The organism is Halomonas sp. (genome assembly GCF_052095765.1).
Lineage (GTDB): Bacteria > Pseudomonadota > Gammaproteobacteria > Pseudomonadales > Halomonadaceae > Halomonas.
The window spans coordinates 1-42,978 of sequence record NZ_JBQDJZ010000009.1 but is presented as its reverse complement, the minus strand read 5'-3'; the positions used below and the strand labels follow the sequence as shown (position 1 = coordinate 42,978).

Annotated in this window: 39 protein-coding genes and 1 tRNA gene; 21 read left to right on the top strand and 19 right to left on the bottom strand. The window is 59.9% G+C overall.

All coding sequences use genetic code 11. The features are described from left to right. From ACTH3D_RS02545 to ffh, 10 genes are all read right to left on the bottom strand, one after another. On the bottom strand, positions 1 to 602 hold a 602-nt coding region (locus tag ACTH3D_RS02545; protein WP_441664926.1), incomplete at its 3' end, for a DHH family phosphoesterase. Positions 603 to 697: 95 nt separating this feature from the next. Further along, the gene (gene thrC, locus ACTH3D_RS02540; RefSeq protein WP_441664920.1) at positions 698 to 2,086 is read right to left on the bottom strand and encodes a threonine synthase; all 1,389 of its coding nucleotides are present in this window, start codon (positions 2,084 to 2,086) and stop codon (positions 698 to 700) included. A 3-nt stretch (positions 2,087 to 2,089) separates the two neighbouring features. Then, entirely contained in the window at positions 2,090 to 3,406 is a 1,317-nt protein-coding gene (locus tag ACTH3D_RS02535; protein WP_441664918.1) for a homoserine dehydrogenase, read from the bottom strand. Positions 3,407 to 3,445: 39 nt separating this feature from the next. After that, the gene (locus ACTH3D_RS02530) at positions 3,446 to 4,189 is read right to left on the bottom strand and encodes a DsbC family protein (protein ID WP_441664916.1); all 744 of its coding nucleotides are present in this window, start codon (positions 4,187 to 4,189) and stop codon (positions 3,446 to 3,448) included. A 3-nt stretch (positions 4,190 to 4,192) separates the two neighbouring features. Continuing rightward, the gene (gene xerD / locus ACTH3D_RS02525; protein WP_441664924.1) at positions 4,193 to 5,089 is read right to left on the bottom strand and encodes a site-specific tyrosine recombinase XerD; all 897 of its coding nucleotides are present in this window, start codon (positions 5,087 to 5,089) and stop codon (positions 4,193 to 4,195) included. 120 nt (positions 5,090 to 5,209) lie between these two features. After that, positions 5,210 to 5,566: a 50S ribosomal protein L19 gene (gene rplS, locus ACTH3D_RS02520; protein ID WP_441664914.1), complete on the bottom strand. Its 357-nt coding sequence runs from the start codon at positions 5,564 to 5,566 to the stop codon at positions 5,210 to 5,212. Between the two features lie 223 nt (positions 5,567 to 5,789). Then, positions 5,790 to 6,563 carry a tRNA (guanosine(37)-N1)-methyltransferase TrmD gene (gene trmD / locus ACTH3D_RS02515; RefSeq protein WP_441664922.1) on the bottom strand — a complete coding sequence of 258 codons (774 nt, stop codon included), beginning with the start codon at positions 6,561 to 6,563 and terminating at the stop codon, positions 5,790 to 5,792. 29 nt (positions 6,564 to 6,592) lie between these two features. Next, positions 6,593 to 7,141 carry a ribosome maturation factor RimM gene (gene rimM / locus ACTH3D_RS02510; protein WP_441664912.1) on the bottom strand — a complete coding sequence of 183 codons (549 nt, stop codon included), beginning with the start codon at positions 7,139 to 7,141 and terminating at the stop codon, positions 6,593 to 6,595. A 5-nt stretch (positions 7,142 to 7,146) separates the two neighbouring features. Further along, complete coding sequence (gene rpsP / locus ACTH3D_RS02505) at positions 7,147 to 7,395, bottom strand: 30S ribosomal protein S16 (RefSeq protein WP_441664910.1); 249 nt, start codon at positions 7,393 to 7,395, stop codon at positions 7,147 to 7,149. 243 nt (positions 7,396 to 7,638) lie between these two features. Then, positions 7,639 to 9,027: a signal recognition particle protein gene (gene ffh / locus ACTH3D_RS02500; protein WP_441664908.1), complete on the bottom strand. Its 1,389-nt coding sequence runs from the start codon at positions 9,025 to 9,027 to the stop codon at positions 7,639 to 7,641. A gap of 305 nt (positions 9,028 to 9,332) precedes the next feature. On the opposite strand from ffh, the gene ACTH3D_RS02495 reads away from it, so the two are divergent. Both ACTH3D_RS02495 and ACTH3D_RS02490 read left to right on the top strand, forming a co-directional pair. Further along, entirely contained in the window at positions 9,333 to 10,145 is an 813-nt protein-coding gene (locus tag ACTH3D_RS02495; RefSeq protein ID WP_441664906.1) for a cytochrome C assembly family protein, read from the top strand. Positions 10,146 to 10,214: 69 nt separating this feature from the next. After that, positions 10,215 to 11,474, top strand: a complete 1,260-nt coding sequence (locus ACTH3D_RS02490) for an HlyC/CorC family transporter (protein WP_441664904.1) — start codon at positions 10,215 to 10,217, stop codon at positions 11,472 to 11,474. Between the two features lie 6 nt (positions 11,475 to 11,480). Here ACTH3D_RS02490 and ACTH3D_RS02485 read toward each other — a convergent pair whose 3' ends face one another. Both ACTH3D_RS02485 and ACTH3D_RS02480 read right to left on the bottom strand, forming a co-directional pair. Then, positions 11,481 to 12,149 carry a 1-acyl-sn-glycerol-3-phosphate acyltransferase gene (locus tag ACTH3D_RS02485; RefSeq protein ID WP_441664902.1) on the bottom strand — a complete coding sequence of 223 codons (669 nt, stop codon included), beginning with the start codon at positions 12,147 to 12,149 and terminating at the stop codon, positions 11,481 to 11,483. Between the two features lie 29 nt (positions 12,150 to 12,178). Continuing rightward, the gene (locus ACTH3D_RS02480) at positions 12,179 to 12,790 is read right to left on the bottom strand and encodes a TetR/AcrR family transcriptional regulator (protein ID WP_441664900.1); all 612 of its coding nucleotides are present in this window, start codon (positions 12,788 to 12,790) and stop codon (positions 12,179 to 12,181) included. 144 nt (positions 12,791 to 12,934) lie between these two features. On the opposite strand from ACTH3D_RS02480, the gene ACTH3D_RS02475 reads away from it, so the two are divergent. Then, positions 12,935 to 13,612 carry an SOS response-associated peptidase gene (locus ACTH3D_RS02475; protein WP_441664898.1) on the top strand — a complete coding sequence of 226 codons (678 nt, stop codon included), beginning with the start codon at positions 12,935 to 12,937 and terminating at the stop codon, positions 13,610 to 13,612. Positions 13,613 to 13,622: 10 nt separating this feature from the next. Continuing rightward, complete coding sequence (locus ACTH3D_RS02470; protein WP_441664896.1) at positions 13,623 to 16,514, top strand: insulinase family protein; 2,892 nt, start codon at positions 13,623 to 13,625, stop codon at positions 16,512 to 16,514. Between the two features lie 166 nt (positions 16,515 to 16,680). On the opposite strand, the gene ACTH3D_RS02465 is transcribed toward ACTH3D_RS02470, so the two are convergent. Continuing rightward, positions 16,681 to 16,757 (bottom strand) — tRNA-Arg (locus ACTH3D_RS02465). A gap of 163 nt (positions 16,758 to 16,920) precedes the next feature. On the opposite strand from ACTH3D_RS02465, the gene ACTH3D_RS02460 reads away from it, so the two are divergent. After that, on the top strand, positions 16,921 to 17,913 hold the full coding sequence (locus tag ACTH3D_RS02460) for a c-type cytochrome (protein ID WP_441664894.1): 993 nt from the start codon (positions 16,921 to 16,923) through the stop codon (positions 17,911 to 17,913). 101 nt (positions 17,914 to 18,014) lie between these two features. Here the strand turns inward: ACTH3D_RS02460 and rep are convergent, their stop codons facing one another. The 3 genes from rep to pyrE are packed head-to-tail and all read right to left on the bottom strand — an operon-like array spanning position 18,015 to position 21,325. Continuing rightward, complete coding sequence (gene rep / locus ACTH3D_RS02455; RefSeq protein WP_441664892.1) at positions 18,015 to 20,072, bottom strand: DNA helicase Rep; 2,058 nt, start codon at positions 20,070 to 20,072, stop codon at positions 18,015 to 18,017. A 22-nt stretch (positions 20,073 to 20,094) separates the two neighbouring features. Next, positions 20,095 to 20,580 (bottom strand): tRNA (uridine(34)/cytosine(34)/5-carboxymethylaminomethyluridine(34)-2'-O)-methyltransferase TrmL, encoded by a 486-nt coding sequence (gene trmL, locus ACTH3D_RS02450; RefSeq protein ID WP_441664890.1) that lies wholly within the window; start codon positions 20,578 to 20,580, stop codon positions 20,095 to 20,097. 55 nt (positions 20,581 to 20,635) lie between these two features. Then, complete coding sequence (gene pyrE, locus ACTH3D_RS02445) at positions 20,636 to 21,325, bottom strand: orotate phosphoribosyltransferase (RefSeq protein WP_441664888.1); 690 nt, start codon at positions 21,323 to 21,325, stop codon at positions 20,636 to 20,638. Between the two features lie 107 nt (positions 21,326 to 21,432). Here pyrE and ACTH3D_RS02440 point away from each other — a divergent pair, with 107 nt between their 5' ends. Beyond that, entirely contained in the window at positions 21,433 to 22,200 is a 768-nt protein-coding gene (locus ACTH3D_RS02440) for an exodeoxyribonuclease III (protein WP_441664886.1), read from the top strand. Positions 22,201 to 22,289: 89 nt separating this feature from the next. Here the strand turns inward: ACTH3D_RS02440 and rph are convergent, their stop codons facing one another. Continuing rightward, complete coding sequence (gene rph, locus ACTH3D_RS02435; RefSeq protein WP_441664884.1) at positions 22,290 to 23,027, bottom strand: ribonuclease PH; 738 nt, start codon at positions 23,025 to 23,027, stop codon at positions 22,290 to 22,292. A gap of 171 nt (positions 23,028 to 23,198) precedes the next feature. Here rph and ACTH3D_RS02430 point away from each other — a divergent pair, with 171 nt between their 5' ends. From ACTH3D_RS02430 to ACTH3D_RS02415, 4 genes are all read left to right on the top strand, one after another. Beyond that, positions 23,199 to 24,062 (top strand): YicC/YloC family endoribonuclease, encoded by an 864-nt coding sequence (locus ACTH3D_RS02430; RefSeq protein WP_441664882.1) that lies wholly within the window; start codon positions 23,199 to 23,201, stop codon positions 24,060 to 24,062. A 240-nt stretch (positions 24,063 to 24,302) separates the two neighbouring features. Next, the gene (locus ACTH3D_RS02425) at positions 24,303 to 25,169 is read left to right on the top strand and encodes a putative selenate ABC transporter substrate-binding protein (RefSeq protein ID WP_441664880.1); all 867 of its coding nucleotides are present in this window, start codon (positions 24,303 to 24,305) and stop codon (positions 25,167 to 25,169) included. Further along, entirely contained in the window at positions 25,169 to 25,822 is a 654-nt protein-coding gene (locus ACTH3D_RS02420) for an ATP-binding cassette domain-containing protein (RefSeq protein WP_441664878.1), read from the top strand. Before ACTH3D_RS02425 ends, ACTH3D_RS02420 begins: the two co-directional genes overlap by 1 nt. A gap of 3 nt (positions 25,823 to 25,825) precedes the next feature. Further along, complete coding sequence (locus tag ACTH3D_RS02415; RefSeq protein ID WP_441664876.1) at positions 25,826 to 27,334, top strand: PhnE/PtxC family ABC transporter permease; 1,509 nt, start codon at positions 25,826 to 25,828, stop codon at positions 27,332 to 27,334. On the opposite strand, the gene ilvD is transcribed toward ACTH3D_RS02415, so the two are convergent. Beyond that, on the bottom strand, positions 27,324 to 29,012 hold the full coding sequence (gene ilvD, locus ACTH3D_RS02410) for a dihydroxy-acid dehydratase (RefSeq protein ID WP_441664874.1): 1,689 nt from the start codon (positions 29,010 to 29,012) through the stop codon (positions 27,324 to 27,326). The genes ACTH3D_RS02415 and ilvD overlap by 11 nt on opposite strands. Positions 29,013 to 29,326: 314 nt before the next feature. Beyond that, the gene (locus tag ACTH3D_RS02405; RefSeq protein WP_441664872.1) at positions 29,327 to 29,653 is read right to left on the bottom strand and encodes a c-type cytochrome; all 327 of its coding nucleotides are present in this window, start codon (positions 29,651 to 29,653) and stop codon (positions 29,327 to 29,329) included. A 403-nt stretch (positions 29,654 to 30,056) separates the two neighbouring features. Here ACTH3D_RS02405 and clrA point away from each other — a divergent pair, with 403 nt between their 5' ends. From clrA to ACTH3D_RS02350, 11 genes are all read left to right on the top strand, one after another. Beyond that, complete coding sequence (clrA, locus tag ACTH3D_RS02400) at positions 30,057 to 32,828, top strand: chlorate reductase subunit alpha (RefSeq protein WP_441664870.1); 2,772 nt, start codon at positions 30,057 to 30,059, stop codon at positions 32,826 to 32,828. Positions 32,829 to 32,840: 12 nt separating this feature from the next. Continuing rightward, positions 32,841 to 33,821: a chlorate reductase subunit beta gene (gene clrB, locus ACTH3D_RS02395; protein WP_441664868.1), complete on the top strand. Its 981-nt coding sequence runs from the start codon at positions 32,841 to 32,843 to the stop codon at positions 33,819 to 33,821. 16 nt (positions 33,822 to 33,837) lie between these two features. Continuing rightward, the gene (locus ACTH3D_RS02390) at positions 33,838 to 34,581 is read left to right on the top strand and encodes a molecular chaperone TorD family protein (RefSeq protein WP_441664866.1); all 744 of its coding nucleotides are present in this window, start codon (positions 33,838 to 33,840) and stop codon (positions 34,579 to 34,581) included. 53 nt (positions 34,582 to 34,634) lie between these two features. After that, positions 34,635 to 35,507 (top strand): ethylbenzene dehydrogenase-related protein, encoded by an 873-nt coding sequence (locus tag ACTH3D_RS02385; RefSeq protein WP_441664864.1) that lies wholly within the window; start codon positions 34,635 to 34,637, stop codon positions 35,505 to 35,507. 39 nt (positions 35,508 to 35,546) lie between these two features. Beyond that, positions 35,547 to 36,623 (top strand): P-loop NTPase, encoded by a 1,077-nt coding sequence (locus tag ACTH3D_RS02380; protein WP_441664862.1) that lies wholly within the window; start codon positions 35,547 to 35,549, stop codon positions 36,621 to 36,623. 61 nt (positions 36,624 to 36,684) lie between these two features. Further along, a complete protein-coding gene (locus tag ACTH3D_RS02375; RefSeq protein WP_441664860.1) occupies positions 36,685 to 38,583 on the top strand; it encodes a WD40/YVTN/BNR-like repeat-containing protein in 1,899 nt (632 codons plus the stop codon). Between the two features lie 184 nt (positions 38,584 to 38,767). Next, a complete protein-coding gene (gene hemP / locus ACTH3D_RS02370; protein WP_441664858.1) occupies positions 38,768 to 38,959 on the top strand; it encodes a hemin uptake protein HemP in 192 nt (63 codons plus the stop codon). A gap of 130 nt (positions 38,960 to 39,089) precedes the next feature. Continuing rightward, entirely contained in the window at positions 39,090 to 39,803 is a 714-nt protein-coding gene (locus tag ACTH3D_RS02365) for a TonB-dependent receptor plug domain-containing protein (protein WP_441664856.1), read from the top strand. Then, positions 39,767 to 41,074, top strand: a complete 1,308-nt coding sequence (locus tag ACTH3D_RS02360) for a TonB-dependent receptor domain-containing protein (protein WP_441664854.1) — start codon at positions 39,767 to 39,769, stop codon at positions 41,072 to 41,074. The genes ACTH3D_RS02365 and ACTH3D_RS02360 overlap by 37 nt, the downstream gene beginning before the upstream one ends. Before the next feature lie 11 nt (positions 41,075 to 41,085). After that, positions 41,086 to 42,174 carry a ChuX/HutX family heme-like substrate-binding protein gene (locus tag ACTH3D_RS02355; protein WP_441664852.1) on the top strand — a complete coding sequence of 363 codons (1,089 nt, stop codon included), beginning with the start codon at positions 41,086 to 41,088 and terminating at the stop codon, positions 42,172 to 42,174. A 9-nt stretch (positions 42,175 to 42,183) separates the two neighbouring features. Beyond that, positions 42,184 to 42,978: heme/hemin ABC transporter substrate-binding protein (locus tag ACTH3D_RS02350; RefSeq protein ID WP_441664850.1), on the top strand; the 795-nt coding region annotated here is incomplete at its 3' end.

Sequence of the window (42,978 nt, the reverse complement as noted above, 5' to 3'; positions counted from 1 at the left end):
CTGCGAGTCGGGTTGACCGTGGCATAGGCCGAGGCCGGCGGGCCTTCCAGCGGCAGAGCGTGGTGATCGGTGACCACCACATCGATACCGGCCGTCTTAAGCCTTGCGATACGCGGCTCATCAGAGCTGCCACAGTCCGCGGTGACCACCAGGCTCGGTGCGGGCGCAAGCGCAAGCGTACGCTCCACCAACGGCAGGCTGATACCGTAGCCGTCATTGATGCGATGGCCGATCAGGCTGTGCAGACGGCTTTCCGGCACGCCGAACAGCTCATTTAGGGTACGCCGAATCACTACATGGGAAGTAATACCGTCAACATCGTAGTCGGTCAGAATGCCGATCGATTCGCCATCGACCACTGCTCGAGCGATGCGTTCGGCGGCGCGCCGAGCATCGCGGAGTTTTTCAGGGTGCACCAGATGGCGCAGGCTCGGTGAGACCAGCGGAGCCAGCTCGCCGTCGTAGCCCTCCAGACGACCAGCCAGCACCCGCGCCTGAAGTGGTGTCAGCCCTTCTGCCAGGGCGCGGGCTTCTATTCCGGCATCCCGGGAACGCGGCTCTAACCGGGGCGTCAGTGCATCAGGGCGCTCAGCCACAGGCACGCTTTCTGGCACACTTACCGACGCAAGATGTTCCACCCTTCTCCCCTACTTTCTTTCCTACCTTCCTACGTTATAGCGACGCTGCTCGACAACCGTTAGCGACGCTGCTCGGCCACAAACTGCTGCACAGCGGCAAGCTCGGCGGGCAGCACAGTGTAGCGCTCTTCACGCTCCAGCAGATCTTCCATGTGTGGCGGCAACGGCACGCCGGGGAAGCCGGCCTTAACCACCGCTTCGGCAAACTTTGCTGGGTGCGCAGTGGCCAGTGTCACCATCGGTACAGTGTTGTTACCGCGCTGCTCTTGAGCGGCGCGATAGCCGGTGGCGGTATGCGGGTCCAGGATTTCCTGGGTGTGAGAGTGTGCCTCACGGATGGTTTCCAGAATGGTGCTGTCATCCACGCTGTGGCTGGCGAACATCTCACGCAGCTTGGCCAGGGGCGCATCGGCCAGAGCTGCTGGCTCCTGCTGGAAGCGCTCCAATAATGCATCCACGGCCTTGCCATCGCGGTCATAGGCTTCAAACAACAAGCGCTCGAAGTTGGACGACACCACGATATCCATGGATGGCGCCAGAGTGGCGATCAGCTCCTGCTTGGAGAAGTCGTTGCCTGCCAACGTGCGGTGCAGGATATCGTTGGCGTTGGTGGCAATCACGAAACGCTCCACTGGCAGTCCCATGCGGAAAGCCATGAACCCGGCAAAGACGTTGCCGAAGTTGGCCGACGGCACGCAGAAGCTGACCTTGCGGTGCGGTGCGCCCAGCGCCACAGCCGAGGCGACGTAGTAGACAATCTGGGCCATGATGCGCGCCCAGTTGATCGAGTTCACCGCCACCAGCCGCGTGCCGTTGAGGAAGTCCTGGTTAGCAAAGCTGGCCTTGACCATGGCTTGGGCGTCGTCGAAGTTGCCCTCGATAGCGACGTTGAAGACGTTATCCGCCAACACTGTCGTCATCTGGCGGCGCTGCACTTCTGAAACGCGGTTATGCGGGTGCAGAATGAAGATGTCGAGGTTGTCGCAGTGACGGCAACCTTCGATGGCCGCCGAGCCGGTATCGCCGGAAGTGGCGCCCATGATCACCGCACGTTCGCCGCGCTTGCTGAGGAAGTGATCAAGAATCCGCCCCAGCAGCTGCAGGGCGATGTCCTTGAAGGCCAGTGTCGGGCCGTGAAATAGCTCAAGCAGGAAGTGGTTGCTGTCGAGCTGGTTCAGCGGCACCACCGCTTCGTGGCTGAAGGTGGCGTAGGCGTCAGTCACCAGATCACGAAAGGTCTCATCGTCAATTTCACCGCCCACATAGGGCTGCATGACTCGAAAGGCAATCTCGGCATAGGACAGCCCAGCCATTCCGGCCAGGTCGTCGGCGGACAGCTGCGGCACGCTTTCCGGCACATAGAGGCCCCCGTCGCTGGCCATGCCGGTAAGCACGACTTCCTCAAAGCTCAACGCGGGCGCCTTCCCGCGGGTGCTGATATAACGCATGTTTTATTCCTGCTCGTCCAGAGACTCGACGCGAATACGGGTCACATCACCGGCAATATCGACCATGGCCTCGATGCGGCGGATCGCTTCATTCATGTTCTTTTCGCGGGTGCGGTGGGTCATCAGGATGATTGGCACCAGCTCACCTTCAGTGGACTCTTTCTGGATCAGCGCCTCAATCGAGATGCCCTCTTCAGCCAGTATCGTCGCCACCCTGGCCAGTACACCGGGCCGGTCAACGGCCAGCAGCCGCAGATAGTAAGCGGTGGTGATGTCTTCCATGCTCAGAATCACCGGCTGATCGGTGTCTTCCCCCACGCCGCTGAATGCCAGATAGGGCACCCGGTAGTGATGATCGGTGTTGATATTGCGGGCCACATCCAACAGATCCGCCACGATTGCCGACGCGGTAGGTTCAGCACCAGCGCCTGCGCCATAATACAGCGTGGGGCCAACTGCATCGCCCATCACGGCAATCGCGTTTTTGACACCGTGCACGTTGGCCAGCAGCCGCTGCTTGGGAATCAGCGTGGGGTGAACGCGCAGCTCAAGCCCATCCTCTGTGCGCTTGGAAATCCCCAGGTGCTTGATGATGTAGCCCAGGTTATCGGCCTGCTCCACGTCATCGGCGGTGATCCTGGAAATGCCTTCGGTATACGCCTTATCAAACTGCAACGGCACACCGAAGGCGATCGAGGCCAGAATGGTCAGCTTGTGCGCGGCGTCGATGCCTTCGACATCGAACGTCGGATCTGCTTCGGCATAGCCCAGTGCCTGGGCCTCGGCCAGCACGTCCTCGAAGGCGCGCCCTTCATCACGCATATGGGTCAGGATGAAATTACCGGTGCCGTTGATGATGCCCGCCAGCCACTCAATACGGTTAGCACCCAGGCCCTCACGCAGCGCTTTGATGATGGGAATACCACCAGCTACTGCGGCTTCGAAAGCCACAATCACGCCCTTGTCGTGGGCTGCCTGGAATATTTCGTTGCCATGGACGGCAATCAGCGCCTTGTTAGCGGTCACCACGTGCTTGCCATTCTCGATGGCGGCCATGACTAGCTCATAGGCGGTGTCGTAACCACCGATCAGCTCAACCACCACGTCAACGTTCGGGTTGGTCGCCACGTCGAAGATATCTCGCGTGGAATTTACCCCGGTAATGTCGCATTCAGGGTTGGGAGTGCGATACGCCACCTGCTCGATGACAATCGGCCGGCCCGCACGGCGCGCAATTTCGTTGGCATTGCGTGTCAGCACGTTGAACGTACCGCCGCCGACGGTGCCCAGACCACAGATTCCTACTCTAACCGGTTTCAATGTTCTATCCCCTGTTGAATGGCAGTTGTGATATCACCGTTATTCAGTATCGAGTTCAAGCATCCCAGCCAGGCGTTCAGCCGGCACGTAGCCTGGCACCATACGCCCACTAGGCAGAACGATGGCAGGCGTACCTTGTACTCCCAGCTCTATACCCAGATGATACTGCTCCTCGACCGGATTGTCGCAGCTTGCATCACTCTCAATGCTGTCACCACGTTTGATGGCAGACATCGCTTCGCTACGGTTGTCAGCGCACCAGACCTGCTGAAGCTCACGCGCTCCCGGAGACTTCATGCCGCCCCGCGGAAACGCGAGGTAATCAACCTGAATGCCCATTTCATTCAGCTTGGGCACTTCTTCGTGCAGCTTGGTGCAGTAGGGGCAGGTGGTATCGGTAAAGATGGTCAGGGTGGCCTTGGGCTCTGCGATGCCACGGAAGATGACGCGCTGCTCCTCATCAATCTCAGCCAGGCGGCGCGCCCGCTCACCATCGCGCTTCTGCTCGGTCAGGTTAACCATGCCGTCAGCGGTGTTCTCGAACAAGTCACCCACCAGTAAATAACGCCCTTCGGCGGTGGTGTAAAAGGTGTCACCGGTTTCCAGACGCACTTCAAATAGGCCGTCTATCGGCGCCTGTGTGACTTCGTCTATCGGCAGGCTACGCCCATCAATGGTGAGGGTCTCGGCCAGAGTCTCTTCAGGGCTGGCAGATGCGGTGACGGGCAAGGCCAGCGCGACGGCCAACAGACTGAATGCCATTGGGCGAAATATCAGTTTCATCAATCAACCTCTTGGGTGATGGTCAGCATGCAGGGCCTCAAGCCGGGCCTGTGCGACGTGAGTATAAATCTGTGTGGTCGACAGGTCGCTGTGACCCAGCAACATCTGTACGACTCGCAGGTTAGCGCCGTGGTTCAGAAGGTGCGTAGCAAAAGCATGCCTAAGCGTATGCGGCGACAGAGGCCGCTGGATATTGGCCGCCAGCGCATGAGCCTTGATGCGGTACCAGAACGCCTGTCGCGTCATGCAGGCATCATGACGGCCAGGAAATAGCGCCGGACGGCTCCTGTCGCTCATCAGCGATGCCCGGCTGTGTCGTATGTAGCGTTCCAGCCAGTGCACGGCTTCTTCACCCAACGGTACCAGCCGCTCCTTGCCACCCTTGCCGCTGACCCGAACCACGCCCTGGCGCAGATTCAGCGCATCCGTGGTCAGCCCGACCAGCTCGGAGACACGCAGCCCGGCACCGTACAACACTTCTAGCATGGCCCGGTCACGCAGCCCCAGGTCGGTGGAGAGATCGGGCGCCGCTAGCAGCCGCTCAACTTCATCTTCTTCCAGAGTGTCGGGCAGCGAAGAGCGAACCCGCGGCAGCTTGACGTCGGCAACGGGATCATGATCCATATGCCCCTCAAGCAGCGCCCAGCGATAAAAGCCGCGCAGGCTAGACACCAGACGCGCATTGCTGCGCAGCTGATAGCCGGCCTCGCGACGTTGATCAAGCCAGCTCATCAGTGTCGTGGCGCCAGGCGCGAGAAGGTGCTCAGCGTTTTGTTCAAGATGCTGGCACCAAGCCATGAGATCACGCCGATAGGCGGCTAGTGTATTGTCACTGGCACCCAGCTCGAGCCACTGGGTGTCGAGAAAGGCATCGAGCAGCGTTTGGGAATCATGCGCCATCATCACCGGCTCCACGCGGGTACCCAATATACGAAAACCCCGCCTCGCAGCGGCGGAGACGGGGTTTCATCGGCGAGTTGGGGCTCAGGCCCTCTCACCATAGTCCGGAGGCGGCTTGCCTCAGGACAGCTTTTCCTTGATGCGCGCCGACTTACCGCTGCGCTCACGGAGGTAGTACAGCTTGGCCTGACGAACGTCACCGCGACGCTTGACGCTGATGGAGTCAACCTGCGGACTGTAAGTCTGGAAGGTACGCTCAACACCAACACCGTGGGACACTTTGCGCACGGTGAAAGCGGAGTTCAGTCCGCGGTTACGCTTACCGATCACCACACCTTCGAAGGCCTGCAGACGCTCGCGGGTGCCTTCCTTGACCTTGACCTGAACGATCACGGTATCGCCGGGGGCAAACGCCGGTATTTCTTTGCTCATTTGCTCGGCTTCGATCGCCTGGATCACTTTGTTCTTGCTACTCATGACATAACTCCTTGAAAATTTATCTGAAACACCGGTATGGATTGATCGGCATTTCGTGATCCCGGCGCTCGAAAGCGCGGGAGTCCGGTTGCTGACGCAGAGCGAGTTGGTCTATACCGCTTTGCTCTGCACCTCCGCCCCTGACTTCTGCGATCGTTTGCTGCAAGGCAGGGCGTCCACCTTGCTGATTTATGACGTCAGCTTCTTGCCTTCAGCTTCGGCCTTAATCCTGGTCTTGCTGGCACTCTTCTTCGAGCTCTTGCCTGAATTCTGCCAACAACGTCTGCTGCTCTTTGGTCAACGCCCGCCCTTTCAGTAAATCGGGGCGGCGCTGCCAGGTACGACCCAGCGACTGTTTGAGCCGCCAGCGGCGAATCTCGCCATGGTGGCCACTGAGCAACACGTCCGGCACCTGACGGCCATCGATTTCCTCTGGCCGCGTATAGTGCGGGCAGTCCAGCAACCCATCATTGAAGGAGTCCTCCACAGCAGAATCCTGGTGGCCCAGCACGCCGGGAACCAATCTTGCCGCTGCATCGATCAGCACCATGGCCGGCAGCTCACCGCCGCTCAGCACATAGTCTCCGATAGAACACTCTTCATCGATGTCCGTTTCTACCACCCGCTCATCGATGCCTTCATAGCGCCCGGCCACAACAATCAATGGCGGTCCTGCGACCAACTCCTGCACCCGCTGCTGGTCCAGCCTGCGCCCCTGCGGCGAAAGATAGATCACCCAGGGCCGCTCTCCGCTCACCTGCTGTGCCCGCTGCCGCGCATCGTGAATTGCTAAGCGTAACGTATCTACTTTCATCAGCATGCCCGGGCCGCCGCCGTAAGGCCGGTCGTCCACAGTGCGATGACGATCCGTGGCATAGTCTCTGGGGTTCCAGAACTCCAGTGACAACAGGCCTCGCTCTACCGCTCTTCCCGTCACGCCCTGATGCGTCAGCGCATCGAACATTTCAGGAAATAGCGACACAACACCTACCCACAATGACGGTTTCACTGACGGTACTGCTGAACTCAAAATTCGGGATCCCAGTCTACGGTCATGACACCCGCGTCAAGATCCACTTCACGGACCACATCACCATACAGATAAGGCAACAAGCGCTCGCGGCTCTCATCCCCTTGCTGCGGACTACCCTTCACCACCAGCACATCATTAGCACCGGTTTCAAAGAGGTTGTCGACATGGCCTAGCACGATGCCGTCAAGCGTAACCACCTTCAGACCGATCAACTGATGCCAGTAAAAATCATCCGCATCGTCGAGTTCAGGCAGCGCGGTCTTGGGCAGCAGAATTTCCGCACCCGCCAGCGCCTCGGCCTGCTCACGGCCTTCAACACCATCGAGCAGCGCCACTAGCCCTTTACCATGCGGCCGCCCTTGAGCCAGCCGATAGCTGCGCAGCTTGCCATCATGACGCAGCATCCAAGCGTCATAGTCCAGAATGCCTTGCATGGGGCTGGTGTAGGAATACACCTTGAGCCAACCTTTGACACCGTAGGGGCTGGTCAACTTGCCCAGCACCACGTGGTCATCACTTGCTGGCTTCTGCGTCTGACTCATTGGCATCACGCCTGCTTGCGCGCTTCCTTGACCAACTCGCTGACACGGTCAGAGAGCTGGGCACCCTGTTCCTGCCAGTGTGTGATGCGATCAAGGTCGACGCGCAGGCGCTCTTCCTGACCACGAGCCACCGGGTTAAAGAAACCCAGACGCTCAATGAAACGGCCATCGCGTGACTTGCGTGAATCGGTCACGGTCAGATGGTAGAAGGGACGCTTCTTGGCGCCACCACGTGCCAGACGAATGGTAACCATGCGTTGACTGTCCTTCGTTGGAGATTGAAATGTTGCGCTACAAGCAGTGCCTGCAGCCGCTGATCATGATGACGAAAGACTCGCCATCGCAATATCGGGTCACAGCAAACGGGCCAAAAGTCACTCCGCCAGCCATGAGGAGGCAGCATTCTACGGAAATCTTCCCGACTTGGGAAGCTTTTGACGGCGACCGCCCTGCTGCTGCCGCCAAATCTGTCTTCCAGAGCGCTGAAAAAAGGCCAATCAGCGCCCCGGGAAGCTGCCCGGACCGCCGGGGCCACCCGGCCCACGACCACCCATCATACCGGACATGCCGCGCATCATATTCTGCATGCCGCCTTTTTTGCCGGCCTTTTTCATCATTTTCTGCATCTGCTTGTGCTGCTTGAGCAGGCGGTTCAGGTCGGGAATCTGCAGCCCCGCACCGGCGGCGATACGACGCTTACGCGAGCCGTTGATAATCTCCGGGCGACGGCGCTCATGCAGCGTCATTGAGTTGATCAGTGCCTCGAGCTTACCCATCTCCTTTTCTGGCCCAGGGCCTTGGGCTAACTCGGCCATCTGACCCATGCCAGGCAACTTGCTGAGCATGCCGCCCATACCACCCATCTTCTTGAGCTGCTGCAGCTGCTCGCGGAAGTCTTCAAGATCAAAACCGCCTTTCTTGACTTTCTTGGCGAGCTTTGCGGCCTTGCCCTTGTCAACGGTACGCTCGGCTTCCTCGATCAGCGATAGCATGTCGCCCATGCCGAGGATACGCGAGGCCACACGCTCCGGGTGGAACGGCTCCAGGGCATCGACCTTCTCGCCAACCCCCATAAACTTGATTGGCTTGCCGGTGATGTGGCGCACCGAAAGCGCAGCACCACCACGCGCATCACCGTCCGTCTTGGTCAGGATCACACCGGTCAGCGGCAGCGCCTCGCTGAACGCCTTGGCCGTATTGGCGGCGTCCTGGCCGGTCATGGAGTCCACCACAAACAGCGTCTCAGACGGCGTAGCGGCTTCGTGGAGCGCCTTGATCTCCGCCATCATGGCTTCATCTACGGCAAGACGACCGGCGGTGTCGATCAACAGCACATCGTGGAACTGGATATTGGCATGTTTGATCGCGGCCTTGGCGATATCTACCGGCTTCTGATCGCTGCGCGACGGAAAAAAGTCAACGCTGACTTCTTTGGCCAGGGTTTCGAGCTGGTCGATGGCTGCCGGGCGATACACGTCCGCTGACACCACCAACACTTTTTTCTTTTCGCGCTCGCGCAGATAACGCGCCAGTTTGGCAATGGACGTCGTCTTACCAGCGCCCTGCAGACCAGCCACCAGCACCACCGCCGGCGAGCCTTTGAGGGAAAGACCCTCGTTGGCTTCGCCCATGGTCGTCTCAAGCTCCTGCTGGACGATCTTGACGAACTGTTGACCCGGCGAGAGGCTTTTTGACACCTCTTGGCCGACGGCGCGCTCACGCACTCGTTCAATGAAGTCCTTGACCACCGGCAAGGCAACATCGGCCTCCAGCAGCGCCCGGCGCACTTCACGCAGGGTTTCTTTGACGTTGTCTTCGGTCAGGCGCGCCTGACCACGGATCGACTTGAGCGTTTGCCCCAGACGATCACTCAGATTCTGAAACATGGGCCTCTCCAAAATAACGATGCCAACATAACGATGGCCGGGAACCCTCCAGCTGCAACCCTGACACCTGTTGGTCGCCCTCTGTGGGCCGGGCATGTGAACCCGTGCAAGACCCGTGCAAGAAAAGGTTGCTCTGGATTGTCCTGTAAATGGTGACGGATTATACGCTTTGTGACAGCGAGTCTCCATGCCAACACCCACCAACGGGTCACCTGTGCGGGGCGGCAGTGATTCGGTATAGTATTGTCTTCTCGATTTCAGTGGCGCCATTGGTTGGCGCCGACCCACGGACAGGCAGGCAAACGATGCATGCGCTCCCCTTGGCCCTGATGGCCATTTTCATGTACCTCGCAGGCGCCACCTGGCAGGGGCTCAGTCTGGCAGGACGGGCAACGCCTAAGCCGGCACTGGTCCGCAGCTTCGGCCTCTTGGGCCTGCTCTTTCATCTGCCCTTGGCCATCAGCTTACTGTCCCATGGCGACTCCCTGCTGCCCGGCCTGTCTACCAGCGTGGTGCTGGCCAGTGGCGTTGCCGTTGCCACGTTACTGGTTGTCAGCCTGTTCAAACCCGTACTCAGCATCTCGGCTTTTTTGTTTCCTATTGCCGGCCTCGCCCTCCTGCTGGCTGCCGGACTGCCGAGCCATGAGCGCGGCACTGACATGGCAACCGGTATGACACCTGGCATCGCCCTGCATGCACTAAGCTCTGCCATGGCCTTTGCAGTACTTGGCATTGCCGCCATCCAGGCGGTGCTGCTTGGCTTCCAGAATCATGCCCTGCGTCATCACCGCCTGAGCGGACTGGCCAAGTCGCTGCCACCACTGACCACCATGGAACGCATCCTTTTCGAGCTGATCTGGATCAGCATGGTTCTGCTGACGCTCTCGGTTGCCAGCGGCTTTGTATTTCTCAACAACATGTTCGCTCAGCACCTGGCCCACAAGACCGCTCTGTCGCTGATTGCCTGGTGCATCCTTGCGTGCCTGCTGGCGGGGCACCACTGGCTTGGCTGGCGGGGCATGCGTGCCGTACGCTGGACGCTGGTCGGCTATGTCGTGCTGCTAGTGGCCTACTTTGGCAGCAAGTTTGTCCTCGAGATCCTGCTTGGCCGTGGCTAACCTCACTCTTGACAGCCCGCCGGGCAGCCCCTACAACACGAATCTGATACGCATAAAGGATATCCTGTCTTGAGCGATAACTTTCCACTGGGATTGCTGCTCAGCCTGTTGCTGTTACTCATCTGTCTTTCCGCCTTCTTCTCGAGCTCCGAGACAGGAATGATGTCGCTCAACCGCTATCGGCTGAGCCATCGGGCGAGCAGCGGCGAAAGCAGTGCCCAGCGTGTCATGCGCCTGCTCAGCCGCCCCGACCGATTGATTGGCGTTATCCTGATTGGTAACAACTTCGTCAATAACCTGGCTGCCTCAATTGCCACCATCATCGCTATCCACTTTTTCGGTGAAGTTAGCGGGCCGGTCATCTCCACCTCACTGCTGACCATCATCGTGCTGATCTTTGCCGAGGTCACACCCAAGACTTATGCGGCCATCAAGCCAGAGCGCATCGCCTATCCGGCCTCGCTGATTCTCGAGCCGCTGCTCAAGGTGCTGTACCCCCTGGTATGGGTCGTCAACATCATTTCCAACGGCTTGCTGCGCCTGCTGGGCGTAAAAACACTGGAAAATCGCAGCGACGAACTGACCCGCGAAGAGCTACGCACCGTTGTGCATGAGGCCGGCCCGCTAATACCCAGTCGCCACCAGGCCATGCTGGTCTCGATTCTCGACCTGGAAAATGTCACGGTGAACGACATCATGGTGCCGCGCCATGAAGTGGCTGGCATCGACCTTGATAACGACCTAGAGACCATTTTGGCGCAGGTTCGCACTAGCCAGCACACGCGCTTACCGGTGTTCAAAGGCGATATCAACAACATCATCGGCATGCTGCATATGCGCAATGCAGCACGCTTCCTGACCAAGCAGGAAATCACTAAAGCCGCTATTGTGCAGGAAGCGCGTGAGCCTTATTTCATCCCCGAATCAACGCCACTGCACACCCAGCTACTCAACTTCCAGAAACAGAAGCGCCGCATCGGCATCGTGGTGGATGAGTATGGTGACGTGGAAGGTCTGGTTACGCTTGAGGATATTCTTGAAGAAATTGTCGGCGAGTTCACCACCGATGTGGCCGACCAGGATCGCGACGTGCATCCCCAGGTCGATGGCAGCCAGCTGATTGAAGGCACTGCCAGCATTCGCGAGGTCAACAAGGCGCTGGGCTGGGACCTGCCCACCGACGGCCCCAAGACGATGAATGGCCTGATTCTTGAGCACCTTGAGTCATTTCCCGTCGGCCCTACCTGCCTGCAAATTGGCGAGGTGCGCATGGAAATCCTCGAAATTCGCGGCAACCTAATTACCACCGCACGCTGCTGGCTGGCGTGAGCAGCGTCACGGCTTGGGCGGGGTGATCCAGCCGTCGGCCTCCTGCTTGAGCGCCCGCACCCGCGCCTCTGCGTGGCCGCTGGTCGCCGCCTCCGGTGCGATTGGCTCTCCGAAGTGACGCACTACCCTGGCACGAAAACGCCGTGGCCACTTGCTCAGCGCCGGACCGCCCTTGTTCGACGTCCAGGAACCCCACAGGCCCGATAGGCCAGCAGGTACCACCGGCACAGGATTGCGTGCCAGTATGATGTCTAGACCACGGCGGAAGCGCTGAACCTCACCGTCAGGCGTCAGGCGCCCTTCAGGAAACACCATCACGACTTCACCCTGCGACAGCGCCACACTGACGTCATCCAGCGCTCTTCGCAGGCTGCCCGTGTCCCTGCGCTCAGTATCCACAGGAATGGCACCGACCAGCCGGAACAGCCAGTTCATCCAGCGGTTGTCATAGATCGGTTTGTCCATCAGGAAGCGCAAAGGGCGCGGGCTGGCTCCACCAATCACCAGCGCATCAACAAAGCTGACATGGTTGCAGATAACAATCGCCGGCCCGCTGACCGGCAGGTGCTGGCTGCCACTGAAGCGCAGCCGATACAGTACGCGGGTGATCAGGTAAACCATACAACGCACCATGCGCCGGGGAAGGATACGCACGGACGCAGAGTGCTCTGTCATGCGACTCTTGCTGTTGTTCTCGCTTGTTATCATGGCCGATCAACACGCAGCCCGTTCAGCATTGTCGTCAGTAGCTGCTCAAGCAGCTCTTTTACTTCCAGTGGCTCACTCTGCCAGTACCCTAGGCGCTCATTGAGGCCCAGCTGCACCAGGCCATGCACGCTTCCCCACAGGGTCCGGGCCAGTCGTCGGGCCTCCGCCTCGCCAAGGTTGGGCTGATATTCTTTCAGGCTGCCTTCCACTCGCAGGAAAAGCCCTTCAATCATGTCGCTTTGGCGACGATCCAGCTCGCCTTCCTGGGCCAGCGGATAATCAAACAACAGCTGCCAGCGGTAAGCGTCTGAACGCGCAAACTGCCAATAAGCCATGGCCAACTCTTTTAGCCGCGCCTCAGGGCTGGGCTCATCCAGCAGCGGCGCGACAGCCTGGTGCAGTCGCGCCAACGTTTCTAGGTTGACGTGCTGCAGCAGGTTGCCAAAGCTGCCATACAGCTTGAGCAGCGTGCTCGGCGCGCAGCCAACTTCACGCGCAAGAAAGCGCAGCGACAGCTTGTGCACCGGCTGAGTGTCTAACCAAGCGGCACTTGCTGCCATCACCTGGGCATGCAGCGCCTCAGGAGCGTGTTGTCTGGGACGAGCCATTGGAATCCTCACGGACGAGTGGTGCTCGATTTCGAACACTGTTCTACTAGCATATCGTCTCTGCCGCTCAGCGCAAGCCCTGTCGCCTGACGCTTCCCTCATTTCACGCTGACGGGTACGCTGTTGCACCAATGCGGAGGACACATGGCCGGCAGACTTTACATACCCCCTTTCGATCTTAATTCGCTGTTACCTGATCTGTGGCAGCCGCAAGAAGCCATCGTCAGCCCCAACATGGCACCCCGTCGCCCTGTCTCAATAATCCGGCAGGAAGGCGGGCGACTCTCCCTGGTCAATGCCTTCTGGGGGCTGACGCCGCCCTGGCTGAAAGTGCTCGATCACGCACCACACTGTGCCAGGGCCGAGACGCTCGACCAGCGCGCCATGTTTCGCGATGCTTTTGCTGCCAGACGCTGCCTGGTGCCGGTGGGCGGTATTTATGTGTGGCAATCACGCGGCGGCAGCAAGCAGCCGTATCTAGTGACCCGTGCAGACCGCGGCCCGCTGCTGCTGGCCGGTATCTGGTGTCGCTTCCATACCAGCTTGACCGAGCACAATGACTCCATGGCGCTGATCACTGTTCCGGCCAACTCGCTGTTGTCAGCACTTACCGACCGCTTACCGGGTATTATTGATCATCGCGATGCGCTGACCTGGCTGGCGCCTGCCACCCCAAAGCAGCAACTGGAAGCGCTGCTGAAGCCAGCCCCCGGGGAACTCCTGGGCGCTTTTCCGGTATCTAGACAAGTCAATGACCCTCGTCATCAGTCAGCTGCCTGCGCCTATCCTGTCGGCCCCATGCAGCGCCTGACCACATCGTGAAGGAGACACAATGTCGTCGCCCCGCCGTTTCGTGATATTCCGCTTCGCCCCTGTGGCAGCCGCCGTGTTTGGCAGTCTGCTGACCGGGATGATTGCGATTGCCGTTGCTGAGACTGAACCAAGTCAGGTCCCTGCCAACGAGGCTGAATCCGCCAGCATCGACACTACGATGCACCCCAAGGTCAGCCCCAATGACACCCGCGACTACCGCGCCATGACCTTGGACAACGGCCTGACTGTGCTGCTGGTCAGCGACCCGGAGGCCGACAAAGCTGCCGTATCGCTTAACGTGGAGGTTGGCAGCGCCCAAGACCCAGCTGACCTGAACGGCCTGGCCCACTACCTTGAGCACATGCTATTCCTTGGCACCGAGCCTTATCCCGAGGCCGACGCCTACCAGGGCTACCTGTCCCAGCATGGCGGCCAGCACAACGCCTTTACCGCTAGCCGCAACACCAACTATTTTTTCTCTATCGAGCCAGACGCCCTGGCTGGCGCATTGAGCCGCTTCAGCCGCTTCTTTGTCAGCCCGCTGTTCAATGCCGACCGGCTGGAAAGTGAGCGCCAGGTGGTGCACTCAGAGTATGTCGCACGTATGCGTGACGAGAGCCGTCGGCACAACTCGGTGCTGGGTGAGTTGCTGAACCCTGAGCACCCTGTGACTAACTTCTCGGTAGGTAATCAGCAAACCCTGGCTGACCGACCAGAGGGCGAGCCCAGCCTGCGTGAACGCGTTATCGACTTCTACGAGCAGCACTATGGCCCTAGCGTCATGCAGCTGACCGTGGTAGCCCCCCAGCCCATAGAAGTGCTTGAGGATCTGGTCACCAGCGACTTTTCTGACCTGCCAGCCCGGGGCCTTGAAGTGCCGGTAATTGATGCCGAACTGGTTGAGCAAAGCCGCCTGCCCGCCGCCGCCAAGCTCCAGTCGTTACGCGACGAACGCAGCCTCAGCTTCTACTTCCCAATACCCGACCCGAGCAACAACTACCAGCACAAGTCGGCCAGCTACATTGCCAGCCTGCTGGGCCATGAAGGCAAAGGCAGCCTACTCAGCGTGCTGCGCGATGCCGGCTGGGCCAACGGCCTATCGGCAGGCATTGGTTATAGCGATGGCAACAACGCCCTGCTGGCTATCAATATCAGCCTAACGCCAGAAGGTGCCGAAGAAATTGAACGCATCCAGGCCTCGTTGTTTGCCACCATCGAGCTGATTCGCAACCAGGGCATCAACGACTGGCGCTATGACGAGCAGGCCAGCCTGAACGAACAGGCTTTCCGTTTTCAACAGCACGGCAGCGCGCTGCAATCGGCCATGCGGTTGTCCATGGGGCTTGCCGAGTATCCGCTTGAAGACGTGCTCTACGCTCCCTACCGCATGGATGGCCTGGAACAGCAGCAGGTGGCCGACTGGCTCGCACTGGCCAGCCCTGACACCATGCTTCGGCTGTTCAGCGGGCCGGACGTGGAAGGCGAGCAGACCACTCCCTGGTTTGACACGCCTTGGGCTCCCGTTGACCCATCACAGGGTGATGCCCAACCACTGCCGGGCCTCGAGCTGCCGGAGCCTAACCCTTACATCGCCAACGATCTAACAGTGCTCGATGGCACGCAAGCCACGCCGATACAGTTCATTGACACGCCCTACGCCAGCGCCTGGCACCTGCCGGACAATAGCTTCGGCACACCCAAGACAGAATGGCGCCTGAGCCTGCAAAACCCTGACAGCAACAGCGATGCACGCCAGGCGGTGCTGGCGCAGCTACTGGCCGGCTGGCTAAACGACAGTCTGAACGATGAGCTCTACCCGGCACGGCTGGCCGGCCAAAGCGCCAATGCCTATGCCCATGGCCGCGGCATCACGCTGAGCTTTTCTGGCTGGCGTGACGGTCAGGCCCCGCTGATGCAGCGCATCATCGATCAGCTGCAGACGGCCGACATTGACTCCCAGAGCATGGAACGTGTGCTCGACAACCTGCAGCGCAGCTGGCGCAACGCGCCGCGCAATACGCTCTATTCCCAGGCAAACGCGACGCTAGGCGAGGCGCTGATCGAGTCCCAGTGGTCAAGCTCAGCCCTGCTGAATGCCAGCGAAAATATTGGTCTGCAAGATCTGGAAGACTTCCGCGCCAGCTTCCTCAACCAGCTGTATCTGGAGGCCATGGTTGTCGGCAATATCGATACCCGCGGCGCGACTGACACCGCGGAACTGCTGATCGGCAGCCTGTCGCCCAGTGTCACCGCAGATACTATCCCCGAGCTGACTCCACTTCAGGCAAGCCAGAGTTTGGCGCGCCTGACGCCGGATTCAGAGCGTGACGAATCGCTGGTCTTGCGATACCTGCAAGGGCCAGACCGCTCGATTGCCAGCCAGGCAACGCTGATGTTGATTGGCCAAATACTGGAGACGCCCTTCTATCAGCAGCTACGCACAGAGCAGCAGCTTGGCTATGTAGTCAACGCCAGCTACCAGCCGCTGCTCTCCGCGCCAGGCATCAGCCTTCTGGTGCAGTCGCCCGACACGCCAAGCACCACCATTGATGAGCGCATGGACGCGGTGATCGTCGCCTTCAGCGAACAGCTGGAAAGCCTCGATGAAGAAGCACTGGCGCCGTGGAAAACAGCGGTTCGCAAAAACCTACTGCAGCGCGACACCTCACTTTCCGGCAAGGCCAACCGCCTGTGGTACGCCCTGGCCATGGAGGATACCGACTTCGACCGCCACGAACGGCTGGCCGAGCAGGTGAACCAGACCAGCCCCGATGACATCCGCAGCGCCTGGCAGACCCTGCTGGAAAGCCCCAGCGTGACAATCACCCACGATCCCGGTGACAGCGCAACGGATATCATGGCGCTCAAGACACAGCTGAAAGCGCTGCCGGAACAAGCAACTGAAAAATGATGCTCCGGGGTTGCCGAACCCACTGAAGACGCCCCAGGTGCCCATTGCGCCTTGGGGCGATTCAACCAGCAGATAAAACCAGTCTGACCAGGAAGCAAGGGGGGGGCCAAACAAAAAAACGGCCACCAAGCTGATTCGCTAAGTGACCGTTCTACATGTCTTTTTTTGGCGCGCCCGGCAGGATTCGAACCTGCGACCCCTGCCTTCGGAGGGCAGTACTCTATCCAGCTGAGCTACGGGCGCGCACAGCTTGCGGCGAATGCCTGATCAAGCGAGCGCTATCCTACCTTGCAGCTACTCGAGTGTCCATAAGCGGATTTTACCTGCCTACATGAGGCTCGCTATTTTCCAGCCGCCTGTGATGGCGGTATACTTGTCGTCATCTTGAATCTTGCACCGTAAAACAATGCGTCATGATGTCGACCGTGACCTAGTCTACAAGACCGTCAAAGAGGTGGTGATAGTGAAATCCAGCAAGCTGATCATCGGGTGTGTAGCCGCCCTCGCCCTGGGCGCCGGCGCTGCAGTCGCTCAGGAGAATGCCGAAGACGCGGCTATCGCAAAGCGCCTGGCACCCGTCGGTGAACTTTGCCTGCAGGGCGAGGATTGTGGCAGTGCCGCGGCGGCGCCAGCAGTTGCCAGCAGCTCGTCGGGTGGCAGCGCCGATGGCCAAGCCATTTATAACAGCGTGTGCATGGTGTGTCACGATGCCGGTGTCGCCGGTGCGCCTATTCACGGGGATGAAGCCGCCTGGGCTGATCGCGTGACCAAAGGCTTTGACACCCTGCTGGATCACTCCGTCAACGGTTTCAATGCCATGCCTGCACGTGGCGGCAATCCTAACCTCAGCGACGAAGAGATGCTGGCGGCAACCAAGTACATGCTTGAACCGGTAATGGACGTACCTGCCGATGAAGCACCAGCCGCTGACGATGCTTCTGAGGACGCGGCTGCCGACGAGGCAGCAGCAGATGATGACGCAGCTACAGCTGAAGGCGAAGAGCAAGTCGCCGCCACTGATAGCAGCGGCAATACGGATACCGCACAGCAGGATAAAGCACAGCAGGATGAAGCACAGCAGGAAGCCGCTCAGGACAGTTCCGAGACAGCGGCCGCTACCGAAGTCGCAGCCGCTGAAGAGCCAGTTGGCGCAGACCTGCCTGGCGCCAGCAAGATCACCGTCTGTGTGGCCTGCCATGGTCAGGACGGCCACGGCACAGCCCCAATCTACCCCAACCTTGCGGGGCAGAATGCCACTTACCTGGAAAGCTCCATGAAGGCCTACCGTGCCGGCGAGCGTGCAGGCGGCATGTCATCCGTCATGACACCAATGGCTGCGAGCCTGTCTGACGAAGACATCGTTGATATTGCAGAGTATTACAGCCAGCAGCCGCGTTAAATACACCAAGTTTCATTCAGCATGCTGAACTGGCCCCAGATATCTCCCCGGTATCTGGGGCCTGACTTTTTACAACGGCTACACGCCATTCACTGCAGCGGCTACCCCAGCAACGAGCGCAGCCCGTCAATAGCACTCTTACCGCGCGCCTGCTTGCGCTCTGGGTCTTCCCGGTCGGCGCGGCCTTCCCACTCCAGCAGCTCATCGGGCAGCTCATCGAGAAAACGGCTTGGGGTGCAGTCCATCAGCTCGCCGTAAGTCTTGCGCTGGCGGGCCAGCGTCAGGGTCAATGTCTGACGCGCCCGGGTGATGCCCACATAGGCCAGACGACGCTCTTCTTCCACCGTGCCTGACTCAATCGCATTACGGTGTGGCAGCAGCTCTTCCTCCAGACCCATGAGGTACACATGAGGGAACTCCAGCCCTTTTGAGGCGTGCATGGTCAACAGCTGCACCCGATCGGAGTCGTCCTCCTCGGCCTGCTGCTCAAGAATATCGCGCAGCACCAGCCGCGAGATCGCCGCGTCCACGCTGTCGGTTTCAGTGTCACCGCTTTCCGTACTTTCTTCCGGGTCGCGCTGCATAGACTTTTCCAGCTGGTCGATCAAAATCCACACGTTGGCCATACGCCGCTCGGCGATGGTCGGGGCGCTGGCGTTCTGGTACAGCCACGCCTCGTAATCCATGTCGTGCATCATCTGACGAATCGCTGCCATGGCATCGTTCTGATCCATGCGCTGGCGTACGCCGTCAATAAAGTGAGTAAAACGCCCCAGCCGGTCGACTGCCCGGGTGGGCAGCTGTTCGGCCAGGCCCAACTCATGACAGGCGGCAAACAGCGAACTGCCACGTTCGCTGGCATAGTTGGCCAGCTTCTCCAGGGTGCCCGGGCCAATCTCGCGGCGCGGTACGTTAACGATGCGCAGAAAGGCGTTATCGTCGGCCGGGTTGATCAGTAACCGCAGGTAGGCCATGGCGTCCTTGATCTCGTTGCGCGAGAAAAACGAGGTACCGCCAGAGAGCTTGTAGGGAATCTGGTAATGCTGCAGCTTGAGTTCCAGCAGCCGCGCCTGAAAATTGCCGCGATACAGCACCGCGAAGTCACGCCAGGCGGCTTTTTCCTTGATGCGCCGTGTCAGGATCTCACTGGCCACCCGCTCGGTCTCGGCTTCTTCATGGCGATTAACCACCACACGGATCGGATCACCTTCGCCTTTGTCGGACCACAGCGTCTTGTCGTAAACGTGGGGGTTGTTGCTGATGAGCGCGTTAGCGGCACGCAGGATGGTGCCGGTGGAGCGGTAGTTCTGCTCCAGCTTGATGACCTTGAGGCTCGGAAAATCCTCACCCAGGGTGACCAGGTTCTCGGGCCGCGCGCCGCGCCAGGCGTAGATCGACTGGTCGTCATCGCCCACCACGGTAAAGGTCCGACGCTCGGCCATCAGCATGCGCACCAGCATGTACTGGCTGATGTTGGTGTCCTGGTACTCATCCACCAGCATGTAGTGGATCTTACGCCGCCAGCGGGCCAGCGCCTCCGGATCGTCGCGCAGCAACACCACCGGCAGCAGGATCAGGTCGTCAAAGTCCACCGCGTTGTAGGCCTTGAGATGGCGCACGTAGGCCTCGTAGACCCGGGCAGCAAACAGCTCGTCGTCATCGGCGGCGTGGGACAGCGCCTGACCGGGCAGCACCAGGTCGTTCTTCCAGTTGGAAATCACCGACTGCACCCGGTTGATCTGGTCGGCATCAATCTGGGCGTCTTTATTCATCAAGTCGCGCAGCAACGCCTTGGCGTCTTCCGGATCAAACAGCGAAAAACCCGATTTATAGCCCAGCGCTTTGAGTTCACCACGAATGATGTTGAGGCCCAGCGTATGGAAGGTGGAGACGGTCAGGCCGTGGCCTTCTCGGCCCTGCAACATCTTGCCGACCCGCTCCTTCATCTCGCGGGCGGCCTTGTTGGTAAAGGTTACGGCGGCAATGCGCCGGGCGCTCATGCCACACTCCTGCACCAGGTAGGCGATCTTGGTGGTAATCACGCTGGTCTTGCCCGATCCCGCCCCGGCCAGCACCAGGCAAGGCCCGTCAATGGCCTTGACCGCCTCACGCTGGCTCGGGTTCAGCGTGGCCAGCCGGCGGCTGATGCTGAGTGTCATGAAGGATTCCTGCGAAATGTCATTAAAGGCTCTCCTCGCTCGGCAACACAGCGCCTGCGAAATCAAACTGACGCCAGGCCTCATACACCACCACCGCGCAGGCATTAGACAGATTCAGGCTGCGGCTATCAGCCAACATCGGTAAGCGCAGACGCTGAGCCTGTGGCAGTGCATTGATCATCGCCAGCGGCAGGCCGCGGGTTTCGGGGCCAAACACCAGCGCATCGCCTTCACGGTAAGCGGGCTCATGATAGCCAGTGCATCCGCGCGTGGTGACAGCAAACACCCGGCACGGTGCCACAGCTTCAAGAAATGCCGGCCAGTCAAGGTGCACACGCACCCTGGCCCACTCATGATAATCGAGCCCGGCGCGCCGTAGGCGTTTGTCGTCAAGCACAAAGCCCAGCGGCTCGATCAGGTGCAACCGAAAGCCGGTATTGGCGCACAATCGGATCAAGTTACCGGTATTGGGCGGAATTTCGGGCTGATAGAGGACGATATCAAGCATGGCGGCGGCCGACGCACAGCCAGGCTCTACAATTAGTAACGGATAACGCGGCCATTCACGCCTGCACGCCATAGCGCTCGCGATAGGCACGAATCGCATCGCCATGGCCTTGCATCTCGGCACCGGCTTGAGTGTCGAGATATTCGAGCACCATATCCAGGCTGACGATGCTGATCACTGGCATACCATAGGTGGCTGCAACCTGCTGAATGGCGCTGCGCGGATCGCTCTCGTCACCGCCACGTTCCTGGCGGTCCAGCGCCACCACCACACCGGCGGCGCTGGCATCAGCCGCCTCAATCAGCCGCATGACGTCACGAATCGCCGTGCCGGCAGTGATGACGTCATCGATGATCAGGATACGTCCGGCCAACTCGGCACCGACGATATTGCCGCCTTCGCCGTGAGTCTTGGCCTCCTTGCGGTTGAACGCATAAGGCATATCGCGCTCATGATGATCCGCCAAGGCAACGGCAGTGGTTGCCGCCAGCGGAATGCCTTTGTAGGCTGGTCCGAACAGCACGTCGGCCTCGGGACCACGCTCAACGATTGCTTGGGCATAGAAGCGGCCCAGCTGAGCCAGCGCCCGACCACTGCGAAACAGGCCGGCATTAAAGAAATAAGGACTCACACGACCTGACTTGAGGGTAAACTCACCAAAGCGCAACACCCCCTGCTCAATGGCGAACTCAATGAACGCTTGCTGGTAGGGTTGCAGGGATGCTGACTGCTGCGGTTTCGCCACGAAGCCTCCTGACATTATTTCATCCTATCACTTTTATTGACTAACGCCATTTACCCAAATGTCGTAACGTCGGGTATCATACACCCGCGACGCAACAGGGACTATGTATGAAAATCGCCACTATTAATGTCAACGGCATCCGCGAAGCGGTTGGCCGAGGCTTTCTCGACTGGCTAGCCAACCAGGATGCTGACGTTGTATGCGTTCAGAACCTCAAGGCCAAAAGTTTCGAACTCGACGACAGTATCCTGTACCCGGAAGGCTACGAGGGCTATTTCCTCGACGCCGAACAGGACGGCTTCTCGGGCGTCGGACTTTACTGCCGCAAGATCCCCAAAGCCATCATGTACGGGCTGGGCTTTCCCCAATGCGACCACGAAGCGCGCTTTCTGCAGGCCGACTACGACCGCTTCAGTATCGTCAGTTTCTTGATGCCTGATAACAGCGACCCCGAGGCCAAGCAGGCCTTCATGACGCAGTACCAGGAATACCTCAGCAAGATGGCACGCAAACGGCGCGAGTATATTCTGTGCGGCACCTGGCACATCGCCCACAAGACCATCGACCTGGCCAACTGGTCTGACAACCAGTACACCAGCGGCTTTAAGTCGGAAGAACGCGCTTGGATGGACCAGGTGCTCGGCCCCATCGGCTTCATCGACACCTTCCGAGAAATCAACCGCGACGCGGGTGAATACACCTGGTGGCCGCTGCTGGATCAGGACAGGCCGCGTGAACGCCAAGAAGGCTGGCGCATGGACTATCAGCTGGTTGGCCCTGAATTCCGCCGCCACATAACAGACGCCTGGATCGACTACGACGCCACCTTCTCTGAATATGCACCGCTGATCGTCGAGTACGACTTAACCCTGTAACGCCCAACGAAACGCTCAGCCCGATGCGTCCCTGTCGCTAAAACGCCGGCCCACAATCGCCGGCGTTTGCATTGGTCGGCAGAATTACCTCAGCTGCGCATCCCCAGCGACTCGCGCTGATGCTCGAACAGCTCAACCCCGGCCTTCTCGGCCAGGTCGAGCATGGTATTGAGCTCATCGCGGCTGTAGGTACCCGACTCCGCCGTGCCCTGCACCTCGATCAACCCGCCGTTGCCGGCCATGACCACGTTGAGATCAGTGCCCGCTTTGCTGTCCTCGGGATAGTCCAGATCCGTGACCGCCAAACCACGATACAGCCCCACCGACACCGAGCTGATCAGCTGCACGAAAGGATCGCCTGAGATCAGCTTCTCACGCTGCAGATAGCGCACTGCATCCATCAGCGCCACGCAGCCGCCGGTAATCGACGCCGTGCGCGTGCCGCCATCGGCCTGAATCACATCACAGTCGATAGTAATGGTGTGCTCGCCAAGTTTCTTGAGGTTCACCGCTGCACGCAGCGAACGGCCAATCAGGCGCTGGATCTCCAGCGTGCGGCCACCCTGCTTGCCCCGCGACGCTTCGCGGCCGCTGCGGGTATGGGTGGCGCGCGGCAGCATACCGTATTCCGCTGTCACCCAGCCCTGCTTTTTGCCACGCAACCAGCGCGGCACGCCAACCTCGACGCTGGCGGTGCATAGCACCTTGGTGTCACCAAACTCCACCAGCACCGAGCCTTCGGCATGGCGGGTGAAGTCACGGGTCAAACGAATCTCGCGTAGCTGGTCGGGGGCACGTCCGCTAGGACGCCGAATGTCCGAAGACATGGCACCTCTCTTGAAAGTCAGGTCAATGAATGGAGCGCTTGCTGGGTTCAGCAAGAGTCGCATGGTGGCTATTCTACACGGTCTGGCCCGGGAATCGTTTAGACTGGGCCGATTATGCAGAGTGCTAACTCGACACTCTGTGATGCTTAACCCAGTCCAGGAGACAATCCCATGATTCACAGCATGACCGCCTTCTCACGCCAGCAACACGCCGCCAACTGGGGCACGCTGCAGCTGGAGCTGCGTTCGGTCAACCAGCGTTACCTTGAGCCTAGCTTCCGCCTGCCAGAGACTCTGCGCGACCTGGAGCCGCACTTCCGCGAAGCCCTGCGCCAGCGGCTCTCCCGCGGCAAAATCGAGTGCACCCTGCGCTTCACGCCAGCCGACAACGCCGAAACCCTCAGCATCAACCACCCGCGGCTGGACGCCTTGGCCACCGCGCTATACGACGTGCGTGAACGTCTGCCAGAGGCTGCCATGCCTGACGCCCTGGCCCTGCTTGGCCACCCCGGCGTACTCGACGCCAGCGGTCCTGATTTAGACAGCGTCAAGGCTGACGCCAAAGTACTACTCAATACCGCGCTGGACGACCTGATCGCCGGACGCGCCCGCGAAGGCGAGCGCTTGGCCGAGCTGATTCATCAGCGCCTGACCGGTGTGCGTGAGCAGGTTGCCGAAGTGCGCCGCCTGCTGCCTGGCCTGCTGGAGCGCCAGCGCACGCTGCTGCTTGAGCGCCTGGAAACCGCCAAGGCCGAGCTCGACCCCCAGCGCCTGGAAGCTGAACTCGTACTACAGGCCCAGAAGGCCGACGTGGCCGAAGAACTCGACCGCCTCGATACCCACGTCGCCGAAGTAGAACGTCAGCTCACCCAGCAAGGCCCAGCAGGCCGACGTCTCGACTTTTTGATGCAGGAACTCAACCGCGAAGCCAACACCCTCTCGTCAAAGTCCATCGTCGCCGAAGAAACCCGCTGCGCCGTGGAGCTCAAGGTGCTGATCGAGCAGATGAGAGAGCAAATTCAGAATATTGAGTAAGGCTCTTCGACGTTAAGCGTGAAATTTACGACCAGAATGGCATCAGGGTGTACCTCTCATCAAGTCCACCGCTAATGCGTGACGATTTGCGTAGAAACAGCCTAATGTCCAGTCAGAAACAGAGCTGTTTTCTGAACACTAATAAACCGCGTAATGTCCCAAGTTTTTTGGCAATATATCAGCCTAACCGAGCTCATCTCCTTTTAATCAATCCCGTTCCGTTACTGCAAGGAGCATCTTATGCTGAAACATTTCTCCCGTGTTCTGCCAATAGCACTTCCACTACTATTTGTCACTACGCTTGCCGCTGCTGAACCCTTCGTATTTACCGCCATTCCCGATGAGGACGAGACACGCCTGCAGCAACGCTTCCAGAAGGTCGCCGACTACCTCGCCGACAAACTGGACGTCGAAGTACGTTTTGTGCCAGTAAAATCCTATGCCGCAGCGGTCACTGCCTTCCGAAACGATCAGGTGCAGTTGGCTTGGTTCGGCGGGCTCTCCGGCGTCCAGGCCCGTGAGCGAGTACCCGGCTCCAGAGCCTTAGCCCAAGGCATCGAGGATGCTGAGTTTCAGACCTACTTCATTGCCCACGAGAGCACAGGGCTGGAAGAAGGCGCAGGGCTGAACGATGCCATGCGTGACATGACATTCACCTTCGGTTCTAAAGGCTCTACCTCTGGACGCCTGATGCCCGAACACTTTCTGCGCAAAGCCTTTGGCGAGGCACCGGACGAGGTTTTCTCCCGTGTCGGTTTCAGCGGCAATCATAGTCGCACTGCCTCACTGGTCGCCTCCGGCGCCTACCAGCTCGGCGCACTCAACTACACCGTATGGGAAAACGAGCTCGAAGCCGGCAACCTCGATACTGACAGCGTCAAAGTCATATGGAAAACCCCGACCTACCCGGATTACCAATGGACGATCCGCGACGACGTCAACGAGCGCTTCGGCGAAGGCTTTGCTGATCGCGTCCAGCAGGCACTGCTCGACATGGAGGATCCTGCCCTCCTGGAGAGCTTCCCACGCTCAGGCTTTATTCCGGTGAATAACGACGACTACGAGATCATCCGCCAGGTCGGCCAGCAGCTCGACATCCTCGACTGATGAGCCCGCTTGTTCTTACCGATGAGGTAGCCGATTACGGCGGTAAACCTGTCATCGGACCGCTCAGCCTGACGTTGAGGCGCGGCGAACGTGTGGCATTGGTGGGTAAAAGTGGCGCTGGAAAATCGACGCTGCTGGGTGTCATGCAGCAGCGCTGGCGCCGCCATGGTGCAGCCCTAATGCCACAGCAACTGGGGCTGGTACCCTCGCTGAGTGTGTTCCACAATGTTTATATGGGTGGACTCGCCAACCATCCCACTTGGTACAACCTGGTTACCTTGGCACGCCCCTTTCGCCGTGATATCGACGCCATAATGCCACTACTTGAGCGCTTTGATATCGCCAATAAGTGCTGGTCCGCAGCCGGCGAGCTATCTGGTGGCCAGAGCCAACGCGTCGCAGCTGCCCGCGCGATTCATCAACAGGGCGATCTGTTGCTGGCTGACGAGCCGATATCGGCACTCGACGGTCCGCTGGCTGAACGGGTACTGAGAGCACTGGGCGAGACCTACCCCACATCGGTGCTGGCCATGCACGATGTAGAGCTGGCCCTGCGCTTCACTGATCGAGTTGTAGGCATTGTCGAGGGAGAAATCGCTTTGGATGAAGCCAGCCATCGAGTCTGCGCCCAAGACCTACTGATATTGTACTGACCTATGCGGCACTCAAAGACCGTCCGCACCAGCCTGGGCCTGGTTGTACTAGCCATCGTTTGTCTTGCCATGGCCGACTTGGAAATCAGCGCCCACTCGCCCTGGGCAGAGCTCGGCCGCTTGGCACTGGGGCTGGCCCATCCAGACTTTTCAACAGTAGACTATCTCGGCGAGGCGGTCGTGCGCACTCTAGCCTTTGCCTTCGTTGGTGTAGGGGTGGGGGCTGCGGCGGGAATGCTATTGGCACTGGTGTTTCACCATCGCGCAGTACGCACCACCTGTGCCTTCATACGCGCTATTCACGAGCTATTCTGGGCACTAATCTTCCTGCAGTTCTTCGGCCTGCACCCGCTGACCGGGGTACTCGCCATCGCCATCCCCTACGCCGGCATCTTCGCCAAAGTGTATGCCGAAATTCTCGATGAGAGCGACCTGCAGCCGTCAAAGGTGATTCCCCACGGTAGCAGCATTATCTCGGCCCTCGCCTATACTCGTTTTAGTCTGGCTTGGCCACATTTGGCCACCTATACCGCTTACCGCCTCGAGTGCGGCCTGCGCTCCAGCGCCGTACTAGGTTTTGTGGGCATACCCACACTAGGATTCTATCTGGAGTCCTCGTTCGCCCAGGGCCAGTACACCACGGTAGGTGCGCTGCTACTGCTGTTCTATGTGCTGATTGCCACCATCAGACTATGGGCCCCCCCGCGCCTGTTGCCGCTTTACCTGTTGGCCGCCCCTTTCCTACTCGGTGATGGCCTGCCGATTCGTTGGCAGAGCGTCTCGCGGTTCTTCACCGAAGACATCGTTCCCGAACCACTGCGCCAAGGCGAAGGATTTTCTGGGCTCATGCCTTGGCTGGGCGACTTGATCGCCAATGAAGCGCTGCCGGGCATCTGGAACACCCTGCTACTAACCCAAATTGCCTTGGTGGCGACCGGCCTGCTGGCGCTGGTTCTGTACCCGCTGATCTCACAGAATTTTACCGGGCGCCATATCACCGGCCGAATACGCAGGGCATTGGGGCATGGCTTGTTGGTAATTCTGCGCTCGACACCGGAATACCTGTTGGCCTTCATTTTACTGCAGCTATGGGGCCCATCAATGTTGCCAGCGGTGGTAGCACTGGCAATCCATAATGGCGGTATTATTGGCTATCTGGTAGGTCAACGCAGTAATACGATCACACTGCGCGCTGACGCACCGCGCGGCATTGAACGCTATGCCTTCGAACTCACTCCACGGCTTTATGGCCCCTTCCTTGCCCTGCTGTTCTACCGCTGGGAGATCATCATGCGCGAGACAGCCATCCTTGGCATTCTCGGCATCGCGACCCTTGGCTTCTATGTTGACAGCGCCATCCAGGAGATCCACTTCGATCAGGCGATGATCCTTATCCTGATCACCGCCCTGCTAAATATCGGCGTAGATATTCTGGCTCGGCATCTGCGCAACCGTCTGCGTCTACGGCACACTGCCAGCTGCGGGCCAGAGGCTACCGATGCTACTTCGTGAGGTCTGTCACGGCGCCTTCGCTGGCGGAACTGACCAGCCGCGCATACTTAGCCAGTACGCCACGGGTATAGCGCGGTGTGGGCTGCTGCCATGCTGAGCGACGGCGCTCCAGCTCTTTGCTGTCGATGGCCATGTCGATTGTATTGGCTTCGGCGTCAATGGTGATGACGTCGCCGTCTTCCACCAGCGCCAGCGGGCCGCCGTCGAAGGCTTCGGGCGCAACGTGGCCGACCACGAAGCCGTGGCTGCCGCCGGAGAAACGCCCGTCGGTGATCAGCGCCACATCGTTACCAAGCCCGCGACCCATGATGGCCGAGGTGGGGGTGAGCATTTCACGCATGCCGGGACCGCCTTTGGGGCCTTCGTAGCGGATCACCACCACGTCGCCGGCGACCACGGTGCCATCATTGATGCCTGACTGGGCCTGCTCTTCCGAGTTGAACACACGTGCGGTGCCGCGGAAGTGGGTGCCTTCTTTGCCGGTGATCTTGGCCACTGCACCATCCGGCGCCAAGTTGCCGTAAAGAATCCGCAGGTGACTTTCTGCTTTGATCGGCTTGTCCAGCGGTGCGATGATTTCCTGATCGTCCGGGTAGTGCGTCACCTCGGCCAGGTTCTCAGCCAGGGTCTTGCCGGTGACAGTCAGACAGTCGCCGTGCAACATGCCGGCTTCTAGCAGCACCTTCATCAGCGGCTGAATGCCACCTATTGCCACCAACTCGCTCATCATGTAGTGGCCGCTGGGGCGCAGGTCGGCGAGCAGCGGAACGCGCTTGCCGATTTCGGTGAAATCATCTAACGACAGCGGCACATCCAGGGTGCGTGCCATCGCGATCAGGTGCAGCACCGCATTGGTCGAGCCGCCCAACGCAATGATCACGGTAATGGCGTTCTCGAAGGCCTGGCGGGTCATGATGTCGGACGGCTTGATGTCTTTGTCCAGCAGCGCCAGTACTGCCTCGCCGGCGGCTTCGCAGTCGTCGCGCTTGTCGCGGGACACGGCATTCTGCGCCGAACTGCCGGGCAGGCTCATGCCCAGCGCTTCGATGGCCGAGGCCATGGTGTTGGCGGTATACATACCACCGCAGGAACCGGGGCCGGGAATTGCGGTTTCTTCAATCTGCTTGAGTTCGATCAGATCGATATCCCCGCGCGAGTGGGCGCCCATGGCCTCGAACACCGAGACGATATCGGTGTGGCCTTTCCCAGGCAGAATGGTGCCACCGTAAACGAAGACACTAGGGCGATTCAGCCGCGCCATGCCCATTAGGCAGCCCGGCATGTTCTTGTCACAGCCGCCGATCGCCACAATGCCATCGAAGCCCTCGCAACCGGCCACGGTTTCGATCGAGTCGGCGATGACTTCTCGCGACACCAGCGAGTACTTCATGCCTTCGGTGCCGTTGGCGATGCCGTCGGAAATGGTGATGGTGTTAAAGATCACCCCTTTACCGCCTGCTTCATCGGCACCGTCACGGGCATGCTCAGCCAGCTCATTGATATGACTGTTGCATGGCGTCACCATGCTCCAGGTCGAAGCGATACCCACCTGGGGCTTTTTGAAATCCTCGTCAGTAAACCCTACCGCGCGCAGCATCGCGCGGCCGGCTGACTTACCGGGGCCATCCACCACCGAGGAGGAATGACGGCGGCGTGGATCGTTGGGGGTATCGCTCATGAAAAGCTCCTGTAGCAGGTTGCAAAAAAGGGCACGATGGCGGTGAACCCTGCCTCGCACGCAAGGCCTGTCAAACCGCTCGCACCTGTCAAATCATCATGGTATCAGGCTGTCCGAGCTGGCGCTGCCACAGGACGGTCTTCGTAGGAACCATGTTGACATGGTGATGCAGGCCGCCAGGCCTGCCGAAGGTACCGATATTCAGCCAACATTCAGGGCGCCTGCGGCGCCCATCGCAGCCTGAAGGCAGCTCCTACCAGACCTGAACCGTGCCGTTGAACAGCTCTGCATGGATATGCGGCCGACATCACGGATTATTGCTGACTGTAATAAGCCGCAATGTCGGCGATATCCTCATCCGACAGATTGGTTGCCTGGGGTGTCATTACGGCAGACATTCCCCCCTTGCGCTGGTTTTCACGGTAGGCCTTCATTGAGCTTTCCAGGTAGTCAGCCGACTGGCCAGCTAGGTTCGGATAGATGTCAGCGGTAGCCATGCCGTCCTTGCCGTGGCAGGCCACACAGACTGCAATCTTCCCCCCGCCCGCCGCCGCATCACCGGCGGCACTTGCGGTGCTGGAAAACCCTACGACGCCCATCATCACGGCGATGGTCAGTCCCGCTGTGTGAATAATTTTCATGCTTCTAGTCTCCGTAAGCTAACGGCAGCCTGGCTACCTTGTAGTGCTATTAAACGTCGACTTCCCACCAAGGGACAAGCCGCACCCGTTTCTCCATCCATAGGCATTTGATTCACATCAAGGAAGGCACCAATACCTGTTGTGATAGCAGTCCGATACTGTCGAGTTACGTGTCAGAAGTGCTACGCTTCAAAAAGCGTCCTGAAAAGTAAAAAAAAGTGAAGTAAAGACAAAAACCACAGTTCGTGACCGCAATATCCTATCCGAGACTAACGAGTCATGCTTTACCACATGCGGCAGAGACAGCATGCATGATATCGAAGTAAGACAACCAGGTCAGATCAGTGCAGCTCTGGACTATCGCCCGGCTCGCTGACGACAGCTGTTGATAGAGGAGAACACCATGGGGATGTGGAAGCTGAAGCGCCGCGACTTCCTGAAAGGGCTCGGAATGACCGGTACCGGGGCCATGCTCAGCGGCAATGTATGGGCGCTCAACCGGCTCGAACCCATCGGAGACACACTGGCCAGCGAGTATCCTTATCGCAGCTGGGAAGACCTGTACCGCAACGAATGGACCTGGGACAGCATCGGCCACGCTGCCCACTGCATCAACTGCATGGGCAACTGCGGCTGGAACATTTACGTGAAGGACGGCATCGTCATTCGCGAAGAACAGATTGCGAAGTATCCCCAGGTCAACCCCAATATCCCTGACGCCAACCCGCGCGGCTGTCAGAAAGGGGCCATACACTCCACGGCCATGTACGAAGCCGACCGCCTGCGTTATCCGCTGAAGCGAGCCGGCAAGCGCGGTGAAGGCAAGTGGCAGCGTATCTCCTGGGATCAAGCGACCGAGGAAATCGCCGACAAGATCATCGACATCTTCGAAAAATACGGTCCCGGCAAATTAAAGACCCACCAGGGGTCTGGTAACCAGAGCATGGTTCGCCAATCCGGGCCTGCTCGCTTTGCCGCTCTGGTGGGCGGTATCCAACTTGATGGCTTTACCGTCGTCGGCGATCTGTTGACCGGCGCGCACCTGGCCTATGGTAACCCGCTGGAAAGCTTTACCTCTGACGCCTGGTTCGATGCCGACTACATCATGCTCGGCATGATCAACCCTAACGCCACCCGCATTCCTGATGCGCACTATATCTGGGAGGCCAAGTACAACGGCGCGCGCATCACCAGCACCGCACCCGACTACAACCCCAGCGCTATTCACACCGATCTGTGGATGCCCATCAAACAGGGCTCTGATCCGTTCCTGGCCATGTCGCTGGTTAACGTCATCATTGAAGAAGACCTGTTCAAGCCAGCGTTCATGAAAGAGCAGACCGACCTGCCAATGCTGGTGCGCGTCGATAACAACAAACTGCTGCGCGAAGCGGATCTGGTCGACGGCGGCTCTGATGAAGTGTTCTATCACTGGGATCTGAACACCAACCAGGCAGTAAAAGCCAACGGCTCCATGGGTGATGACACCAAGACCCTGGCGCTGGGCGAGGTCGACCCGGCCTTGGAAGGCACCTTTGAGGTCGACGGTATTGCCGTGACCACCTCGTTTGAGCATGTAAAAAAGGAAGCGGCCAAATACACCCCGGAAAGCACCCAGGAAAAAACCGGTATCCATCCGGACATTGTGCGCCAAGAAGCGCGCCACCTGGCTGCCGCCAACAAAGCCATTATCATGCTGGGCTACATCACCTCCAGCTACTCGAACTGCCTGTATACCTGCTGGGGCTATGCGCTGGCACTGGCCCTGACCGGACACGGGGGCAAGACCGGAGGCCTGGATACCTCCTGGGTGGTGTGGAACCACCCGCGCTGGACAGAGCTTGCCGGCTTTGAAGGCAAAAAATCAGCACGTCTGGAACCTGGCGGCCTGGGCGAGTTTCTGCGCGGCGGCATGATGGAGGGTGCTCGCAAGCACTTTGACAACGCCAAGCTCAAGGAGCGCGTCGGCTTCGATCTCGATGAGATGGAAGAGATGATGAACGAGTCGATGGACAAAGGCTGGATGCCCTACTACGGCGAAATCAAGGGCATGATCTCGATCGCTGACAACACCTTCCGGCGTAACAAAATGTCGGAAAAGTACCGCGAGGAACACCTGCGCCAAGCCGAAGAGCTGTATGTGAACATCAATGCGCGCATGGACTCCACTGCTGAGTGGGCCGACTATGTGCTGCCCGCGGCCAGCCACTACGAAGCCTGGGATATTCGCACCCAGGGTTACCACCGCTTTGCCAATGTCTTTACCCGCTCAGTAGAACCGGTGGGCGAGTCCAAACCCGACTGGGACATCATGGCGCTGCTGACCAAAAAGATTCAGGAGCGCGCCATCGCCCGCGGTATCGGCCCGATCGAGGATGGCGATGTGACCCGTGACCTGCACACCATTCACGATGACTTCACACGCCAGGGCACGCTCAACACCGATTATCAAGTGCTCAAGCACATCATCGAGGATTCTCCGGAATTCGGTGGCGTGACGCTGGAAGAAGCCGCCGAAAAGGGCTTCATCGTGATGAATGAGCACGCCGGCCTGAACCAACCGCTGAAGCCAGATGAGGGGTATAACCCGTTCACCGCGCAAACGGTTGACAAGAAACCCTACGACACACTGACCGGTCGCATCACCTTCTATTGTGACCACCCATGGTTTGAAAAACTGGACTCCACCGTCCCCACGGCGCGCCTGTACGCTGGGCCAGAAGCCTCCAACTATCCGTTGAACTTCTATTCGCCGCACGCCCGCTGGGGTATTCACTCCAACTGGCGCAGCAACAAATACCTGCTGCGCCTGCAGCGCGGTGAACCCAACATCTATATCAACCCGCAGCTGGCCGAACAGAAAGGGATCAAGGACGGCGACACGGTACGACTGTTCAACGCCAACGGTGACTTCTTTGCCCAGGCCAAGTTCTACCCCAGCATCCCGGTGAACTCGATCATGATGGAACACGGCTGGGAGCCGCATCAGTACATCAAGCGCCGCAACATGAACATGTCCCACGCTGTGTTCCTGCAACCACTGGAACTGGCGGGCGGCTGGGGGCACTTGAAGTTCATTTACGCCATGTGGAATGCCAACCAGCATATCCATGAAACCAGCTACGACATCGAGCTGGCCAAGGCCGAAGACATCGCCGATCCGCGCGTCGTTTAAAAGGAGATTCTCATGGCTGTCAAACGCCAACTCAGCATGGTGATGGATCTGAACAAGTGTATCGGCTGCCAGACCTGTACTGCGGCTTGCAAGCTGATGTGGACCAACCGCAATGGCCGTGAATTCATGTACTGGAACAACGTGGAGACCCAACCCGGGCTGGGCTACCCGCGCGACTACCAGAACATGGGCGGTGGCTTCGACAAGGAAGGTGCCCTGCGCCTGGGCCGTCAGCCCAGCCAGGAAGACTACGGCATTCCCTGGGAGTACAACTACGAAGAAGCGCTGATGACCGGCACCGACCCGTGGCTGCGCCCTAACGTCAAGCCGACCTGGGGCGCCAACTGGGACGAAGACAAAGGTGAAGGCGACTACCCCAACAGCTACTATTTCTACCTACCGCGCATCTGTAACCACTGCGCCAACCCGGCCTGCCTGGCGGCCTGCTCACGCAACGCCATCTACAAGCGCCAGGAAGACGGCATCGTATTGGTCGACCAGGAGCGCTGCCGGGGTTACCGCTACTGCGTCAACGCCTGTCCCTACAAGAAGATCTACTTCAACGAAGAACTCTCCAAGTCAGAGAAGTGCATCTTCTGCTATCCACGTATCGAGAAAGGACTGCCCACCGCCTGCGCCCAGCAGTGTGTTGGCCGCATCCGCTGGATCGGCTATCGCGACGACGAGGAAGGCCCGATCCATCAGCTGGTGGAAAAGTACAAGGTCGCCTTGCCGCTACATGCCGAGTGGGGCACCCAGCCCAACGTGTTCTATATCCCGCCTACTTCACCACCAAAATTCGGTGAAAACGGCGAGCAGCTCGACGAGTCGCGGATTCCATTGTCGTACTTGGAAAGCCTGTTCGGCCCACGCGTCGGCGAAGTGCTGGATACCCTGGCCAAAGAACGCCAGGCCAAGGCCGACGGCAAGGAAAGTGAGCTGATGGACACCCTGATCGGCTACAAACACGCCGAAATGTTCAAGTTGAGCTGAGGCTGGGAGAGACGCCATGACTGCATCCGCCGCATCTCCCGCAGCACTGCCCGAAGCCGAGCGCCTCGCCGCCCGGGAGACATTGTACCGCCTGGCCGCCGCACTGCTGGGCTATCCGTTGGCCGAGACCCAGCAGGCGCTGGAAGACGGGCGTCTGCATGACACCCTGAGCCAGGCCTGGCAGACGCTCACCGGTGAGCCCTGGCCAGCCCTTGAGCCCAGCGCCAACCTGACCGATCTCGAGGTTGGCTACATGGCCACCTTCATCCACGGCCGACGCGGCAAGCCCCGGGTACCATTGGTGGCCAACGCCTATGAAGAGCTGCTGGCCGGCGAAACACCCGCCGGGCACATGCTCAACGTGCAGGCCTATTATCGCCACTTCGGCCTGCAGCCCGCGTTAGGTGATGAAGGGCTCACCGACGAGCCCGACCACTTGGTCGCCATGCTCGAATTCTGTGCCCTGCTGTGCCATATGGAAGCCCAGGCACTGGCCAGCGACCGCGACGCCGCACCCTATCGCCGTGCTCAGCGCGACTTTGTGGCACGCCACCTGTCACCGCTGCTGCATATCGTCAAGGCACACTTCGCCACCGAGAACCAGCATGGGCTCGATGCCACCCTGACCCAGCTGCTCAATACACTGCCCAGCTGGGCCGACAGTCAGCGCGCCGCATTAGAGGCGCAGGTCGGACCCTGTCCGCGCCCCGATCAGAACAAAGCTTCAAGGGCGTCCGCGAGCCAGGCCCTGTGGGACTGAAGTACGTGCTAAACGCGCCTTTCCACGCGCTCATACTGTTGAGGAACCACGCCATGAGACTGCGTCACTTTTTTCAAACCTGTACGCTGGCCACGCTGGCGCTGGTATTTGCCGCCACAGGTGCACTTGCCGATCACGATGAACGCAACCCCAACGTCACCGAAATCAATCCCGGTGACACCGTCAAGGTATCGCGCATTCCCGGCACCATCTACCTGCGCACTCAGGACGACCCGGATGATCTGATCTGGGACCGCCTGCCCATGTATCGCACCACGCTGCTGCCAGCCCCACCAGTCCATCAGTCGGTCACGCTGCGCTTCAAGAACGAGGTCGAGGAAGGCAAGCACCTGTACTTCCAGGTGGCCCGCTCCGACGATCGCTTCTATATCCGCATGCGTTGGAAGGACAACAGTGAAGATCGCGCTTCCACGGTGGACAGCTTCCGCGATGGCGTGGCCGTACAATACGCGCTGGGCGATACCGACACCTCCTACATGATGGGTAGTGGCCCGGAGAACCCCGTCAACATCTGGTACTGGCGTGCCGATCACGAACAGCGTGTCGAGAACCTGGCCGCTGGTGGCTTCGGCAGCACCACCCTGTTGCCCGAACAGGACGTCAGCGGCGCCAGCGCCTACATCACCGATGAAATTACCCAGAACAACCAGTGGCACGTGGTCATGTCGCGCCCCTTCAATGTCGAGAACCCTGCCAACAAGCACGAGGTAGATTTCGACCGGGACCGGGTACCCATGGGATTTGCCGTGTGGCAGGGTAGCGACGCGGAACGCGACGGCAACAAGCGCGTTACCCACACCTGGATCCTGCTGGATACCGGCATTGACGACAGCGCTGCGGCTGATGACAACGCTGAAGCTCAAGCTGACGCCACAGCCGATACCGACGCAGATACACAGGGCTGATACACAGGGCTGATACACAACACTGAGGAGGTAACGACGATGTCGGTTTCCCATTTTCCCGCCGGCGGTCGTGACCCGCTGGCGTTGGCCCCGGCTAACTGTGGCCGGGGTCACGCCTGCCAATTCTGCCCCGAGGAAAGCACCTGCAGCCTCGACAAGCCCAAACACGAAAAGCACCTGATCGAGTCGCGTCTGGAGCAGGTCGGCCAGATCCTGCTGGTCATGGCCAACAAGGGCGGTGTGGGCAAGAGTACCGTCTCGGCCAACCTGGCCGCCGGGCTCGCCGCCCGTGGCTACCGGGTCGGCGTCGCTGATGCCGACATCCATGGTCCCAACCAGAGCCGCTTCTTCGGTTTTGTTGGCGAGCGCATCCGCCTCGGTGGATACGGCCTGACCACCCAGGATTTTCAGGCCGAGAGCATTGAGCACCCGATCAAGGTCGGCTCACTGGCCTTCATGATGGAGAGTGACGACACGCCCATCGTGTGGCGAGACGCCTACAAGCACGACTTCATGCACCACCTGATCGGTTCCTTCGACTGGGGCGCGCTGGATTTTCTGGTGGTAGACATGCCGCCGGGCACCGGCAACGAGCTGATTACCCTGGCCGACATGCTGGAGGGCCAGAACGTAGCCGCCCTGCTCGCCACCACGCCCCAGGAAGTGGCGCTGATGGACAGCCTCAAGGCGGTGCGCTTCTGTCAGGAACGCAGCCTGCCACTGCTCGGCGCGGTCGAAAACATGTCCGGCGTGACCTGCCCTCACTGCAGCGGCGAATTCCACCTTTTCCCGCGCGGGCATATTGCCCAGGCGCTGGCCGAGCACGACGTCGAGTCACTGGCGCAGATCCCGCTGTCGCCGGCGCTGGCCAGCGGTTCCGATAGCGGACGCCCGATCGTCATCGACACCCCGGACAGCCCTGAAGCCCTTGCCTTTGCCCCGGCAATAGACACCTGTGTCGCACATGCAAAAACCCTGTTCACCGAGGCCGCTGCGCACTCGCTCAACGCACTGGTCGAAGATGCCAGCAGTGAGATCGACGCCGCCCTGGCCGATGTGCCTGAAGAACAACGTGAAGCGCTGCGCGAACAGCTAGCCGACCTACTGCGGCGTTGAACATCACCTTGCCCTTTTTACACAACGTCTTTTTCCAGGATGTTCTTCCAGGACGATATTGATGACCCAGACAGCCAACGCGGATCGCCGCCGCTTCTTCCGTCAGATGCTCGACAGCGCCAACCCCGATGCCCCCCAGCGCGCGCCCTGGCACCGTGTACCCGAAGTCGGTGCCGGCGACGGCGACGTATTGTGGTCCGGCTGGGCCGGCGACGGCGAGGTATTCGTGGTCGGCGATGAAGCCATGGTGCTGCATTTCAATGGCCAGACTGACCGTCAAGACCGGCTTTGGCAGCCGATGGAAGTGCCCACCAACCTGCCGCTGCATGGCATCTGGGGACTGTCACGAAACAGCCTGTTTGCGGTGGGCTGGATGGGCTGCGTGCTGCACTTTGACGGCAGCCGCTGGCATCAGCTGCGCGGCGGCGTGGTCGATCCCGACAACCAGCGCTTCACCGCCTGCGTAGAAAACACCCCGCTGTTTGCCATCGACGGCAACGCCAAAGGCCACGCCTGGGCGGTGGGCGATGACGGCATCATCCTGCACTTTGATGGCAGTGAGTGGCAGCAGGAGCAGAGCCCCACCCGCATCAATTTGCGTGCCGTGGCCTGCACCCCCAACGGCAGCGTCTTCGCCGCCGGCGGCGAGGGCACTGTGGTCCGCCGCTCCCCCGACGGCGACTGGGAGCAACTCGACTGCCCGCTGGGCTCGGGCTTTCAAACCCTGCTGGTGCTCGACGACGACTCACTACTGCTCGGCGGTGGCCGCTATTTCGTCGATCACGGCGGCTTTCGCGGCGAACTGGTGAGCTATCACAACGGGCACTTCGAGCCCATCGACATCGAAACACCCATGCCACGGCTGCGGTCGCTCAAGGCCTACAAGCAGGGTGTACTGATCGTCGGCGATCGCGGCCATCTCTTCTATCTGCGCAACTATCTGCAAAGCGCTCCACAGGGGCAAGGCGCCAAGACAAGCCTGCACCAGCTGGAAAGCAACTGCCATCACGATCTGATGGACATCGTGCCGCTGTCTACCGGCGAGGCACTGGTGGTCGGCGACTTCGGTACCATTATGACCGCCGCGCCTGACTTCATCGATGCTCTGGCCCCAGCAGTGACCGACGCCGCCGAGCAAAGCCGCTGGGAAGCCATGACTTCGCCCACCGACCGCCAGCTATGGAACCTGTGGGAAACGCCCCAGGGCGATTGCTACGCGTGCGGCGAGTCCGGCACCGTGCTACGCCTCGACGGCGACACCTGGCAGGCGCTGCCTGCGCCCAGCGACCTTAACGTGCACTGCATCTGGGATGCCGGCGAGGGCGGCCTCTTTGCCGCCGGCCAGCTGGGGCGTATCTACCGCTTTGACGGCAGTGAGTGGCGGCTGCACTTTGACCTACACCTGGACCTCACTATCCTGTCCATGTGGGGCACCCGCCCCGACTCGATCTTCGCCGTGGGCGATGAAGGCCTGGTGCTGCACTTCGACGGCTTGAGCTGGAAGCGCCTGCCCAGCGGTACCGTCTCGGCGCTCTACCACTTGTGGGGCATGGACGATGAGCACCTGCTGGCGGTGGGCGACTTCGGCCTGGTGCTGCGCTACAACGGCCGCGAATGGGCCGACTTCAGCGCTGGCACAGAACACTTCCTCTACGGCGTGTGGGGCGACGCCCTGGACAACATTTACGCGGTCGGCCTGTCCGGCACCCTGACTCACTTTAACGGCCAGCGCTGGCAGCTGATGCCTATCCGCGTGCGCGACGATCTGCTGTCGATTACCGGCTCACCAGCCGCCGGCGTTTACGCCGTCGGCACTCACGGCTGCGCCTTGCGCCTGGACAATGGCCAGTGGTTGACCGAGACCACCGGCACCGAACTCGGCCTGCGCGCCGTTCGCGCCACCCGCAGCGGCATCGTCTACGCCGTTGGCGACCAGGGCACCATCCTGCGCAGAACGTGAACCACTACACTGTGATGCGAACCCGCCGCGCAACCACGGCGGTTTTTTTACCACCTAACCCCCTCTCCACGCTGCTTTATCTTCACACCGCCCGCCACCACTCTTTTCCGACAACCGTACTTGCATCCTCAGATAGAAACAAATACCATTTGATAACAATTTCTATTAGCGAAGCTTTGTCATCATGAGCCCGACCAAACCGCCAGATAACAGGCACAGCGCTGCTTCTCGTGAGCCGCGCTGCCTGAACGTTCACGACGACACGGTCACCAGCGATACGCTGCTGGGTGACACAGGCCTGCTGGTGATCGAGCACAACGGCCGCTGCTACCAGCTGCGCCGTACGCGTAATGACCGACTGATTCTGACCAGCTGAGGCTGTCTGAAACACAACGCCACTCAACCTTACTGGAAAACACCAAACACCAAGCAATACCACTAACAATTCACGCCAGCCCGGGCACCGCCCCAGCCAGCCAGAAACCCTTAATTGGATGCCCCGACCGATGAACGCTACGTTTCACGGCATAGGGTGGCTGGCTGTGATTGGCTGCGCCACTTTTCTGCCTAGCGCTATTGCTGACACCCAGGCTCTCGCCTCCGTCAGCGATGCTGCTGTCGCCAGCACCTCTCAACCTGACATGGTAGTGATCGGCACTCGATACCCGGGGGATGTGCACCGAACCCCCATGATCATTGACGTGGTTGACCGCAGCGATCCGGAACTCGCCACCGCGACACGCTGGGAAGACGCTTTATCTCAACAGCCTGGCGTGCACGTCAGCGGCAGTGGCCGACGCAACGGCCAGTTCTTGAGCATGCGCGGCTTTGGCAAGAACGGTGTACAGGTACGCCTTGATGGCGTCCGCCAGGATATCAATACCGGTCATATCGGCAGCTATTTCGCCGATCCTGCCCTGATCAGGGAAGTACAGATTGCTCGCGGCGCACTGTCCAGTTTTTATGGCAGCAATGCCATGGGCGGCGTGGTCAGTCTGTCAACCGTGGATGCCGACGACCTGCTAGCACCGGGTAACAACGGCGGAGTACGCCTGAATATTGCAGGCGCCAGCGCGGCCAGGGGGCGGGAGACAGCGAACGCCAAGGGCTCGTCTCGCTGGGCTACAGCAACTCGGGTGACATCCGCCGTGCCGGCGGCCAGGAGGCCAAAGACAACGCCAACTTGCGCAGCCTGTTGGCTAAAGGCAGCCTGCAGCTGAACGCCGACCATCAGCTGAAAGCCAGCTGGCAACACTACGACGAACGCGCGCGCCAACCCGCCAATCCGGAGCTGGTAGTGCCCAGTGACGGCACGGGCCTGGTCGATCGTGACGTTACCAGTGATAACGTCCAGCTGATGCACCGCTGGCAGCCTGTTGCTACGACCCGCATCGAGAACCGATTGAGTTTGAGCCGACAGGATATCGACAGCGACGACGGCTCGCGCACCCTAACCCGCTACGGACTGCAAAGTGACGGCTACCACCACCTCAATCATGACTGGCTGGCTCAGACGCTGTCTTTCGGCGCCGAGTTGGAGCGCGCCGACCAGTCACCTGACGGTGCCGTGTCGGGCTTTCCTGATGCCGATATCGACACCGCTGCCGTTTATATTGACGACACCCTAACTGCCGGCAGCTATCTGAGCGACGGCGGTGCCGGTGAGTTCGATCTTGGCCTGGGCGTGCGTTACGACCACTTTCGCGCCAAAGACGGCACCCATCGCGAAAGCAACCATGATCATGTGTCACCCAAAGTGCGCCTTTCCTGGCGGCCCGACAGCAGCCTGATGTTCTACACGGGTTATGCCGAAGCCTTCCGCGCGCCCAGTCTGAGCGAGCTGTACGCCGATGAGCGCCACTTCGCAGGTTTCTGTGCTGGCCCCTTCTTCTGCGCGCCGGATAATTTTTGGGTGTCCAACCCCGATCTCAAGCCCGAAACCAGCAAAACCTGGGAAAGCGGCTTCAACTGGCAACAGGGCGACTGGTCTCTGCGCGCCAGCTATTTCGACACCAACGCCGACGACCTCATCGACACCGACGTCAACCTGATGGCTGGTACCACCCAGGCTATCAACGTCGCGCGTGCCAAGCTGTGGGGCTATGACCTGCGGTTGGGCTGGCAGCCGGAAGCAATGCCGGCATTGAGTGTCTCTGGCGGGCTTTCAGAGGTTACCGGCCGCAACCGCGACAATGGAGAAGGGCTGAGCCACCAGACACCCCCCGAAGCCACGCTGGGTGTGGACTGGCACTTCACGGATGCCAGTCTGACGCTTGGCTGGCGCGGCCGCTTCGCCCAGTCATTCGACAAGACCGAGGAGGGTCGCCTACCCGGCTACGGTCTCAACGACCTGCAAGTCAGCTGGCAAGCCATGCCAGCTTTCACCGCCGCACTGCGTCTGGCCAACCTGACCGATCAGGTCTGGTATCGCCCTGACGGCAGCCTCGGCAGTGGGCGCAGCCTACTCGCCAATTTCAGCTACCAGTGGTAGGAGACCTTCCCATGACGAACCTTGCCATGACCGATCTTTGCATGAGTGAAACTTCCATGACCGACGACAGCCGCACTGCGATTCTCGACGCCTTCCACTCACTACGTTCAAGCTCACCCACCACGCCAGCCATCATGCTGGCCGAACGTCTCGGCATCAGTGAGGGCGCGTTACAGGCAGCACGCTTAGGCGAAGATGTTGTCACCATCACGCTGTCACCTAAGGCCCTCGCTGCGCGCTTTGCCAGCCTCGGGCGTGCCAAGGCGCTGACCCGCTCACGCCATGCTGTACTTGAACAGCAAGGCTATTACCCACTTCTGCAGGGCGGAGCCCACGCAGGCCTGATGCTGGACCCAGGCGGGCTCGACCTGCGCTTGCTGTTCGGCCACTGGCACTGGGCCTGCCTAATTCGCGATACTCTCCCGAATGGCGAACGCTTAAGCGTGCAGATATTTGACCGCTATGGACGTGCCGTACACAAGCTATTCAGCCTGAGCAGTGCGCCTTCCGATACATGGCAAACGCTGTGGGACGAGGGCACCATCGACTGCCCTGAGTTCGTCGGTCAGGCCGAGCCCGACACTCCAGCTGCACCAATTCAAACCCCACCCGGGTTGGCCGAGGACTGGGCCAGCCTGAGTGACGTGCATCAGTTTTTTGGCTTGCTGCGTCGCCATCACCTGACCCGCCACCAAGCCAACAGCCTGATGGAAGGCCATTTCACCCGCGCAGTGCCCAAAAATAGTGTGGAGCAACTGCTGACTAAGGCCGCCAACGACGGACTATCGATCATGCTGTTTGTCGGCAATCCCGGCTGCGTACAGATTCGCACCGGCATCGTTCCGCAGCCAGTACGTGCTCGCGGTTGGCTGAATCTGTTTGCTGAAAACGCCACCTTGCACCTGGATGACGCCGCTATCGAGCGCGTCTGGGAGGTTCACAAACCCAACCGTGACGGCGGTGTCACCAGCCTTGAGGCATTTGATGCCCGAGGCGAACTGGTGCTTCAGATCTATGGTGAACGTCGTGAGGGCAGCGCCGAATCACCCCGTTGGCGCACCTTGCTGGAAAAACTCGGCCACCGCCATCAAGCCGCTTGAGGACATCTCATGTTGCGCAAGTTCTTGACCACTCCAACGCTGAAGGCAAGGCGCAAGCCGTGTGCCCTGTTCATCGGCCTGCTGCTGATACTGGCCATCGGTCTTAGCAGCCTTGCCATGGGTAATACCGACACTGGCACCCAGTCCGGAACACGTGTGTTGGTGCTCGGCGGCGATGTGGCAGAAATTGTTGCCGAGCTGGGCGCAGCAGATCAGCTGATTGCACGTGACGATACCGTGACGTACCCACCAACGCTGACTGAACTCCCCTCGGTGGGCTATCTGCGCAATCTGTCGAGCGAAAGCGTGCTAAAGATAAAACCAGACCGAATCATCGCCAGTGCCGAAGCCGGCCCCCGCGAAGTACTGGCACAGATTGAAGCCACTGGCGTTTCCTTGGCGCGTATCCAACTGCCTGACAGCCAGCCTTCCGTCCGGGCACTTTTTCTGTCGACACAGCTCGACAGCAAAATCCGCCAGGTAGCCCATGCGATTGGCCGAGATGCTCAAGGCGCTGCCCTCAGCGCGCGCCTAGCCAGCCGCTACCAGCAGGTGAACGCACTGCCTGAACTGAACGGACTCAAGGTGATGTTTCTGCTCCACCACGGGGGCATGACACCTATGGTGGGAGGCCGCAGCACCAGTGCGGATCGCGTGATCAAGCTGCTCGGCGCCAGCAACGCCTTTGCTGATTTCGAAGGCTACAAACCAGTATCTGCCGAGGGCCTGATTCCTGCAGCACCTGAGGTCGTGGTACTGCCCCAAAGGGGTCTTGAAGCACTAGGCGGCGAAGACGGATTATGG

What these genes read in the sequence shown, in the direction of transcription:
- ACTH3D_RS02405 (WP_441664872.1), bottom strand. Translation starts at nt 29,653, where the DNA reads ATGAAAATTATTCACACAGCGGGACTGACCATCGCCGTGATGATGGGC.
- ACTH3D_RS02430 (WP_441664882.1), top strand. Translation starts at nt 23,199, where the DNA reads ATGATTCACAGCATGACCGCCTTCTCACGCCAGCAACACGCCGCCAAC.
- ACTH3D_RS02420 (WP_441664878.1), top strand. Translation starts at nt 25,169, where the DNA reads ATGAGCCCGCTTGTTCTTACCGATGAGGTAGCCGATTACGGCGGTAAA.
- ACTH3D_RS02385 (WP_441664864.1), top strand. Translation starts at nt 34,635, where the DNA reads ATGAGACTGCGTCACTTTTTTCAAACCTGTACGCTGGCCACGCTGGCG.
- rimM (WP_441664912.1), bottom strand. Translation starts at nt 7,141, where the DNA reads ATGAGTCAGACGCAGAAGCCAGCAAGTGATGACCACGTGGTGCTGGGC.
- ACTH3D_RS02425 (WP_441664880.1), top strand. Translation starts at nt 24,303, where the DNA reads ATGCTGAAACATTTCTCCCGTGTTCTGCCAATAGCACTTCCACTACTA.
- thrC (WP_441664920.1), bottom strand. Translation starts at nt 2,086, where the DNA reads ATGCGTTATATCAGCACCCGCGGGAAGGCGCCCGCGTTGAGCTTTGAG.
- ACTH3D_RS02390 (WP_441664866.1), top strand. Translation starts at nt 33,838, where the DNA reads ATGACTGCATCCGCCGCATCTCCCGCAGCACTGCCCGAAGCCGAGCGC.
- rpsP (WP_441664910.1), bottom strand. Translation starts at nt 7,395, where the DNA reads ATGGTTACCATTCGTCTGGCACGTGGTGGCGCCAAGAAGCGTCCCTTC.
- ACTH3D_RS02495 (WP_441664906.1), top strand. Translation starts at nt 9,333, where the DNA reads ATGCATGCGCTCCCCTTGGCCCTGATGGCCATTTTCATGTACCTCGCA.
- clrA (WP_441664870.1), top strand. Translation starts at nt 30,057, where the DNA reads ATGGGGATGTGGAAGCTGAAGCGCCGCGACTTCCTGAAAGGGCTCGGA.
- ACTH3D_RS02440 (WP_441664886.1), top strand. Translation starts at nt 21,433, where the DNA reads ATGAAAATCGCCACTATTAATGTCAACGGCATCCGCGAAGCGGTTGGC.
- trmL (WP_441664890.1), bottom strand. Translation starts at nt 20,580, where the DNA reads ATGCTTGATATCGTCCTCTATCAGCCCGAAATTCCGCCCAATACCGGT.
- ACTH3D_RS02480 (WP_441664900.1), bottom strand. Translation starts at nt 12,790, where the DNA reads ATGGCTCGTCCCAGACAACACGCTCCTGAGGCGCTGCATGCCCAGGTG.
- ACTH3D_RS02355 (WP_441664852.1), top strand. Translation starts at nt 41,086, where the DNA reads ATGACGAACCTTGCCATGACCGATCTTTGCATGAGTGAAACTTCCATG.
- ffh (WP_441664908.1), bottom strand. Translation starts at nt 9,027, where the DNA reads ATGTTTCAGAATCTGAGTGATCGTCTGGGGCAAACGCTCAAGTCGATC.
- ACTH3D_RS02485 (WP_441664902.1), bottom strand. Translation starts at nt 12,149, where the DNA reads ATGACAGAGCACTCTGCGTCCGTGCGTATCCTTCCCCGGCGCATGGTG.
- hemP (WP_441664858.1), top strand. Translation starts at nt 38,768, where the DNA reads ATGAGCCCGACCAAACCGCCAGATAACAGGCACAGCGCTGCTTCTCGT.
- ACTH3D_RS02380 (WP_441664862.1), top strand. Translation starts at nt 35,547, where the DNA reads ATGTCGGTTTCCCATTTTCCCGCCGGCGGTCGTGACCCGCTGGCGTTG.
- rep (WP_441664892.1), bottom strand. Translation starts at nt 20,072, where the DNA reads ATGACACTCAGCATCAGCCGCCGGCTGGCCACGCTGAACCCGAGCCAG.
- ACTH3D_RS02470 (WP_441664896.1), top strand. Translation starts at nt 13,623, where the DNA reads ATGTCGTCGCCCCGCCGTTTCGTGATATTCCGCTTCGCCCCTGTGGCA.
- ACTH3D_RS02375 (WP_441664860.1), top strand. Translation starts at nt 36,685, where the DNA reads ATGACCCAGACAGCCAACGCGGATCGCCGCCGCTTCTTCCGTCAGATG.
- ACTH3D_RS02365 (WP_441664856.1), top strand. Translation starts at nt 39,090, where the DNA reads ATGAACGCTACGTTTCACGGCATAGGGTGGCTGGCTGTGATTGGCTGC.
- rplS (WP_441664914.1), bottom strand. Translation starts at nt 5,566, where the DNA reads ATGAGTAGCAAGAACAAAGTGATCCAGGCGATCGAAGCCGAGCAAATG.
- ACTH3D_RS02530 (WP_441664916.1), bottom strand. Translation starts at nt 4,189, where the DNA reads ATGAAACTGATATTTCGCCCAATGGCATTCAGTCTGTTGGCCGTCGCG.
- ACTH3D_RS02460 (WP_441664894.1), top strand. Translation starts at nt 16,921, where the DNA reads ATGCGTCATGATGTCGACCGTGACCTAGTCTACAAGACCGTCAAAGAG.
- rph (WP_441664884.1), bottom strand. Translation starts at nt 23,027, where the DNA reads ATGTCTTCGGACATTCGGCGTCCTAGCGGACGTGCCCCCGACCAGCTA.
- xerD (WP_441664924.1), bottom strand. Translation starts at nt 5,089, where the DNA reads ATGGCGCATGATTCCCAAACGCTGCTCGATGCCTTTCTCGACACCCAG.
- ACTH3D_RS02475 (WP_441664898.1), top strand. Translation starts at nt 12,935, where the DNA reads ATGGCCGGCAGACTTTACATACCCCCTTTCGATCTTAATTCGCTGTTA.
- ACTH3D_RS02415 (WP_441664876.1), top strand. Translation starts at nt 25,826, where the DNA reads ATGCGGCACTCAAAGACCGTCCGCACCAGCCTGGGCCTGGTTGTACTA.
- ilvD (WP_441664874.1), bottom strand. Translation starts at nt 29,012, where the DNA reads ATGAGCGATACCCCCAACGATCCACGCCGCCGTCATTCCTCCTCGGTG.
- clrB (WP_441664868.1), top strand. Translation starts at nt 32,841, where the DNA reads ATGGCTGTCAAACGCCAACTCAGCATGGTGATGGATCTGAACAAGTGT.